Annotated in this window: 55 protein-coding genes (2 of these 55 only partly in view); 19 read left to right on the plus strand and 36 right to left on the minus strand. The window is 71.4% G+C overall.

What is annotated here, in order from left to right; genetic code table 11:
• The 4 genes from ACQP2Y_RS34045 to ACQP2Y_RS34060 all read right to left on the minus strand — a co-directional run.
• On the minus strand, nucleotides 1-674 hold the 5' portion of the coding sequence (locus ACQP2Y_RS34045) for a carbohydrate ABC transporter permease (protein WP_433719996.1). 166 nt of this gene lie to the left of the window's left edge; only the first 674 of its 840 coding nucleotides appear in the window; the start codon lies at nucleotides 672-674; the stop codon falls past the left edge of the window.
• Nucleotides 671-1,582, minus strand: coding sequence for a carbohydrate ABC transporter permease (locus ACQP2Y_RS34050; protein WP_433719998.1), 912 nt, complete (start codon nucleotides 1,580-1,582; stop codon nucleotides 671-673). The genes ACQP2Y_RS34045 and ACQP2Y_RS34050 overlap by 4 nt, the downstream gene beginning before the upstream one ends.
• On the minus strand, nucleotides 1,579-2,841 hold the full coding sequence (locus tag ACQP2Y_RS34055) for an extracellular solute-binding protein (protein WP_433720000.1): 1,263 nt from the start codon (nucleotides 2,839-2,841) through the stop codon (nucleotides 1,579-1,581). Before ACQP2Y_RS34055 ends, ACQP2Y_RS34050 begins: the two co-directional genes overlap by 4 nt.
• Before the next feature lie 95 nt (nucleotides 2,842-2,936).
• Nucleotides 2,937-4,103: an alanine racemase gene (locus tag ACQP2Y_RS34060; RefSeq protein WP_433720002.1), complete on the minus strand. Its 1,167-nt coding sequence runs from the start codon at nucleotides 4,101-4,103 to the stop codon at nucleotides 2,937-2,939.
• A 92-nt stretch (nucleotides 4,104-4,195) separates the two neighbouring features.
• Here ACQP2Y_RS34060 and ACQP2Y_RS34065 point away from each other — a divergent pair, with 92 nt between their 5' ends.
• Genes ACQP2Y_RS34065 through ACQP2Y_RS34075 form a run of 3 tightly spaced genes read left to right on the plus strand, consistent with a single transcriptional unit; the run spans nucleotide 4,196 to nucleotide 7,109 of the window.
• Nucleotides 4,196-5,506: a transcriptional regulator gene (locus tag ACQP2Y_RS34065; RefSeq protein WP_433720003.1), complete on the plus strand. Its 1,311-nt coding sequence runs from the start codon at nucleotides 4,196-4,198 to the stop codon at nucleotides 5,504-5,506.
• Complete coding sequence (locus ACQP2Y_RS34070; protein WP_433720005.1) at nucleotides 5,503-6,732, plus strand: amidohydrolase family protein; 1,230 nt, start codon at nucleotides 5,503-5,505, stop codon at nucleotides 6,730-6,732. The genes ACQP2Y_RS34065 and ACQP2Y_RS34070 overlap by 4 nt, the downstream gene beginning before the upstream one ends.
• On the plus strand, nucleotides 6,732-7,109 hold the full coding sequence (locus tag ACQP2Y_RS34075; RefSeq protein WP_433720006.1) for a RidA family protein: 378 nt from the start codon (nucleotides 6,732-6,734) through the stop codon (nucleotides 7,107-7,109). The genes ACQP2Y_RS34070 and ACQP2Y_RS34075 overlap by 1 nt, the downstream gene beginning before the upstream one ends.
• Here ACQP2Y_RS34075 and ACQP2Y_RS34080 read toward each other — a convergent pair.
• A complete protein-coding gene (locus ACQP2Y_RS34080; protein WP_433720007.1) occupies nucleotides 7,097-7,831 on the minus strand; it encodes an alpha/beta hydrolase in 735 nt (244 codons plus the stop codon). The two genes, ACQP2Y_RS34075 and ACQP2Y_RS34080, sit on opposite strands and share 13 nt — an antisense overlap.
• Nucleotides 7,832-7,931: 100 nt before the next feature.
• Between ACQP2Y_RS34080 and ACQP2Y_RS34085 the strand changes: the two genes are divergently transcribed.
• From ACQP2Y_RS34085 to ACQP2Y_RS34125, 9 genes are all read left to right on the plus strand, one after another.
• Entirely contained in the window at nucleotides 7,932-8,321 is a 390-nt protein-coding gene (locus tag ACQP2Y_RS34085) for a GntR family transcriptional regulator (RefSeq protein ID WP_433720008.1), read from the plus strand.
• The gene (locus ACQP2Y_RS34090) at nucleotides 8,318-9,223 is read left to right on the plus strand and encodes an ABC transporter ATP-binding protein (protein ID WP_433720009.1); all 906 of its coding nucleotides are present in this window, start codon (nucleotides 8,318-8,320) and stop codon (nucleotides 9,221-9,223) included. Before ACQP2Y_RS34085 ends, ACQP2Y_RS34090 begins: the two co-directional genes overlap by 4 nt.
• On the plus strand, nucleotides 9,220-10,203 hold the full coding sequence (locus tag ACQP2Y_RS34095) for an ABC transporter permease subunit (protein ID WP_433720010.1): 984 nt from the start codon (nucleotides 9,220-9,222) through the stop codon (nucleotides 10,201-10,203). Before ACQP2Y_RS34090 ends, ACQP2Y_RS34095 begins: the two co-directional genes overlap by 4 nt.
• Before the next feature lie 126 nt (nucleotides 10,204-10,329).
• The gene (locus ACQP2Y_RS34100) at nucleotides 10,330-10,632 is read left to right on the plus strand and encodes an urease subunit gamma (RefSeq protein ID WP_125806689.1); all 303 of its coding nucleotides are present in this window, start codon (nucleotides 10,330-10,332) and stop codon (nucleotides 10,630-10,632) included.
• On the plus strand, nucleotides 10,629-11,039 hold the full coding sequence (locus ACQP2Y_RS34105) for an urease subunit beta (RefSeq protein WP_433720011.1): 411 nt from the start codon (nucleotides 10,629-10,631) through the stop codon (nucleotides 11,037-11,039). The genes ACQP2Y_RS34100 and ACQP2Y_RS34105 overlap by 4 nt, the downstream gene beginning before the upstream one ends.
• A gap of 64 nt (nucleotides 11,040-11,103) precedes the next feature.
• Entirely contained in the window at nucleotides 11,104-12,822 is a 1,719-nt protein-coding gene (locus tag ACQP2Y_RS34110; RefSeq protein ID WP_433720013.1) for an urease subunit alpha, read from the plus strand.
• A gap of 82 nt (nucleotides 12,823-12,904) precedes the next feature.
• Complete coding sequence (locus ACQP2Y_RS34115) at nucleotides 12,905-13,549, plus strand: urease accessory protein UreF (protein WP_433720014.1); 645 nt, start codon at nucleotides 12,905-12,907, stop codon at nucleotides 13,547-13,549.
• Nucleotides 13,539-14,246 (plus strand): urease accessory protein UreG, encoded by a 708-nt coding sequence (gene ureG / locus ACQP2Y_RS34120; RefSeq protein ID WP_433720016.1) that lies wholly within the window; start codon nucleotides 13,539-13,541, stop codon nucleotides 14,244-14,246. Before ACQP2Y_RS34115 ends, ureG begins: the two co-directional genes overlap by 11 nt.
• 22 nt (nucleotides 14,247-14,268) lie before the next feature.
• A complete protein-coding gene (locus ACQP2Y_RS34125; protein ID WP_433720017.1) occupies nucleotides 14,269-15,021 on the plus strand; it encodes an urease accessory protein UreD in 753 nt (250 codons plus the stop codon).
• 26 nt (nucleotides 15,022-15,047) lie between these two features.
• Here the strand turns inward: ACQP2Y_RS34125 and ACQP2Y_RS34130 are convergent, their stop codons facing one another.
• Entirely contained in the window at nucleotides 15,048-16,118 is a 1,071-nt protein-coding gene (locus ACQP2Y_RS34130) for an epoxide hydrolase family protein (protein WP_433720018.1), read from the minus strand.
• Between the two features lie 64 nt (nucleotides 16,119-16,182).
• On the opposite strand from ACQP2Y_RS34130, the gene ACQP2Y_RS34135 reads away from it, so the two are divergent.
• Nucleotides 16,183-16,371: a hypothetical protein gene (locus ACQP2Y_RS34135; protein ID WP_433720019.1), complete on the plus strand. Its 189-nt coding sequence runs from the start codon at nucleotides 16,183-16,185 to the stop codon at nucleotides 16,369-16,371.
• Nucleotides 16,372-16,425: 54 nt separating this feature from the next.
• On the opposite strand, the gene ACQP2Y_RS34140 is transcribed toward ACQP2Y_RS34135, so the two are convergent.
• From ACQP2Y_RS34140 to ACQP2Y_RS34170, 7 genes are all read right to left on the minus strand, one after another.
• Entirely contained in the window at nucleotides 16,426-17,328 is a 903-nt protein-coding gene (locus tag ACQP2Y_RS34140) for a sigma-70 family RNA polymerase sigma factor (RefSeq protein ID WP_360556097.1), read from the minus strand.
• Between the two features lie 151 nt (nucleotides 17,329-17,479).
• On the minus strand, nucleotides 17,480-17,737 hold the full coding sequence (locus ACQP2Y_RS34145; RefSeq protein WP_433720020.1) for a hypothetical protein: 258 nt from the start codon (nucleotides 17,735-17,737) through the stop codon (nucleotides 17,480-17,482).
• A 294-nt stretch (nucleotides 17,738-18,031) separates the two neighbouring features.
• Nucleotides 18,032-20,323 (minus strand): serine/threonine-protein kinase, encoded by a 2,292-nt coding sequence (locus ACQP2Y_RS34150; RefSeq protein ID WP_433720021.1) that lies wholly within the window; start codon nucleotides 20,321-20,323, stop codon nucleotides 18,032-18,034.
• A gap of 537 nt (nucleotides 20,324-20,860) precedes the next feature.
• Nucleotides 20,861-23,596, minus strand: a complete 2,736-nt coding sequence (gene cphA / locus ACQP2Y_RS34155; protein ID WP_433720023.1) for a cyanophycin synthetase — start codon at nucleotides 23,594-23,596, stop codon at nucleotides 20,861-20,863.
• Nucleotides 23,593-24,432: a cyanophycinase gene (locus ACQP2Y_RS34160; protein ID WP_433720024.1), complete on the minus strand. Its 840-nt coding sequence runs from the start codon at nucleotides 24,430-24,432 to the stop codon at nucleotides 23,593-23,595. The genes cphA and ACQP2Y_RS34160 overlap by 4 nt, the downstream gene beginning before the upstream one ends.
• Nucleotides 24,433-24,511: 79 nt before the next feature.
• Entirely contained in the window at nucleotides 24,512-26,062 is a 1,551-nt protein-coding gene (locus ACQP2Y_RS34165; RefSeq protein WP_433720025.1) for an MFS transporter, read from the minus strand.
• Between the two features lie 59 nt (nucleotides 26,063-26,121).
• Nucleotides 26,122-26,610 carry a winged helix-turn-helix transcriptional regulator gene (locus ACQP2Y_RS34170; RefSeq protein WP_433720027.1) on the minus strand — a complete coding sequence of 163 codons (489 nt, stop codon included), beginning with the start codon at nucleotides 26,608-26,610 and terminating at the stop codon, nucleotides 26,122-26,124.
• 56 nt (nucleotides 26,611-26,666) lie between these two features.
• Between ACQP2Y_RS34170 and ACQP2Y_RS34175 the strand changes: the two genes are divergently transcribed.
• The gene (locus ACQP2Y_RS34175) at nucleotides 26,667-27,179 is read left to right on the plus strand and encodes a PaaI family thioesterase (RefSeq protein ID WP_433720029.1); all 513 of its coding nucleotides are present in this window, start codon (nucleotides 26,667-26,669) and stop codon (nucleotides 27,177-27,179) included.
• Here ACQP2Y_RS34175 and urtE read toward each other — a convergent pair whose 3' ends face one another.
• From urtE to urtA, 5 genes are read right to left on the minus strand one after another with little or no spacing between them, the layout of a single operon-like run.
• Nucleotides 27,180-27,872 (minus strand): urea ABC transporter ATP-binding subunit UrtE, encoded by a 693-nt coding sequence (gene urtE, locus ACQP2Y_RS34180; RefSeq protein WP_433720031.1) that lies wholly within the window; start codon nucleotides 27,870-27,872, stop codon nucleotides 27,180-27,182.
• A 1-nt stretch (nucleotide 27,873) separates the two neighbouring features.
• Entirely contained in the window at nucleotides 27,874-28,632 is a 759-nt protein-coding gene (gene urtD, locus ACQP2Y_RS34185) for an urea ABC transporter ATP-binding protein UrtD (RefSeq protein ID WP_433720033.1), read from the minus strand.
• On the minus strand, nucleotides 28,629-29,696 hold the full coding sequence (urtC, locus tag ACQP2Y_RS34190; protein WP_433720035.1) for an urea ABC transporter permease subunit UrtC: 1,068 nt from the start codon (nucleotides 29,694-29,696) through the stop codon (nucleotides 28,629-28,631). The genes urtD and urtC overlap by 4 nt, the downstream gene beginning before the upstream one ends.
• Nucleotides 29,693-30,571 carry an urea ABC transporter permease subunit UrtB gene (urtB, locus tag ACQP2Y_RS34195; protein ID WP_433720037.1) on the minus strand — a complete coding sequence of 293 codons (879 nt, stop codon included), beginning with the start codon at nucleotides 30,569-30,571 and terminating at the stop codon, nucleotides 29,693-29,695. Before urtB ends, urtC begins: the two co-directional genes overlap by 4 nt.
• Before the next feature lie 7 nt (nucleotides 30,572-30,578).
• On the minus strand, nucleotides 30,579-31,802 hold the full coding sequence (gene urtA / locus ACQP2Y_RS34200; protein WP_433720038.1) for an urea ABC transporter substrate-binding protein: 1,224 nt from the start codon (nucleotides 31,800-31,802) through the stop codon (nucleotides 30,579-30,581).
• Between the two features lie 138 nt (nucleotides 31,803-31,940).
• On the opposite strand from urtA, the gene ACQP2Y_RS34205 reads away from it, so the two are divergent.
• Nucleotides 31,941-32,477, plus strand: coding sequence for an alpha/beta hydrolase (locus ACQP2Y_RS34205; protein ID WP_433720040.1), 537 nt, complete (start codon nucleotides 31,941-31,943; stop codon nucleotides 32,475-32,477).
• Nucleotides 32,478-32,496: 19 nt separating this feature from the next.
• Here the strand turns inward: ACQP2Y_RS34205 and hisS are convergent, their stop codons facing one another.
• Together hisS and ACQP2Y_RS34215 are read right to left on the minus strand one after the other, a co-directional pair.
• Nucleotides 32,497-33,828 (minus strand): histidine--tRNA ligase, encoded by a 1,332-nt coding sequence (gene hisS, locus ACQP2Y_RS34210; protein WP_433720042.1) that lies wholly within the window; start codon nucleotides 33,826-33,828, stop codon nucleotides 32,497-32,499.
• Nucleotides 33,829-33,850: 22 nt separating this feature from the next.
• Entirely contained in the window at nucleotides 33,851-34,549 is a 699-nt protein-coding gene (locus tag ACQP2Y_RS34215) for an MBL fold metallo-hydrolase (RefSeq protein ID WP_360820054.1), read from the minus strand.
• 164 nt (nucleotides 34,550-34,713) lie between these two features.
• On the opposite strand from ACQP2Y_RS34215, the gene ACQP2Y_RS34220 reads away from it, so the two are divergent.
• Nucleotides 34,714-35,598 (plus strand): peptidylprolyl isomerase, encoded by an 885-nt coding sequence (locus ACQP2Y_RS34220; RefSeq protein ID WP_433720043.1) that lies wholly within the window; start codon nucleotides 34,714-34,716, stop codon nucleotides 35,596-35,598.
• Nucleotides 35,599-35,663: 65 nt separating this feature from the next.
• Nucleotides 35,664-36,494: a peptidylprolyl isomerase gene (locus ACQP2Y_RS34225; RefSeq protein WP_433720045.1), complete on the plus strand. Its 831-nt coding sequence runs from the start codon at nucleotides 35,664-35,666 to the stop codon at nucleotides 36,492-36,494.
• Between the two features lie 1,590 nt (nucleotides 36,495-38,084).
• Here ACQP2Y_RS34225 and ACQP2Y_RS34230 read toward each other — a convergent pair.
• From ACQP2Y_RS34230 to ruvC, 8 genes are all read right to left on the minus strand, one after another.
• The gene (locus ACQP2Y_RS34230) at nucleotides 38,085-40,517 is read right to left on the minus strand and encodes a RelA/SpoT family protein (RefSeq protein WP_433720047.1); all 2,433 of its coding nucleotides are present in this window, start codon (nucleotides 40,515-40,517) and stop codon (nucleotides 38,085-38,087) included.
• A 160-nt stretch (nucleotides 40,518-40,677) separates the two neighbouring features.
• Nucleotides 40,678-41,238, minus strand: coding sequence for an adenine phosphoribosyltransferase (locus ACQP2Y_RS34235; protein WP_433720049.1), 561 nt, complete (start codon nucleotides 41,236-41,238; stop codon nucleotides 40,678-40,680).
• Between the two features lie 69 nt (nucleotides 41,239-41,307).
• On the minus strand, nucleotides 41,308-42,486 hold the full coding sequence (secF, locus tag ACQP2Y_RS34240) for a protein translocase subunit SecF (protein WP_433720050.1): 1,179 nt from the start codon (nucleotides 42,484-42,486) through the stop codon (nucleotides 41,308-41,310).
• A 1-nt stretch (nucleotide 42,487) separates the two neighbouring features.
• Nucleotides 42,488-44,383: a protein translocase subunit SecD gene (gene secD / locus ACQP2Y_RS34245; protein WP_433720051.1), complete on the minus strand. Its 1,896-nt coding sequence runs from the start codon at nucleotides 44,381-44,383 to the stop codon at nucleotides 42,488-42,490.
• A gap of 221 nt (nucleotides 44,384-44,604) precedes the next feature.
• On the minus strand, nucleotides 44,605-45,009 hold the full coding sequence (yajC, locus tag ACQP2Y_RS34250) for a preprotein translocase subunit YajC (RefSeq protein ID WP_433720052.1): 405 nt from the start codon (nucleotides 45,007-45,009) through the stop codon (nucleotides 44,605-44,607).
• Nucleotides 45,010-45,151: 142 nt separating this feature from the next.
• Entirely contained in the window at nucleotides 45,152-46,219 is a 1,068-nt protein-coding gene (ruvB, locus tag ACQP2Y_RS34255; protein ID WP_433720054.1) for a Holliday junction branch migration DNA helicase RuvB, read from the minus strand.
• Entirely contained in the window at nucleotides 46,216-46,818 is a 603-nt protein-coding gene (gene ruvA, locus ACQP2Y_RS34260) for a Holliday junction branch migration protein RuvA (protein WP_212990632.1), read from the minus strand. Before ruvA ends, ruvB begins: the two co-directional genes overlap by 4 nt.
• A complete protein-coding gene (ruvC, locus tag ACQP2Y_RS34265) occupies nucleotides 46,815-47,354 on the minus strand; it encodes a crossover junction endodeoxyribonuclease RuvC (RefSeq protein ID WP_360819574.1) in 540 nt (179 codons plus the stop codon). The genes ruvA and ruvC overlap by 4 nt, the downstream gene beginning before the upstream one ends.
• Nucleotides 47,355-47,742: 388 nt before the next feature.
• Between ruvC and ACQP2Y_RS34270 the strand changes: the two genes are divergently transcribed.
• Entirely contained in the window at nucleotides 47,743-48,981 is a 1,239-nt protein-coding gene (locus ACQP2Y_RS34270; RefSeq protein ID WP_433720057.1) for an IS110 family transposase, read from the plus strand.
• A 161-nt stretch (nucleotides 48,982-49,142) separates the two neighbouring features.
• Complete coding sequence (locus ACQP2Y_RS34275; protein WP_433720059.1) at nucleotides 49,143-49,730, plus strand: hypothetical protein; 588 nt, start codon at nucleotides 49,143-49,145, stop codon at nucleotides 49,728-49,730.
• A 4-nt stretch (nucleotides 49,731-49,734) separates the two neighbouring features.
• On the opposite strand, the gene ACQP2Y_RS34280 is transcribed toward ACQP2Y_RS34275, so the two are convergent.
• The 8 genes from ACQP2Y_RS34280 to ACQP2Y_RS34315 form a co-directional block, all read right to left on the minus strand.
• Nucleotides 49,735-50,277, minus strand: coding sequence for a Uma2 family endonuclease (locus ACQP2Y_RS34280; RefSeq protein WP_433720061.1), 543 nt, complete (start codon nucleotides 50,275-50,277; stop codon nucleotides 49,735-49,737).
• A gap of 40 nt (nucleotides 50,278-50,317) precedes the next feature.
• Nucleotides 50,318-51,070, minus strand: a complete 753-nt coding sequence (locus tag ACQP2Y_RS34285; protein WP_433720062.1) for a YebC/PmpR family DNA-binding transcriptional regulator — start codon at nucleotides 51,068-51,070, stop codon at nucleotides 50,318-50,320.
• Between the two features lie 63 nt (nucleotides 51,071-51,133).
• A complete protein-coding gene (pdxT, locus tag ACQP2Y_RS34290; protein ID WP_433720064.1) occupies nucleotides 51,134-51,736 on the minus strand; it encodes a pyridoxal 5'-phosphate synthase glutaminase subunit PdxT in 603 nt (200 codons plus the stop codon).
• A 160-nt stretch (nucleotides 51,737-51,896) separates the two neighbouring features.
• On the minus strand, nucleotides 51,897-52,745 hold the full coding sequence (gene pdxS / locus ACQP2Y_RS34295) for a pyridoxal 5'-phosphate synthase lyase subunit PdxS (RefSeq protein ID WP_433720066.1): 849 nt from the start codon (nucleotides 52,743-52,745) through the stop codon (nucleotides 51,897-51,899).
• A 1,522-nt stretch (nucleotides 52,746-54,267) separates the two neighbouring features.
• On the minus strand, nucleotides 54,268-54,537 hold the full coding sequence (fliQ, locus tag ACQP2Y_RS34300; RefSeq protein WP_360542727.1) for a flagellar biosynthesis protein FliQ: 270 nt from the start codon (nucleotides 54,535-54,537) through the stop codon (nucleotides 54,268-54,270).
• A gap of 85 nt (nucleotides 54,538-54,622) precedes the next feature.
• Entirely contained in the window at nucleotides 54,623-55,159 is a 537-nt protein-coding gene (locus ACQP2Y_RS34305) for a hypothetical protein (RefSeq protein WP_433720068.1), read from the minus strand.
• A 25-nt stretch (nucleotides 55,160-55,184) separates the two neighbouring features.
• A complete protein-coding gene (locus ACQP2Y_RS34310) occupies nucleotides 55,185-56,339 on the minus strand; it encodes a glycosyltransferase family 4 protein (RefSeq protein WP_433720069.1) in 1,155 nt (384 codons plus the stop codon).
• A gap of 13 nt (nucleotides 56,340-56,352) precedes the next feature.
• Nucleotides 56,353-56,557: the 3' portion of a phosphatidylinositol mannoside acyltransferase gene (locus tag ACQP2Y_RS34315; RefSeq protein WP_433732175.1), read on the minus strand. 638 nt of this gene lie beyond the right edge of the window; the window shows 205 of its 843 coding nt (coding positions 639-843); the start codon falls outside the window, past its right edge; its stop codon occupies nucleotides 56,353-56,355.

The following is a 56,557-nucleotide window of genomic DNA, read 5'->3' on the forward strand; positions in this document are numbered from 1 at the left end:
TCGGTCGCGCTGATGATGAAGGTACGGGCGAACAGGAAGTCGTTCCATGCCGTGATGAAGGAGAACACGCTGGTCGCGGCCAGTCCCGGGGCGACCAGCGGGAACAGGATCCGCCACAGCACGGTGAACCGGCCCGCGCCGTCGAGCTGGGCCGCCTCGTCCAGTTCCTCGGGGATCGCCGCCACGAAGCCGCGCAGCATCCAGATCGCGAACGGCAGCGTGAACGCCGTGTGCACCAGCATCAGGGAGCCCAGCGTGTTCAGCCCCACGCCGGGGACCTGGGTGCCGAGGTCGCGGACGAGGAAGAACAGCGGGATGGTCAGCGCCTCGATCGGCACCATCTGCGCGACCAGGAACAGCACCAGCACGGTGGTGCGCAGCCGGAACCGGAAGCGGGTCAGCGCCACGGCCGCCAGGAACGCGCACAGCCCGGAGACCGCCACGACCACCAGGGCGACCAGCAGGCTGTTGAGGAAGTAGCGGCCGAAGCTGTCGACGGCTAGCACCCGGTGGAAGCTGTCCCAGCTCGGGGCGAGGGTCCACGGGCGTTGGTGCAGCGACTGGATCTCGCCGGGCGGCTTCACCGCGGCCAGCACCATCCAGTAGATCGGGAAGACGGTGCCGAGCGCGAGCACGATCGCCAGGATGTCGAGCAGGCGGCGGGTGGCCCTCACAGCGGTTCCCCCGATCGCCGCAGCGTCCGCAGGTAGAGCAGGGTGACGACGAGCAGGATGACCATCATGACCACGCCGATCGCCGCGCCCAGGCCGTACTCGCTGGCCGCGAACGCCTGCTGGTAGGCCCAGACGTTGAGGGTCAGGTTCTGCCCGGCGATGCCGCCGCCGCGGGTCATCACGTAGATCTGGGTGAAGACCTTGAAATCCCAGATGATCGACTGGATCACCACGATGGCCAGCAGCGGGCGCAGGACCGGCACCATGATCCGCCAGAAGGTGCGCCACGCGTTCGCGCCGTCGATCGCCGCGGCCTCCAGCACCGATTTCGGGATCGCCTCGATGCCGGCGTACAGGGTGACCATCACGAACGGGAACGAGTGCCACACCACCACCGCGCCGACCAGGGCGAAGGCGGTGTAGCGGTCGTACATCCAGTTGAAGCCGGTGACGCCGAGGCTCTGGTTGACCAGGCCGAGGTCGGTGTCGAAGAGGAACATCCACACGGTGGAGCCGGAGACCGCGGGCACCGCCCAGGCGGCCATCGCGGCCAGCGACAGCAGCAGCCGCGGCACCTTGCTGATCCGGGTGAGCAGCACGGCCAGCGCGGCCCCCACGGCGAGGGTCGCGACGACGCAGGCCGCGGCGAAGAAGACGGTCGCGCCGAGCACCGACCAGAACCGGGCGTCGCCCAGCAGCTGGGTGTAGTTGGCCAGGCCCACGAACCGGGTCGGCTGGCCGCCGCTGACCTGGGCCTGCCGGAAGTCCAGGACGGACAGCAGGCCGAGCTGCCACATCGGATAGACGAACAGGGTGCCCAGGACCACCGCCGCCGGCAGCAGCAGCCACAACGGCGTCCAGCCGCGCCGGCGCGGGCGCGGCCGGACCGCCGGCAGCGCGGTGGTCACTTGCCCAGGGCCGCGTTGATCGCCGTGGCGGCCTCGTCGGTGGCCGCCTCGATCGTCGCCTTGCCGGTGACCACCTTCTCGATCATGGTGGGCAGCACCGCCTGCGCGTCGATCTTGCCCCAGCCGGGGTCGAGCGGCACGAACTTCGTCCCGGCGTCGATGGTGGCCAGGAACGGCTTGAGGAACGGTTCCTGGCCGGCCACCTCGGCCCGGGCGGCCTGCAACGTCGGCACGTTGCCCATGGCCGCGTACATCTTGGTCTGGTATTTCTTGCTCGCCAGCAGGGTGAGGAAGTCGGCCGCGAGGGCCGGCCGCCGGCTGTTGCGCATGATGCCCAGGTTGTTGCCGCCGGCGAAGGCCGGGGCGATCGAGCCGGGCTTGCTGCCGGGCAGCGGCACCACGGCGTACTTGCCCTTGGCCGCGCCCGCCTCGACGGCGGCCCGGTTGAAGTTGCCGATGATGGCCATCCCGGCCTTGCCGCTGGCGAACAGCTCGACGGTCTTGCCGCCGGTGAGGTCGGCGCATTGCTGCGGCGGGCAGTTGTCCGGCTTCAGCAGATCCGTGTACGCCTTCAGCCCGGCCCGCGACTGCGCCGAGTTGATCGAGGTGATGTCCCCGCCGGCGTCCCAGATGAACGGCAGCGCGCCGAACGTGTACTTGCCACCGACCGCGATGCCGAACAGCTCCGGCTTCTTCGCGCGGATCGTTCGGGCGGCCGTGGTGAGCTCCGCCTGGCTGGTCGGCGGGCGCAGGCCGAGCTCGGTGAACACGTCGGTGCGGTAGTACAGCGCGCGGACGCCGAGATACCAGGGGACGCCGAGCAGCGTGCCCTTGAAGGTGGCGCTGGCCCGGGCGTCGGCGCTCAGGTCGGCGCCCTCGGGCCAGGCGGTCACGGCCGGGCCCAGGTCGGCCAGCCCGCCGGCGGCCGCGTACTCGGGCAGGTCGGTGTTGCCGTACTCGACGACGTCGGGCGCGCTGGCCGGGTCGTTGAAGGCGCCCTTGAAGCGCTCGCTGCGCGTGTCGACCGCGAGGTACGCGATGTCGACCTTGGTGCCGGGGTGCGCGGCGGTGAACTCGGCGACCGCCTCCTGGGCCACGGCCTCCTTGGGCGCGCGGTTGGGCTCGTCGAAGAGCCACACCTTGAGGGTGCCGGTCCGCGCGCCGCCGTCCGAGGGCGTGGCGGTGGGCGACGAGGTGGACGGGGCGCACGCGGTCACGGTGAGGGCGAGGGCGGCGGCAACCGCCAGGCGCAGACGCATAGGGCACTCCTGACGTTCACTGAGGAACCAGGTTCGTAAGTAGTTCGTTGGTGAAGTGCCCTCAGAGTGGAGTGTGGAGCCCCGGCCGTCAACCCTCAGAAGTACGTGTGCAGCACGTCCACGACCACGTTCTCGTCGTCCACCACGGGGATGAAGCGCCACTTGTCGAAGGCGGTGCACGGGTGCGACAGACCGAAGCGCAGCAGGTCACCGACGGCGGGCGAACCACCGGTCACGTACGTGTGGTGGTCGTTCATCTTCGTCACGGTCAGCCCCTCGGTGACCGGCAGCCCCTCGTCGAAAGGCGCGTCCCGCTTGCCCATCCCCACGATGGCCAGCCCGGGCTCCGGAGTGGACAGCACCTGCGCCCAGATCTCCAGGGCGGCCGCCAGGGACCCGTCGCCCGGCTCGCGGTTGAACGGCGTGCGCGCCCGGTAGAAGCCGTCGTCGTGGGTCACCGAGGCGCCGCTGCGCAACACCGCGCGGACCCGATGGCCGTCCAGCCACTGCCCCTCGAGCGCCTTGATCACCCGGTCGAACCAGGCGCTGCCGCCGGCCGAGACCAGCACCTCGGGACCGGCCAGGTCCGCGACCGCCCGGGCCGCCTCGACCAGCATCGCCAGGAACGCGTCCACCGCGTCGACATCCGGCAGCGCGCCTTCATAAGCCGTCACCCCGAGCAGCGAGACCCCCGGCGCATTCGCGGCCGCGCGGGCCACGGCGACAACCTCCTCGACGGTACGGCAGCCCGTCCGCCCACCCGGATGCCCGAGCTCGACCAGCACCGGCAGGCCGCCCGCAGCCGCCACCGCCTGCACCCCGGCCACCGAGTCGACCTGGAGGAACACCTCCCAGCCGGCGGCGGACTCGGCGGCCAGCCAGCCCAGCGCGGTCGGATCCAGCACCTCGTTGGCGATCAGCACCCGGGGCACCCCGAGCCGGCGCAGCACCAGGGCCTGGCTCGCCGTCGCCACGGTCATCGCCCACGCGCCCGCCGCCAGCTGGGCGTCCAGCAGCGTCGGGGCCATCGACGTCTTGGCGTGCGGGGCGAAGGAGAAGCCGTACCGCTGGGCGTACGCGGCCATCGTCGCGATGTTCGCCCGTACCGCCGAGTCCCGGACCACCAGCAGCGGCCAGGTGAACGAACCGTCGAACAGGTGATGCCGCGCAGCGGCGAAGTCGCGGGTGGTGACCTCGCCGGCCGGCAGCCAGAAGCCCTTGGCCCGCCAGTCGATGAGCTCGTCCGGGATGTCGAGGGTCATGTCCGTCTCCTCAAGCTTGACCAGGGGGGCGCTTTCGCGCACGCTACTACGGACCAATTACGAACCACTAGGTGTGCGGCGGGGGGCGAGGCGTGCCGGCGGCGATGGTGATCGGCCTGGTGCTGCACGCGAGCCACCGCCCCCGGTTCGAGGAGGCGGCCCGCACCCTGACCGGGGTGACGTTCGCCTGGGCGGTCTACGAGCACGAGGACCAGATCCGGGAACGGGTCGCCGGGCTGCTGCGGGCCGAACGGCTGGACGGGCTGCTGCTGGGGCTGGTCCCGTACGCCCGGTCCCGGGATCTGCTGCCGCCGGAGCTGCCGGTCGCGGTGACCCGCTCGGCCGCCTTGGATCTGGCCCTGGCCTGGTCGCGGGCCCGGGGCAACGGCTGGCCGGCCACCCCGGTCAGCATCGACACGTTCGCCCAGGAGACCGTCGACGAGGTGGCCACCGCGCTGGAGCTGGACCGGCCGGCGATCGCGTGCCTGCCGTTCGAGCCGGAGCAGCCGATCGCCGACGTCGTCGGGTTCCACCGCGAGCAGCTGGCCCGCACCGGCGCCGCGTACGTGATCAGCGTCCGTACCGGTGTCGCCGCAGCCCTCGACGGCAGCGTCGCCGTCCTGCACGCCCTGGCCACGCCCGGCACGATCCGCGCCGACCTGCACGAGCTGGCCCTGCGCATCCGGCACAAGCGGGCCGACGGCCTGCGCTTCGCCGCCGGCGTGTTTCTCATCGCCAAGCCGGAGGAGAGCCCCGACCTGGACCGGGCCCGGGTGGGCCTGCTGCACCTGCTGCTCAACACCCCGGATTTCGCCGACGCGTGGATCGACAACCGGGGCCGGCGCGGTGTCGTGGTCTTCGCGCACGCGGCGCTCTTCGAGGCGATCACCCACCAGTGGGTGGGCCTGCCGCTGCTCGCCGAGGCCCGCGACACCCTGGGCATCCGCGCGGTGGCGGGCTTCGGGCTGGGCGACTCGGCCCGGCTGTGCGTGACGCTGGCCGAACGGGCCGCCGCCCGGGCCGAGCAGGACGCCGAGCCGGGCGCGTACCTGATCTCCGACAACGGCATGATGATCGGCCCGATGGGCGCCGGCGGGACCCCGCTGGCCTACACCTACCGCGAGCACGGCGGCATCGAGGCGCTGGCCGGACGGGTCGGGCTGAGCCCGGCGACGCTGTCGCGGCTGGCCGCGATCGAACGCAACCTGGGCGGCCGGCCGGTCTCGCCCAGCGAGCTGGCCCGCTCGCTGGGGATCACCGACCCGAGCGGGCGGCGGCTCATCCGCAAGCTGAGCGAGTCCAGCCTGGCCGTCGATGACGGCAGCTCGCAGGTGCACCGCAAGGGCCGCCCGACGCGGCTCTACCGGCTGGCCATCTCCGCGGCCCTCGAAGGTGTGGCATGACCTACGACCTGCTGTTCACCGGCGGAGAGGTGCCGGGGACGGGACCGGCGGACGTGGCGGTGCGCGACGGGCTCATCGCGGCCGTGGGAGCAGGCGTGAGCGAGGACGCCCGCACGGTGGTGGACGTCGCCGGGCTGCTGGTCACCCCGGGACTCGTCGACCTGCACGCGCACGTCGGGCCGGGCTACTGGGGCATCGAGCCGGATCCGATCGCCTGGCGCACCGGCGTCACCACCTGGGTGGATGCCGGGTCGGCGGGGGCTTACACCCTGGCCGGCCTGCGCCGGGTGGTGGCGGGCACCGACGTGCGGGTGCCGGCGCTGCTCAACATCTCCGCGGTGGGGCTGGCCGGGCGTACCGGGGAGAGCCGTGACCTGGACAACTGCGACACCGCGCTGGCGATCGACACCGTGCAGGCGCACCGCGACCTGATCCGCGGCATCAAGGTCCGCATCGACCGCGAGACCGTCGGTGACAACGGCGTCGAACCCCTGCGGCGCGGCCTGGCCGCGGCGCAGGCCTGCGGCATCCCGGTCATGGTCCACATCGGTACGGCCCCACCCGCGCTCGACGAGGTCCTCGACCTGCTGCGCCCGGGCGACATCGTGACGCACTGCGCGAGTGGCATCGCCGCTCCCCTGGGCCCGGCCGTGCGCGCCGCCCGCGAACGCGGCGTGCTGCTCGACATCGGCCACGGCTCCGGCGGCTTCGCCTTCGACGTGCTCGAACGGCAGCTCGCCGAGGGCCTGGCCCCGGACACGGTCTCCACCGACCTGCACGCCCGTTCGGTGCACGGCCCGGTCTTCGACCTGCCGACCACGATGGCCAAACTGCTCGCCGCCGGCCTGCCGCTGACCGAGGTGCTCGCCGCCGCCACCGTGCGGCCTGCCCGTGCTCTGGGGCTCCCCGGCGGGACGCTGACCGTCGGCGCACCCGCCGACCTGGCGGTGTTCCGGGTCGAGGAGGGCGCCTTCGAGGTGGTGGACGCCCACCGCCAGGTCCGGCACGCCCCGCTGCGGCTGGTCAACGAGGCGACGTACGTGGCCGGCCGCCGGATGATCCCCCGGCTGGGCCCGCCCACCCCGCCGTGGATCCCGCTGACCGACGCCCAGCGCGCCGCCCTCGCCCGGCGCGAGCGCGACCTGCGCGCCCTGCTCACCGCGCCGCTGGTCGGCGCGGACGGCCTGGCCGAACAGTTCCCGAGACCGACACCGAGGAGTCAGTAATGCCGAAGCGTGCCATCATCACCGACCGGGCCGCACCGGCCGGCGGTCCCTACTCGCACGCCGTCGTCGCCGGCGACACCATCTACCTGGCCGGCGCGGTCCCGGCGCTGCCGGACGGCACCCGGGTCACCGGCAGCTTCGCCGAGCAGGCGCACGCGGCCTTCCGCAACCTGGCCGCCGTGGCCGAGGCGGCCGGCAGCAGCCTCGACCAGGCTGTCCGGGTCGGCGTCTACCTGCGCGACTTCGCCGACTTCGCCGAGCTCAACGAGATCTACCCGCAGTACATCAAGGGCGAGCACCTGCCGGTGCGCACCACCCTGCCGGTCCCGCTGGTCGGCTTCGACATCGAGATCGACGCCGTGCTCTACACCGCCTGACGCTTGCGCACCCACTCGACGGCCTGACGCACCGCGGCGCGTGACTCGTCGGTGTGGTCGGCGATGTCGAAGCTGTGCTGCCCGTTCGGCACCTCGATGAGCTCGACGTCGCCGGCCCGGGTCAGGAACGTCTCCACTCCCGCGGCGAAGCCCGGGTGCTCGCGGCCCACCCGGGTCACCAGGAGCGGCGGGGCGCCCGGCCCGACCGCCTCGGCCGGGGCGGCGAAGCCCGGCGCGGCCACCATGCCCGGCAGCGGGGTCACCACCGGATAGGTCAGGGCGATGCCGCGCAACCAGGCGGGCGCGTCGCGGAGCCAGCCGGCGCTGAGCATGGCCCCGCCGGAGAAGAACCACAGCACCACCCGGTCCGCGTCAGCGCGCGGATCGGCCCGGGCAGCCGTCACGGCGGCGGCGACCTGATCTGCCGCCGTGGCGTAGTCCAGCACGAGGCCGTCCGGGCCCGGTGTGATGGGCAGCTGATACCCGACCACGGCGGTGAGCAGCCCCTGCTCGGCCAGCAGCCGGCCGTATCCGCGATACAGCGGCCAGTCCCGGGGCTGCGCCTCCAGCCCGGGCGGCAGCGGCGCGCCGTGCACCACCACGACGACCGGGAACGGCCCCTCCCCGTCGGGCCGGTAGGTGTCCACAGTGTCCGTCCGTTCCGGCTCGCGGGCCGGCGGTGACAGGACGAACGGGCGCAGATACTCCGGGATCTCAGCCATGCGCAGCACGCTATCGAAGCGCTGGCGACCGCACTGTCCCTTGACAGCGGGGACGGCCCTTTCTCTATAGTGCTAATAGCCTAGTTAAAGCGAGAAACAAGTGATCGACTTTCACCTGGACGTCCGGTCCGGCGTCTCGCCGTACCTGCAGCTCGTGCAGCAGGTGCAGCGGGCGCTGCGGCTCGGCCTGCTGTCCGTCGGGGACCAGCTCCCCACGGTCAAGGAGGTCGTGGCCAAGCTGGCGATCAACCCCAACACGGTGCTCAAGGCCTACCGGGAGCTGGAACATCTCGGCCTGGTCACGCCCCGCCCGGGGCTCGGCACCTTCGTGACCCACAGCCTGGCCGACGACTCGCTGGCCGCGCACGAACCGCTGCGCCGGGAGCTGCTCGGCTGGCTGGAGAAGGCCCACCGGGCCGGGCTCGACGCCGACAGCATCGAGGCCCTGTTCATGACGACATTCCGAAAGGCAACCGAGGTGACCCCATGAATCCGGTCCTGCGCACCCAGGGACTGAGCAAGAGCTACGGCAGCCGGCCCGCCCTCACCGACGTCGATCTCAGCGTTCCCGCCGGCCGCGTCGTCGGTCTGGTCGGGCCGAACGGCGCGGGCAAGTCCACATTGCTCAACCTGGCCGCCGGCATGATCGCCCCGACGGCCGGCACCATCGAGGTGCTCGGTTCCCGCCCGGCCGCCGACGCCGCCCAGCTGGCCCGGATCGGCTTCGTGGCCCAGGACACCCCGGTCTACGCCGGCCTGACCGTCGGCGACCACCTGCGGATGGGCCGTCGACTGAACCCCGGCTGGGACGACGCGCTGGCGGAGGAGCGCGTCGCCCAGGTCGGCCTCGATCCGGCCCAGAAAGCGGGCCGGCTCTCCGGTGGCCAGCGGGCCCAGCTGGCGCTGACCATCGCCGCCGCCAAGCGGCCCGAGCTGCTGATCTTCGACGAGCCGGTCGCGTCGCTGGACCCGCTGGCCCGGCGCGCGTTCCTGCAGAGCCTGATGGAGTTCGTCGCCGAGCTGGAGGTCGGCGTCATACTCTCGTCGCACCTGCTCAGCGACCTGGAACGGGTCTGCGACCACATGATCGTGCTGACCGGCTCGCGGGTGCAGCTCGCCGGCGACGTCGACGAACTGCTCGCCGCCCACTACCGCCTGGTCGCGGCCCGCGGCGACCTCGACAAGCTGCCACCGGGCGTCGAGGTGATCCAGGCGGAGCACACCGACCGGCAGAGCACCCTGATCGTGCACGACACTCTCGGCGCGGTGCCCGGGATCCCCGTCGAGGCCGAACGCATCGGCCTGGAGGACATGATCCTCGCCTATCTCACCCGGGCCGCCCTCGGTGCCGTCGGTGGATTCACCCCGCAGACCCTGGAGGCCCACCGATGATCTGGCTAACCTGGCGACAGTTCCGCGGCCAGGCCCTGGTGGCCCTCGTCGCGCTCGGCGCCCTCGCGATCTACCTCGTGATCCTCGGCCTGCAGCTGCGCAGCGCCTACGACAGCAACGTCGGCTGCACAGGCTGCTCGGTGGACTCGGGCACGCAGCTGCTCGAGGACAAGTACTTCTCCGTCCTGCTGCTCACCGGCTTCCTCATCATCCTGATCCCGGCCGCCATCGGAGCCTTCTGGGGCGCACCGCTGATCGCCCGCGAGCTGGAGACGGGGACACACCGGCTGGTCTGGAACCAGAGCATCACCCGGACCCGGTGGCTGGCGGTCAAGCTGTCGTTCGTGACGCTGGCCGCGCTGGCCTTCACCGGCGCCCTCAGCCTGCTCTTCACCTGGGCCGCCAGCCCGTACGACCGGGCGCTCGACGACCGCTTCGACCCGCTGTTCTTCCCCACCCGCAACCTGGCCCCGCTGGGCTACGCGGTGTTCGCCGTCGTCGCCGGGATCGCCATCGGGCTGCTCACCAAGCGGACCGTCATCGCTATGGCTGTCACGCTGGCCGCGTTCACAGCGATCCAGATCTTGATGCCCACGGTCATCCGCCCGCACCTGGCCGGACCGGTCACCGAGAACGTGCAGTTCACCGCGGGCGGCGCGCACGGCATCTGGACGAATCCGTCCGGCCGGGTGTCGGTGGAGGGCTACGACGTGCCGGGGGCCTGGGTGCTGACCAACGAGGCGATCCTGGTCGACAGCACCGGCGCCCAGCCCGGCAAGGCCGCGACCGAGGCCTGCTTCACCGGCGACTTCGAGAAGGACAAGGCCTGCCTGGAGGCGCTGAACCTGCACAGCGTGCTGACGTACCAGCCGGCCGACCGGTACTGGACCTTCCAGTGGCTGGAGTTCGGGATCTACCTGCTGCTCGCAATGCTGCTGGCCGGGTACGCCTTCTGGCGCATCCCCCGCGGCCTCAGCTGACCGGCGTTTCCCCCGGCGTTCCTACCGCAGGCGTGGTCTCATCAGGATGATCACGCCTGCGGTACGGGGTAACACGTCGGAAACGTCGAGCTGCGAGCATCGCTGGACGTTCAGGGGAGGTTCCTTTTGTTCCTCAGCCAGCACGAGCAGGAACGCCTGCTCATCCACGTCGCGGCGGACGTCGCCCGGCGCCGGCGGGAGCGCGGTCTGCGCCTGAACCACCCCGAGGCGACCGCGATCATCACGGCCTTCCTGCTGGAGGGTGCGCGGGACGGGCGTACGGTCGCCGAGCTCATGGACGCCGGGCGGCGGGTGCTGACCCGCGCGGACGTGATGGACGGCGTACCGGAAATGCTGGCCGAGGTACAGGTCGAGGCGACGTTCCCGGACGGCACCAAGCTCGTCACCGTGCACGGGCCGATCTCATGATTCCCGGAGAGATCATCGCCGGGGACGGTGACATCACGATCAACGCCGGACGGCCGGTGCTCGCGCTGACCGTGCGCAACACCGGCGACCGGCCCGTGCAGGTGGGCTCGCACTACCACTTCGCCGAGTCCAACGCGGCCCTGGACTTCGACCGCGAGGCCGCCTGGGGGCACCGCCTCGCCGTGCCCGCGGGCACCTCGGTGCGTTTCGAGCCGGGCATGCCGCGCGACATCGAGTTGATCCCTTTCGCCGGCCACCGCATCGTTCCCGGCCTGCGCGGCCTGGCCGGCGGCCCACTGGACAAGATCCCCGAGCCGCCACCCGCCGACCCCGAGGACATCGAGCCCGCCGGCTCGCTGGACGAGGACACCGGGGAAGACCAGCCGTCGAACGGGAGCCCCCGGTGAAACAAACCGCCGAGCCAGGCCGTCAGGGACGGCGCAGCCAACGGGAGCACAGCGAGGCCACGGCGTGACCACCCTCGACCGCGGCCGCTACGCCGCCCTGTACGGCCCCACCGCCGGCGACCGCATCCGGCTCGCCGACACCAACCTGCTGATCGAGGTCGAGGAGGACCGCAGCGCCGGCCCGCAGCCGGGCGACGAGGTCGTCTTCGGCGGCGGCAAGGTGATCCGCGAGTCCATGGGCCAGTCCCGCGCCACCCGCGCCGAGGGCAGCCCGGACACGGTGATCACCGGCGCGGTGGTGCTCGACCACTGGGGCATCGTCAAGGCCGACATCGGCATCCGCGACGGCCGGATCGTGGCGCTCGGCAAGGCCGGCAACCCCGACACCATGGACGGCGTCCACCCGGACCTGGTGATCGGCCCCGGCACCGAGATCATCGCCGGCAACGGCAAGATCCTCACCGCGGGCGCCATCGACAGCCACGTCCACCTGATCAGCCCCACCATCCTGGACACCGCGCTGGCCAGCGGCATCACCACGATCATCGGCGGCGGCACCGGCCCGGCCGAGGGCACCAAGGCCACCACGGTCACCCCGAACGCCTGGCACCTGGCCCGGATGCTGGAGTCCCTGGACCACTGGCCGATCAACGTGCTGCTGCTCGGCAAGGGCAACACCATGTCGAGCGAGTCGATGTGGGAGCAGCTGCGTGGCGGGGCCGGCGGCTTCAAACTGCACGAGGACTGGGGCACCACGCCCGCGGTCATCGACGCCGCGCTGCGGGTCGCCGACGCGTCCGGGGTGCAGGTCGCCATCCACACCGACACCCTGAACGAGGCCGGCTTCGTCGAGGAGACGCTGCGGGCGATCGGGGGACGGTCGATCCACGCGTACCACACGGAGGGAGCCGGCGGCGGGCACGCGCCGGACATCATCACGGTCGCCTCGCACCCGAACGTGCTGCCGTCGTCGACCAACCCGACGCGGCCGTACACCCGCAACACCCTCAGCGAGCACCTCGACATGCTGATGGTCTGCCACCACCTGAACTCCTCGGTGCCCGAGGACCTGGCGTTCGCGGAGAGCCGGATCCGCCCCTCCACGATGGCGGCCGAGGACTTCCTGCACGACCTGGGCGCGATCTCGATGATCGGCTCCGACTCGCAGGCGATGGGCCGCGTCGGCGAGGTCATCATGCGTACCTGGCAGACCGCCCACGTGATGAAGGCGCGCCGCGGCGCCCTGCCGGGCGACGGCCCGGCGGACAACCTCCGGGCGAAACGGTACGTCGCCAAGTACACGATCTGCCCGGCACTGGCCCACGGCATGGCCGAGCAGGTGGGCTCGGTCGAACCGGGCAAACTGGCCGACCTGGTCCTGTGGGACCCGGCGTTCTTCGGCGTCCGCCCGGCCCTGGTGATCAAGGGCGGCATGATCGCCTCGGCCCAGATGGGCGACGCGAACGCCTCGATCCCCACCCCGCAGCCGATGCTCCCCCGCCCGATGTTCGGTGCTTACGGCGTGGTCCCGTCGGTGACCTCGGTGGCCTTCGTGGCGCCGGCCGCCCTGGACGCCCTGCTGGGCGACCGCATCGGCGTCAAGCGGGCGCTGGTGCCGGTGACGGACACCCGCTCGGTGGGCAAGGCGGACCTGCCCCACAACGACGCCCTGCCCCGCATCGAGGTCGAGCCGGACACCTTCGCGGTCCGCATCGACGGCGAGGTCATCGAGCCGGACCCGGTGACCGAGCTCCCGATGGCCCAGCGCTACTTCCTGTTCTGATGCCCGATCGCCCCCCGCCACTGGCGGACCACCGATCCGGCCGGGCGCGCGGTCACTCCGAGCGAGCGGCGGGGTGCCCGGCATGAGTCTCGCGACGTTGCTGGTGCTGGCTGACGGGCGGTTGCCGTCCGGCGGGCACGCGCATTCCGGCGGGCTGGAGGCCGCGGTCGCCGCCGGCCGGGTGCGCGAGGTCCGGGACGTCGACGGCTTCCTACGCGGCCGGTTGCACACCACTGGCCTGGTATCCGCTGTTTTCGCGGCCGGGGCGTGTGCCCGTAGCGGAGCATCCGCCGATCTTGATGACGGGCTGGATGCCCGGACGCCGTCGCCGGCTCTGCGGCGGGCTTCGCGGGCCCAGGGCCGGGCGTTGTTACGCGCCGGGCGGGCGATGTGGCCGGTGCCGGCCGTCGGCCGCGAGCCGCACCATCCCGTCGCGCTCGGGGTGGTGGCCGCCGCCGCCGGGCTCGGGCCACTGGAGGCCGCGGTCGCCGCGGCGCACGGGGCCGTGAGTGGGCCGGCCAGCGCGGCCGTGCGGCTGCTCGGCCTTGACCCCTACGCGGTGCACGCCCTGCTCGCCGGGCTGGCACCCGAGATCGACCGGATCGCGGCGGACGCCGCGGCCCGGACCCACGACCCGGTCGACGCCCTGCCGGCCGCGGGCGCCCCGCTGCTCGACATCGGCGCCGAGCTCCACGCCACCTGGGAGGTGCGTCTCTTTGCATCCTGAACTGCACGAACACGGTCCCGACGAGGTTCCTCACACCCATCCCGAACCCGGCGTCGATCCGCATGCGCCGCTGCGCCCCGGCCCCCGGGCGCTGCGGATCGGCATCGGCGGGCCGGTCGGTTCCGGCAAGACCGCGCTGGTCGCGGCGCTGTGCCGGGCGCTGGGCGCCGAACTGCGGCTCGCGGTGGTGACCAACGACATCTACACCACCGAGGACGCCGACTTCCTGCTGCGCAACGGGGTGCTGCCGGCGGACCGGATCCGCGCGGTGGAGACCGGATGCTGCCCGCACACCGCGATCCGGGACGACATCTCCGCCAACCTCGACGCGGTCGAGGATCTCGAGGCGACGCTCGGGCCACTGGACCTCGTGCTGGTCGAGAGTGGCGGGGACAACCTGACCGCGACGTTCAGCAAGGGGCTGATCGACCAGCAGATCTTCGTGGTCGACGTGGCGGGCGGCGACAAGGTGCCGCGCAAGGGTGGGCCGGGGGTCACGACCGCAGACCTGCTGGTGATCAACAAGACGGATCTCGCGCCGCTGGTCGGGGCTGATCTGTCGGTGATGGACCGGGATGCCCGGGCACGGCGGGGTGAGCTGCCGACGGTGTTCCTGTCGCTGGTCGGCGACAAGGCGGCCACTCCGGTCGCCGACTGGATCCGCGCGCTGGTCGCGGCCCGGGTGCCCGCCGCCTGATGGGCTGCCGGGTGGCGAGCTGATGCGGGCCGAGGCGCGGATCGTCGCCGAGGCCGACGGGCGGGGCGGCACCCGGCTCGCGGTGCTGCGCGGGGAGTCGCCGCTGTTGCTGCGCCGCACCGGGCCGCGGACCGGCGGTGCGGTCACCGTGCACCTCGTCGGTGGGGCCGCCGGGCCGCTGCGGGGCGACGACCTGCGGCTGGACCTCGAGGTCGGCCCGGGGGCGCGGCTGGAGGTGCGCAGTGTGGCCGCGCAGCTCGCGCTGCCCGGGCGGCCGGGTGCGCCGGCGTCGCGGCTGGAGATCCGGGCGGTCGTCGCGGCCGGTGCGACGTTGCGGTGGCTGCCGGAGCCGCTGATCGCGGCGGCCGGCTGCGACCACCGCGCGATCACGCGGGTCGAGGTCGAGGCCGGCGGCACCCTGCTCTGGCGCGACGACCTGGTCTGCGGGCGGCACGACGAGCCGTCCGGCGACGTGCACACCGACCTGACCATCCGGTACGCCGGGAGCACCCTGTACCGCCACGAGCTGACGGTCGGTCCCCGGGCACCGGGCTGGTCGGGGGCGGCGGTGCTCGGTGGCGGCCGGGCGGTGGGTTCGCTCGTCCTCGCCGGTCCGGAGCTGCCGGACGCCGCACTGCTCGGCAGGGACTCGGCTCTGATGCCGCTGGCCGGGCCGGGGATGCTGGCCAGCGCCGTCGGACAGGACATCCGGCGGGTACGGGCGGCCCTGGACCCGCTCTGCATCGAGCCGCAGCGGCTGCCCGTCACGGTGTAGAGCGCCGCGGTGGGACGCGTCCCCGCTCAGCGCAGCGGCGCGAAGAAGGTGCGCAGGTCGGCGGCGAGCGCGGCCGGTTCGTGCAGGGCGACAAAATGGCCACCGGGGTTGCCGGCCGGCCAGTGCGTGATCGTGTTCTGCTCCTCGGCCAGCCGCCGGAACAGCGGCGGTCCCCCGGCGTAGACACCCGTCGGCACCGCCTTCTGCCCCTTCGGCCAGGCGAACGCCGGTGTGTCGTACATGAACCACGAGGACGAGCCCGCCGTCCCGGTGAACCAGTAGATGCTCGTGTTCGTCAGCAGCAGATCCCGGTCGATCACCAGGTCGCCGAACTCCTTCATCTTCTGCATGTGCCAGGCCAGCAGCGCCACCGGCGAGTCCTGCCACCCGTACGCGAAGGTCTGCGGCGCCGCCCGCAGCAGGGAGTGGTGGTCCACGCCCGACCCGGCCCACTCCCGCATCGCCGCGTAGTCGGCGCGTTCGGCCTCGCTCATGCCCGGCACGTCCGCCTCGGTCGGCATGCCCGGGCCGGCGTTCACGTGCACGCCCACCACCCGGTCCGGCGCCGCCACCGCGACCGCCGGTGCGAGGTACGCGCCCAGGTCGCCCCCGTGCGAGCCGTACCGCTCGTATCCCAGCCGGCTCATCAGCTGCGCCCAGATCCGGCCCACCCGCTCGACCCCGAATCCCGGCGTACGCGGGGCCGCCGAGAAGCCGAAGCCCGGCACCGACGGCACCACCACGTGGAAGTCCGCGCTGAGCACCTCGATCAGGTTGATGAACTCGACGACCGAGTTCGGCCAGCCGTGGCTCAGGATCAGCGGCAGCGCGTCCGGCCGCGGGGACCGGACGTGCAGGAAGTGGATGTCCAGGCCGTCGATCTCGGTGATCCACTGTGGGAAGGCGTTGAGCCGCGCTTCGTAGGCCCGCCAGTCGTAGCCGGTACGCCAGTGCTCGGCCAGCTCGCGCAGCCACTCCACCGGCACACCGCGGTCCCACTCAGCCCCGGGCAACTGCGCCGGCCAGCGGGTCCGGGCCAGCCGCTCGTGCAGGTCGGTGAGGTCGTACGGGTCGACGGCGATCCGGAAAGGTCTCATACTGCCGACCGTAGGAGCCTTTGCGGTCAGTTCCCGGCCGCAATACGCCGGAGGAGGCGCACCGATGCGACGGGGCCGCTGGGCGCTGACCGGGCTGCTGCTCGGCGCGGCCGCGGGAGCTCTCTGGGGATGGTTCGGCAGCGGTGGTTACGAGGCGGGCGACGCGGCCATCGGCACCGGCCTGCTGGGTGCCGTCACGGGTGCGTTGGCCGGCGCGATCTCCGGAACCGTCGCCGACCGCCGCCACCGGTGACAGAGCCGGGGCGACCCCGCGACCGGATCACCGGTCGCCGAGCCGCCCCGCCGATCAGGCGGCGACCGCGATGGGTACGCCGTGACTGTCGGTCAGTGCCAGCCGGGTCCGCAGGTTGCCCTGCTCCGCGACCCGGGCGAAGTACTCGGTCCGCCGCCGCTGCAGGCAACCCTTGCGGGTCCGCGGTCCGCCGGCCGCGACGGTGAGCAGCTCCGGGGCCAGCGAGCTGTTCAGGCCCTCCCGGAGCAGCCGCAACGCCTCGGTGCGCAGCTGCGAGATCCGCGACTCGGTGACACCGAGTTCGGCGGCCACGTCGCTGAGCGGCTGTTCCTGCAGGAAGGACTGGGTGACCACCAGGCGCAGCCGCTCGGGCAGAGCCTGGATGGCCTGGTGCAGATATCCCAGCCGTTCCCGCTTGAGCAGCAGGTCCTCGGGCCCCTCGGACAGTTCCGGGACCATCTCCTCGGCGGCGCCGGTGGGGAAGCCCTGCAGGCTGAGCAGGGCTGCCTTCTGCACGTCGTCCTCGACGCTGGCCAGTTCGGCGACGCCGATGCCGAGCATCTCGGCCACCTCGGCCTCCGACGGGGTCCGGCCGAGTGCCGCGGTGAGTTCCTGGCGGGCTGTCGCCGTCCGGCGGGCCCGGGCCCGGACCGATCGGCTGGCCCAGTCCTGTCCGCGCAGCTCGTCCAGCAGTGCGCCGCGGATCCGGACTGCGGCGAAGCGGTGGAACGGGATGCCCCGGCTCACGTCGAAGGAGCGCGCGGCGCCGAGCAGTGCGGCGAATCCGGCGGACGACAGGTCGTCGGCGTGAACGTGGCCGGGTACGCGGTTGAGCAGTTCCCGAACCAGGTGTCCCACCATCGGCATGTGTTCGCGGACCAGGTCCTCGAGGTCGCGCGCGGACGGCGCGTCGTGGACGATGCCGACGGTGGCGGGGAGTTCGGTCGTCACGGTCACGTGTTCCTCCTCGCTCGTACAAGCCGGCAGGTGAACCGGCTGATGAGGAGAACACTTATGGCCGAAGGGTGCAGTGGCGGCCGAACTCGGTTGCTTTTGTGGTGTTTTTTGCGAAAAAGGCTCAGCTATCGGGCGGGCTCCTCCGGGGCCCTCAGCTGGCGAAGTGCGGGTGGCGCGGCGCGGCCAGCATGGCGCTCAGCTCGCGGCGCACCCAGTTCATCCGGCGCACGGCGGCCTCCGGGTGGTCGCCGAACTCGGCGGCGACACCGGCCGCACAGCCGTCGCTGCCGTGGCGCAGCAGCATGGCGGTGACGGTCTCTTCGACGGTCTGGCGGCTCGGGCACTCGGACGGCTGCAGGTAGGAGACGAACAGAGCCTCCGCGGCCAGGTCCTGGACGGTGCTGATCATGTGGAACTCCCCGATGTGCGACGACTTGCCTGGTTCCAGCTAACGCTCGCGCCGGTGCCGACCGGAACCGCTCAGGTTGCAGACCGGTATCAGTCATCTTCCCCGTGGGCGTCAACCCGGCCCGCAGGCACGCCGATACGGTTCATACCGATTTCGGCGGAAGGCTCTCGTCACGGCCGTCGCGGGTCGTCACGGGCAGCACCGGTTCCTGTCGGGCTCAATTCGACCTTACGCGCAGCTCGGGCGGCCGAACCGGAACTCCGGTCGACCGCCCGAGGACGCGCTTGTCGGATTTCAGCCCACGGCCCCCGGCAGGGGCTCGTTGCCGGAAGTGTCGCCCGGGTCGGTGAACGTGTCCGTCACCGCGGGCGTCGTCTCCGTCACGGCCGGCTCCGTGGTCGTCGGCGTGACAGCCGGCGTCGTGGTCGGCGCGGACGGCTCCACCGGGGTCTCGTCGTCGTCACCGTCGTCGTCACCGTTGCCGTTGCCGCCGCCACCGGGGTCCACCACTACCCCCGGTGTCGTGGTCGTCGGCGTGACCCCGGCCGGCGCCGTCGTGGTGACCGGGACCGGGACCGCGACCCCGCCCGGGTTGATCGAGATACCCGGGATCGGCGTGTCCTTGGTCGGCACCGGACCCAGCCGGACCGTGCCGTTCGTGAGGTGCTCGACCGGCCGCGACGGCGCACCGGGCGCCGGCGAGACGAACGTCTGGCAGGTCTCCCCGCCGAGCTCGAACACCATCGGGGCGGCGTTGCTGGCCCGGTAGCGGCCGGTGAACTCGAGCGTCTTGGTCTGCTGCGGGCTCAGCGGCGTGCGACCCAGCACGGTGACACCCTGCCCCTGCTGGTCCAGCTTGAGCCCGCCGTTGCCGGACACGACCTGGTCGCCCGGCATGAGGAACCAGAGCTTCCAGTCCTTGATCGCCGAGTTCTCCCGGTTGGCCAGCGTGATCGCGGCCCGGAACTTGTTGTCCTTGTCCTCCCAGACCGCATAGCTGACCACGCACTTGTTCGAGCCGGTCAGCGTGGTCGAGCCCGCGTTCGGGGTCTTCGGCGTGCCGTCCTGGGAGAGCGCGGCCACCGCCGCCGAGGCGACCAGGACCGCCCCGACGATGGAGCCGGAGATGATGAGCACCCGGCGCCGCTGGGTGATGCCGCCGTTGCCACCGGGGCCCGAGGGGCCGGTGGCCGCGGAGCCGGGCCTGTTCTGGTTGGGCGGGCTGCCGCCACCGGGACGGGCCGGCGGCGTGTTGCCCCGGCCACCGTGGCCTCCGGCACCGGCCGGGCGGGCCGGCGACGCGGGCGAGCCACCCTCGCGGGGCGGCGGCCGGAACGCGTCGTCGCCACCGAAGGCGGGACGCAGGGCCGGGCCGGCCGGAGCGGCATCCTCGATCGGCGGCGCCGTGGCGCCCGCCGCCGAGGCGACCGCGGGAGCCGGTGGCACCGGACCGAACCGGCTGTTGCGGGCACCGCGCTGGGGCGGGGACGACACCGGGCCGACGGCCGCCTCGACCTCGGCGACCGAGACCGCCGGGGGCACCGGCGCTCCGGCCGGGGCCGGCGAGACCGGCGCCTCGGCAGCGGGAACAGCGGCGACTCCGCGGCCGGGAGCAGTGGAGTGCACCTGGGCGAGGCCCGGCCGGACCCGCCCGAAGGCGTCGGTGTCACGCCGGGCCGACGGCAGGATCGTGGTGTCCTCGCCGTTCTCGGCCCAGTCCGGCACGTAGGCGCGGCTGGCCGGCACCCCGGCCGACACCGTGCCGAGCACGTGCGCCAGCTCGGCACTGGACGGGCGGTCCGCGGGCCGCTTCTCCAGGCAGCGGGCGATCAGCGCGGAGACCGCGCTGGGCAGGCCCTCGACCGGCGGCAGCGGCTCGGGCTCCGTGTACTGGTGGGCGCGCAGCAGGGCCGTCGTCGTGCCGACGTCCCAGGGGAGCTGCCCGATCAGGGTGCGGTAGATCAGCAGGCCGACCGCGTACACGTCGGTGGCCGGGCTGACCTGGCCGCCCTCGAGCCGCTCGGGCGCCAGGTAGGCCGGCGTGCCGAGCAGACTGCCGTCCGGGTCGATGTCGTTCTCGCCGATCAGGGCCGAGATGCCGAAGTCGACGACCTTGGCGCCGCCGGAGGTGAGCATGACGTTGGCCGGGGTCACGTCGCGGTGCACGATGCCCCGGGCGTGCGCAGCAGCCAGGGCCGCCGCGACCTCGGAGGAGATGCGCACCGCGGCCGGCCACGGCAGCCGGCGCGAGCGGGCCAGGACGGCCGCCAGCGACTCGCCGTCGACGAGCTCCATGACGACGTACGGGACCGGCTCACCGTCGACGGTGGTCGCCTCGCCGTAGTCGTAGACGTTGGTGATGTGCGGGTGGCTCAGCCGTGCGGCGGCCTGGGCCTCCGCGCGGAGTCGGCGTCGGAACGAGGGGTCGGTGCTCGTCGAGGGCGGCAGGACCTTCACCGCGACCTGCCGGCCGAGCACTTCGTCGAACCCTCGCCAGACCACTGACATCCCGCCGGCGCCGAGCCGCTCGACCAGTCGGTAGCGACCGGCCAGCAGACTCGAACCGGGCAGGTCCGTCGTGCTCATGTGCCCCCACATGCGCGATCGGAAGAAACATCAGCACTGCACCGCCATGCGTGCTGATGCCGGGGCGGTTGTCGGCCCGCCGTTGGACCGAGCATTCCCCATCGACGGCGAGGATGTTAGCGGACGATCGGCCAGGTCTCGACTCCTCGACAACCCGGATGAGCTGGGCGTCGTCACGCTCTGTTCCGCGCTGTGCGCCTGCGGTGGGCAGTCGGCGCCGAGGACAGAATGCCTGGTCAGAGCTGTATAGATGGTCATGCCAAACAACGCTGGGTCGTATGCCCGCTTCGTCGGAACTTGCGGCAGGATAACGAATCTCGCGTTTCCACTACGGATTCTGCACGTGCAGTCGCGTTTGTATCACGCAAAGAGACAATGATGAGATCATGAGTGGCGCTCATCTATACCCAGCGTGATGATTGCCACAGGGCAATGACCTGGGCAACCCCGCCCGATCGGGTGATTTCCCGGCGCCGATCATTCTTTGTTGCCGCAAGCCACCAGCGTTGCTGACAAATCACCCGATCCAGGGAACCACTACGGGGAAACGGCTGTCCGGGGCGTCCGCGTGACCGCCCGGGCCGGGTGCGCGGACAGCCGTTCGGCGTGCACCACAGCGGAGTCGGCGGGCACGGCCCCCAGGCTCTCGAGGTGGTTCAGCATCGGCGCGAGCTTCTCGTAGAGCACGAGAATCACGTCGCCCGGGACGGCCAGCCGCAACGCCGCGTCGACCGCCGCCCGGTAGCCCGGGGTCCGGACCACCTGGATGAGCGGCCGGCGCCCGCGCATCTCACGTTCCACCAGTGCGGACACCTCCCCCGGCGCCCGGCCGCGCGGGTCCTCGTCGTCGTAGAGCACGGCCCGGGTGACGCCGTCCGCGAGCACCTGGGCCGAGGCCGCCAGCAGGTCGTCGCGGCGGTCGCCGGGCAACGTGACCGTGGCCAGGCACCGCTGCGGACCCCAGAGCCGGTGCAGCGTCCGCAGGACCGTCGCGATCGCCGCCGGGTTGTGCGCGTAGTCCACGAACAGGGCCACGTCGTCGAGGCGCAGCAGCGTGGCCCGGCCCGGGTTGTCCACCCGCGGCTCGAAGGCGGCCAGCCGCTCGGCCACCACGTCCGGCGGGGCGCCGAGGGCCCGGGCTGCAGCCGCCGCGGCGAGGGCGTTGACGGCCGCGTACGACGCCGCTCCCCCGAACGAGCCGGGCACGTCCGCGACGCGCAGCAACGGGGTGCGCCGGCCGCCGGTGGCCTGGACCAGCCAGCCGTCCTGGAGCACGTACGCGGTCCCGCCCCGGCCCAGGTGCTCGGCCAGCACGGGCTGCCGGCTGTCGGTGCCGAACCAGACGACGCGCTTGCGGTCGGCGCGGACCCGGGGCCGCTCGGCGATGCTGCGTACCCACGGGTCGTCAGCGTTGAGCACCAGCGTGCCCCCGTCGCGGACCCGCTCGGCGATCAGCGCCTTGACGTGGGCCAGGTCCTCGATCGACTCCAGCCCGTCCTGGCCCAGGTGGTCGGCGGTGATGTTGGTGAGCACGCCGACGTCGGTCCGGTCGTACCCCAGGCCCCGGCGCAGCGTGCCGCCCCGGGCGGTCTCCAGGACCGCCGCCTGGACCCCCGGGTCACCGAGCACCATCTGCGCCGAGCGCGGGCCGGTGGCGTCACCGACGTGCACCACCCGGCCGTCGATCGCGACCCCGTCGCTGCTGGCCACGCCCACCCGCAGACCGGTGCCGGCCAGCAGGTGCGCGACCAGCCGGGTCACGGTGGTCTTGCCGTTGGTGCCGGTCACGGCCACGGTCGGGATCCGCCCGTCGGAACCGCCGGGGAACATCGCCCGCACGATCGCGTCCCCGACGTCGCGGGAGCGCCCGCGCACGGGCGCGAGATGCATGCGCAGCCCGGGTACGGCGTTGACCTCGATCACCCCGGCGCCCAGCTCGTCGGGGTCCCCGGTCGGCGGCAGCGGCGCGGCGACGTCGGCCAGCCGCAGGTCGATGCCGGCGATGTCCAGCCCGACCAGGGCGGCGACGCGCAGGCAGAGCCGGGTCACGTCGGGGTGCACCCGGTCGGTGACGTCGCTGCCGGTGCCGCCGGTGGACAGGTTGGCGTTGTCGCGCAGCCACACCTGGCGCCCGGCCGCGGGCACAGTGCCGGGCGTGCAGCCCTGCCGGTTCAGCGCGGTCAGCGCGTTGGCGTCCAGCTCGATGCGGGTCAGCACCCGGGCGTGCCCGACCCCGCGCCGCGGGTCCGCGTTGGTCAGCGCGACCAGGTCGGCCACCGTGCTCTCGCCGTCGCCGACCACGTGGGCCGCGACCCGCTCGGCGGCGGCCACCACCTCACCCGCGACGACCAGCACGCGGTAATCCCGGCCGGCGAACTGCCGTTCGACCACCACGTCGCCGCCCGCGGCCGTGTACGCCCGTTCGACCTCCTCGGGCGTGCGCAAATTCAGCACCACGTGCTCGCCCTGGCGGCCCTGCCGCGGCTTGACCACGACCGGCGCCCCCAGCTCGCCCAGTAGGCGCACCGCTTCGGCGGCGGTACGGGCGGCCCCGCCGGGCGCGACCGGCACCCCGGCGTCCTCGAGCAACCGCCGGGTGACCTGCTTGTCCGCCGCGATGTCGACGCCGACCCCGCTGGTCCGGTCGGTCATCGCGGCCCAGGCCAGGCGCCGGCGGGTGCCCCAGCCCAGCCGCAGCAGGCTGAGGTCGGCGTACCGCTCGACCGGAATGCCCCGGCGCCGGGCCGCGGCGATGATCGACGTGGTGCTCGGGCCGGTGGCCTCCTGCTCGGCCAGCGCGGTCAGGGCGCTGAGCCGCTCGGTGAGGTCGGCGGCGGGCACGGACTCGCCGCCCGCGACCGAGGCGACCAGCTCCGCGGCGGTCTCCAGCAGCTCGCCCGGCAGTGTGGAGTCCGGCGACTCGTCCACCGGGCATTCGATGATCAGGTCGTAGAGCCCCGGCTCGCCGGCCGAGACGGTCCGGCCGAAGCTGACGTCGCGCCCGATCCGCTGGGACAGCTCGATGCTGACGTGCTCGGTGACGTGGCCGAAGTAGGTGCCACCCCGCATCCGGCTGACGAACCCGCCGGGCGAGCCGGCCGCGCAGTGGTGCTCGGCCAGGCCCGGCAGGGCGCGCAGGATCCGTTCGGTGAACCCGGCGACGTCGCTGGTCTCGCGGCCGGTGAGCTCGTCCAGGCGCAGCCGGGCCACGATCGCGGGCCGGGACAGGTGGACGTTGGGCCCGCGCAGCCGGCGAATGCTGAGGATCTTCATGCGGCCAGTTCCCGTTCCCCGGCGGACCCATCGACGATCGAGGGGCGGCGGCCGGACAGTTCGAACCTGCACCCGGCAGGCAGCACGTGCACCCGTGCCCCGGTGAGCGCGATCGGCCCGTCGGCCGGTACCCGGATGTCGGCGGCGGCTCCCGCGTCGACGATCGTCACCGCGCCGGTCCCGAGCACCTCGAAGCTGTCGCCCTCGGCGAGGATCGCGGTGTCCTCGTCGATGCCGAGGCCGAGCTCGTGCGGGTAGAGGGCGACGGCGCTGAGCAGCCGGTTGAGCCGGCCCCGCTCGGCGAAGTGCATGTCGATCAGCACGCCGGGCAGGAACTCCAGCCCGGGTCCGGTGCGCACGCTGGCCCGAGTGACCCCCGGGCTGTCGCCGCCGAGGATCATGGTGCCGGACATCATCGCGGCGCCGGCGCTGGTGCCGCCGAGCACGATCGTGCCGGTCTGCACCAGCCGCTGCAGCGCCGAGTCGGCCAGCGTGCCGCCGAGGACAGTGGTGATCCGCAGCTGGTCGCCGCCGGTGAAGAAGACGCCGGTGGCGGTGGCCAGCGCCTTGACCACGGCGGGCTCGTTGGCCTGGGCCCGGTTGTCCAGGCGCAGCGCCCGGACCCGGCCCGCGCCGAGGCGGGTGAACAGCGCGGCGTACTCGGCCTCCAGGACGGCGGGCTCCGCGCTGGCGGTGGCGATGACGATCAGCTCGGCGGCGGGACCACCGGCCAGGCCGACGAAGCGGCGCAGGATCTCGGTGCCGCCCGGACCGTAGCGTTCCGCGCCACCGATGACGAGCAGCCGGGAGTGACCGGAACGATCGACGAGTGCCACGCCGTGCCTCCTGAAGGGCCGCACCCCTCGAACCGGCGGCCTGCCCTGAGGCTAATCGGAACAATCCCGAAACATCGGGCTAATCCGTCGAGTCGGCGGGCAGCAGATGCGAGACCACCGGTGGCCCCTCGGCCAGCGCCCACGCCTTCTGCTCCTCCTGCTCGTCGCTGCCGGTGAGCCGGCCCTCGTGCTGGCGCAGATGTTCGTCCCACGTGGGCACCAGATAAACCTCGACGAACTCGTCCGCCGCCTCGCCCGGGCGGAACAGTCCCCACCGGGTGGCCCCAGTCCGCTGCCGGGAACGCCGTACGGCCTGCATCGCGGCGACGAAGGCGGCCCGGTTGGCCGGCCGGACCCGGAACGTCGAGGTGACCAGCACCGGCCCCTCGTCCAGATGCGGCTCCAGCATCAGGTGCGGCTCGGCCCAGTAGACCGCCGGGCTGCGGTCACCCTCCTGGTGGTGCAGCGGCAGCCAGCGCACGGTCACGGTGCCCAGCAGCATCAGTGCGGCCGCGGAGAGGAAGGCGGCGCGCAGGCCGAACGCCTCGGTGACCTGACCCCACAGCAGCGCGCCGATGGCCTGGCCGCCGGCGAAGACGACCTGGTAAACCGCGAAGCCGCGGGCACGCACCCAGTTCGGCAGGAACAGCTGCAGGCTCGCGTTCATCCGCGACACCTGGATCATCCAGGCCAGCCCGGCGGCGATCAGGACCGGCACCACGACGAGGACGCTGGCCACCGTGGCCACCACGAGCAGGGCGAGGCCGTAGACCACGCCGGAGATCACGAGCAGCCGGTTGGCCGGGACGTGCTCACGGACCCGGGGCATCAGCAGGGCGCCCAGGACCGCACCGACGCCCAGGGCGGCGAGCAGGATGCCGTAGCCGCTGGGGCCCATGGCCAGCTCCTGCTCGGCGACCAGCGGCAGCAGGCCCCAGACGATGCTGCCGGGCAGGACGAACACCACCACGCGCAGCAGGATCCGGCGGACCACCGGCGAGTAGCGCACGTACCGGCCGCCGGCCCGCAGCGCCGGGCCGAACCGCTCGGCGTGCGCGGTCCCGCTCTCCGGCGGCCGGCGCCAGCGCAGCAGCGCCACCGCGAAAATCACGAACGACAGCGCGTTCAGGCCGAAGACCGCGGCCACGCCCACGTGCGCGACCAGCAGCCCGGCCACCGCCGGCCCGGCCGAGCGGGCCAGGTTGGTGTTGACCGCACCGAGCGCGGACGCCGAGGCGAGCTCGTCGCGCGGGACCACCTCGGGGATGATCGCCTGCCAGGTCGGCAGGGTCAGCGCCTGGCCGACGCCGAGCAGGAAAGTGAAGATCAACAGCAGCAGCGGCGGCATCCGGTCGAGCACGGTCAGGACGGTCAGCGTCCCGGCCACGACGAACAACCCCACCTGTACGGCGAGCAGCAACCGCCGGCGATCGAAAGTGTCGGCCAGCGTGCCCGACGGCAACGCGAGCAGCAGGACCGGCAGCATCGTCGCGGTCTGCACCAGGCTGACGTAGGTGGCGGCGTCCGGCTCGTGCACCAGGTGCCACTGGGCCCCGACGGTCTGCATCCAGGTGCCGACGTTGCTCGCCAGCACCCCGATCCACAGCCCGCGGAAGATCTTGTCGCGCAACGGGGCCCACGCGGATGTTTCCCCTGCTGATGCTTGCGCCGGCGCCACGGCCAGGGAGCTTAGCGGCGGCGCTTGGCCCCCGGTCCGGGGCGGGGCGCGACCTCGCGGGGGTCGCCGATCCGGTGGCCGTGCGCGCAGTGCAGTTCGGCGTGGACCCGCGCGCCGCAGTCGCGGTGGGCCATCTCCAGCGGCGGACCCTGCGGATCGGCCAGGTAGCGGTCACCCCACTCCATCACCGCGGTGAGCACCGGGTAGAGGTCGAGCCCCTTGGCGGTGAGCCGGTACTCGTGGCGGATGCGCGCGCCGGGCTCCTGGTACGGCTCGCGGCGCAGCAGGCCGTGCTCCACCAGCGAGGCGAGCCGGTTGGTGAGGACCTGGCGCGGGATGCCGGTGCGCTCACGCATGTCGGCGAAGCGGCGGACGCCGGTGAAGACCTCCCGCAGCACCACCACGGTCCACTTCTCGCCGAGGATGCCCATCGCGCGGCCGATCGTGCAGGCGTCGACGGACCAGTCGAGGGCGGACGGGCGGGCCAGGGTGGGATTCATGACACCGAGGCTAGGTCTGTTTGACAGACACAGCAAGCCCGTGCCAATCTCCGTCCATGACGCAGACCCAGGACGGGACCCGCACGCGTACGTATTCCTGGACCGATCCGGCCGAGCATGCCGCCGTGCTGGGCACGACCAGTGGCCTGGACCTGATGCGCAAGATGGTGGCCGGCGAGCTCCCGCCCCCACCGATCATGAACCTGATCGACATCTCCGGCATGGAGGTCGAGGAGGGCAGCGTCACCTTCTACCTGGCGCCGCAGGAGTTCCACTACAACCCGCTCGGCACGATGCACGGCGGCGTGCTCTCCACGCTGCTCGACAGCGCCGCCGCGTGCTCGCTGCACTCGACGCTGCCGGCCGGGGTCGGCTACACCTCCCTCGACCTCAACGTGAAGTTCCTGCGCGCGGTCACCGTCGACTCCGGGCAGCTCACCTGCAAGGGCGGCGTGCTGCAGAAGGGCCGCCGGACCGCGCTCACCGAGGCCCGGATCACCGACACCGCGGGACGCCTCATCGCCCACGCCACCTCCAGCTGCATGATCTTCGAGGCGCCCCGCTCCTGATCAGACCGCCAGCAACCGGCGCACCGACTCGTCGCTGAGCTCGCCGGCCGGGCCCGCCCGCACCACCTCGCCCGCGTCCAGGATCACGAACCGGTCGGCCAGCCGCAGGGCCAGTTCCAGATACTGCTCGACCAGCAGGATGGTCAGCCCGGCCGCGTGCAGCTGCCGGATCGCCTCCTCGATCTCGCGCACGATCGACGGCTGGATGCCCTCGGTCGGCTCGTCCAGCAGCAGCATCCGCGGCTCGGTGACCAGCGCCCGGGCGATCGCGAGCTGCTGCTGCTGACCGCCGGAGAGGAAGCCGGCCCGCCGCTTGAGCAGCCCGCGCAGCGCCGGGAACAGGTCGAACGCCTCGTCGACCACCCCGGCCCGGCGGTTGCCCGCGGTCTCCCGCGCCACCTGCAGGTTCTCCGCGACCGTCAGCTGCGGGAACGTCTCGTGGCCTTGGGGCACGTAACCGAGCCCGAGCCGGACCCGCTCGTGCACCTTGAGCCTGGTCAGCTCCCGGCCGTCGAAACGCACCGCGCCCGAGCGGACCGGCAGCACCCCCATGATTGCCTTCAGCAGGGTGGTCTTGCCGACACCGTTGCGGCCCATCAGGCACACCAGCGACCCGGCCGGCGCGGTCAGCGAGACCCCGAAGAGCACCTGCGCCCGGCCGTACGACACCTGCAGGTCCTCGACCTCCAGCACGTCAGGCCACCTCCTTGTCGAGCTCGTCGCGTGACCGTCCTAGATAGACCTCCTGCACGCGCGGATCGGCCTGCACCTCGGCGACCGTGCCCTCACACAGCAGCCGGCCCTCGTGCAGCACCGTCACCGTGCTGGCGAAGCGGCGCAGGAAATCCATGTCGTGCTCGACCACCAGGACTGTGTGGTCGCGGGCCACCGACTGCAGCAGCTCACCCGTACGCTCGCGCTCGGTGCGGCTCATGCCCGCGACCGGCTCGTCGAGCAGCAGCAGCCGGGGCCGCTGCACGACGAGCATGCCGATCTCGAGCCACTGCCGCTGGCCGTGCGAGAGCACCCCGGCCGGGCGGTCCGCCAGCGCGCCCAGCCCGATGGTGTCCAGCGCCGAGGCGACATCGTCGGAGACGCCGTGCCGGCGGCGCAGCAGGGTCGGTAGCCGGCGCCGGAAACCCGCCGCCAGGTCCAGGTTGTCGACGACGCTGAGCTCCTCGAACACCACGGACGTCTGAAAGGTACGGCCGACGCCCGCGCGCACGACCTGATACTCCCGGCGGCCCACGAGCTCCTGCCCGGCGAAACTGACCGAGCCGGTCGCCGGTCTGGTCAGCCCCGTGATGACGTCGATCAGGGTGGTCTTGCCGGCGCCGTTGGGCCCGATCAGGAACCGCAGCTCGCCGGCGTCGAGGGAGAAGTCCAGGTCGGTGAGCGCGTGGAAGCCGGAGAAGACGACGTTCAGGCCGCGTACCTCCAGGAGTTTGCTCATGCCCGTACCTCCTCGAGAACCGGCGGGGCCGGCGCCGCCGGACGGCGCCGGGCCGCGATCACGTCGCGCAGCTGACCGGCCAGCCCGGCCAGGCCGCGGGGAGCCCAGAGCATGACCGCCACGAAGAGCGCGCCCTGCACGTAGAGCCAGCTGTCCGGCCACTGCTCGCTGAAGATGGTCTTGCCGTAGTGGAACAGCAGCGCGCCGCCGACCGCACCGGCGAGCGAGTACCGCCCGCCGATCGCCACCCCGATGAGCAGCTCCAGCGACGCGACCACGCCCAGGTTGGCCGGCGTGAGCAGGCCGACCACCGGGACGAAGAGCGCGCCGGCGATGCCGGCCAGCCCGGCCGAGACCGCGAAGGCGAAGGTCTTGACCAGTGCCGGGTCGTAGCCGAGGAAACGCACCCGGTCCTCGCCGTCGCGGATCGCCACCAGCAGCTGCCCGTAGCGGCTGCGGGCCAGCTGCCGCACGACCAGATAGGACAGTCCGAGCACGACCACGATGGCGAAGTAGAGGATCCGGCGGTCGGCGTCGTCGTAGAGGTCCAGGCCGAAGAAGAGCTGGAAGTTGGTCAGGCCGTTGGTGCCGCCGGTCAGCCCCTGCTGGCCGACGAGCAGGATGACGAACGCCGCCGCCAGCGCCTGCGACAGCACCGCGAAGTACGCGCCCCGCACCCGTTGCCGGAAGACCAGCAGCCCCAGCAGCAGCGCCACCGTCACCGGCAGCACGACCACCATCACGAGCGCGAAGACGGGGTTGGCGAACGGCTTCCAGAGCAGCGGCAACTGCTCCACGCCGCTCCACGACATGAAGTCGGGCAGCTGCCCCGGCCCGGCCTCGACGAGCTTGAGATGCATGCCCATTGCGTATCCGCCGAGCCCGAAGAACACGCCCTGGCCCAGCGTCAGCATGCCGCCGCGGCCCCAGGCCAGCGCGATGCCGAGCGCGACGATCGCATAGCAGAGGTACTTGGCCAGCAGATCCAGCCGGAACGGGCTGAACACCAGCGGCGCGGCGATCAGCATCGTGGCGATCAGGGCGAAGGCGATCCGGTTTCTCATGTGAGCGCCCGCGATCGCAGGACGAACATGCCCTGGGGCCGGAACTGCAGGAACGCGATGATCACGGCGAACACCACCACCTTGGCGAAGCTGGCCCCATTGGCCGTCCAGAACTCGACGAAGCTGTTGAGGACGCCCAGCGCGAACGCGGCGATCACCGCGCCGCGCAGCTGACCCAGCCCGCCGGCCACCACGACCAGGAACGCGTCCACGATGTACCCGCTGCCCAGCGTCGGGCCGACCGGGCCGATCAGGGTCAGCGCGACCCCGGCCACCCCGGCCAGCCCGGACCCGATGAAGAAGGTGGCCTGGTCGACCCGCCCGGTCGCGACCCCGCTGACCGCGGCCAGCTGCCTGTTCTGCATCACGGCCCGCATCCGCCGGCCCTGCCGCAGCTTGCTCAGGTACAGCGAGATCGCCACCACGCAGCCGATCGCCAGCACCAGGATGAACACCCGGTTGTACGGGATCCGTACGCCCACGTCGATCCCGCCGGTCAGCCAGCCCGGCGCAGTGACCTGCACGTTCGGCGCCCCGAAGATGTCCCGGGCGACCTGTTGCAGAATCAGGCTGATGCCCCAGGTGAGCAGCAGCGTGTCCAGCGGGCGGCCGTAGAAGCGCCGGATGAACAACCGTTCCAGGATCAGCCCGAGCACCCCGCCGACGGCGAAGGCGACGGGCAGCGCCACCAGCACGGCCTGCTCGCCGGCCAGCGGCTGCAGGACGTACGCGGTGTACGCACCGGCCATGATGAACTCGCCGTGCGCCATGTTGATGACGCCCATCTGGCCGAACGTGAAGGTCAGGCCCAGCGAGGCGAGCAGCAGCACCGCGCCGATGCTCGCCCCGATGACCAACTGGTTCAGGGTTCCCATGGCTCGCTCAGGACGCCAGTCCGGCGGCCCACGGGTAGCCCTTGAGGTAGGGATCCGGCTTCACGGGCTCGCCGGAGTTCCACACCTCCTTGATCTGGCCGTCCGGCTGGATCAGGCCGATCCGGGCGGTCTTGTAGACGTGCTGGGTCTCGCCGTCGATGGTCACCTTGCCCTCGGGCAGGTCCAGCGAGATCCCGCCGGCCGCCTTCTTGACCGCCTCGACTTCGATACTGCCCGCCTTGGCGGCCGCGGCGGCCCACAGCTTGACCGCGTTGTAGCCGGCCTCCATCGGATCGGAGGTCACCTTGGTGGCGCCGTACTTCGCCTTGTAGTTCTTGACGAACTCCGTGTTCGTCGCGCCCTCGGTGGTCTGGTAGTAGTTCCAGGCCACCAGGTGACCGGCGATGTTGGCCGGGCCGATACCGCCGACCTCCTCCTCGGCGACGCTGACACTGACCGTCGGCATGGTCTTGTCGGTGAAGCCGGCGCTGCGCAACTGCTTGAAGAAGGCGACGTTGCTGTCGCCGTTGAGGGTGTTGAAGACGACGTCGGGCTTGGCCTGGCCGAGCTTGTTGACGATGGTCGAGTATTCGGTGTTGCCCAGCGGGGTGTACTCCTCACCGGCCACGGTCATGCCGTTCGCTGCCGCGTACGCCTTGATGATCTTGTTGGCGGTGCGCGGGAAGACATAGTCGCTGCCGACCAGGAACACCGACTTCTTGCCCTGCTGCTTGAGATAGTCCAGGGCGGGCACGATCTGCTGGTTGGTGGTCGCGCCGGTGTAGAAGATGTACGGCGAGCTCTCCAGCCCCTCGTACTGCACCGGATACCAGAGCAGGGCCTTGTTGCGTTCGAAGACCGGCAGCATCGCCTTGCGGCTGGCCGAGGTCCAGCCCCCGAAGGTGGTGGCGACCTTGTCCTCGTTGATCAGCTTCTGGGCCTTCTCGGCGAACGTCGGCCAGTCCGAGGCGCCGTCCTCGACGATCGGTTCGAGCTTCTTGCCGAGTACGCCGCCGGCCGCGTTGACCTCCTCGATGGCCAGCAGCTCGGAGTCGCGGACCGTCACCTCGCTGATGGCCATGGTGCCGCTGAGGGAGTGCAGGATGCCGACCTTGATGGTGTCGCCGGAGGAACTGCCGCTCGCCGACGGATCATCGGCGCAGCCGGCCACCGCCAGAGTCGTGGACAGAAAAAGGATGGAGAGAGTCTGGGTCCACTTCGTAGATGACATGGGACTTGTCCCTTCGCCCGCGGGGGGTGGTGCCCCGAAAGCTAGGAACAGCTCATTTCACCCAACGTATTGACACATGTCGAATAAGTTAACGTGACCTCACAGGCCACATAGGATCTTCGGCGCTAGGCTGACGCGGTGCTCAGCGGAATCCTGGTGCCCGGCGGCATCGGCATCGTCCAGACCACCCTGCTGGACCTCGGCTGGGAGGCGCTGAATGACCGGCAGGCCCGCATCGAGCAGGTCACCTGGACGATGCCCGAGGGGCTGATGGAGGTCGGGCCGGAGCCGTTCGTCCGCGCCTGCGTCGCCGCGGCACTGCACCGGCTGGTCCAGCGCGACCCCGACGCCCGGCCGGTGCTGATCGCGAAGTCGCTCGGCACCCACGCCGCGACCCTGGCCGCCGACCTGGAACTGCCGGCGATCTGGCTGACCCCGCTGCTGACCGTCCCGCCCGTGGTGGACGCGATCACCCGCAACCCGGCGCCGCAGCTGCTCATCGGCGGCACCGCGGACCCGTGGTGGGTCCCGGAGGCAGCCCGCTCGACCGGCCAGCAGGTGCTGACCATCCGGGACGCCAACCACTCCCTGCGCGCGCCCGGGACCCTGCGGGACTTCACCGAGACGCTGGGCGTCATCGGCACCGCGATCGAGGACTTCCTGGACGCGCGCTGACGCTTGTCCAGGGTGGGGCTCAGCCGGCGGAGACGATCGGAGTCAGGTCCTCGGCCGGCGGCTGCCACGTGGACGCGTCGGCCTCGACCTGGTCACCCGAGCGGATGTCCTTGATCGTGTCGGCCGCGCCGTCGGCGCCGGGGAACCACACGTACGGGATGCCCCGCCGCTCGGCGAACCGGATCTGCTTGCCGAACTTGGCCGCCGACGGCGCCACCTCGGTGCTGATGCCCCGGCTGCGCAGCGCCCGGGCGATCCGGTCGCAGGCCGGGCGCAGCTCCTCGGCCGGCAACGCGACCACCACGCAGGTCGGCACCGACCGCGAGACGCCCAGCGCGCTCCGGCCGAAGAGCAACCCCAGCATCCGGGAGACGCCGATGGAGATGCCGACGCCCGGGAACCGCTCGTTGCCCGCGGTCGCCAGATTCTCGTAGCGGCCGCCGGAGCAGATCGAGCCGAACCGCTCGTACCCGCGCAGCTGGGTCTCGTAGACCGTGCCCGTGTAGTAGTCGAGCCCGCGGGCGATCTTCAGCTCCGCCCGGATCAGGCCCGGCGCGTGCTCGGTGCCCGCGTCGACGACCCGGACCAGTTCCTCAAGCCCCTCGTCCAGCAACGCGTTGTCGACACCAAGGGCCCGCACCGCGTCCACGAAGGAGGCGTCCTCCGCCGAGATCGATGCCAGCTCCAGGCAGGCCTTGGCCTGGGCGTCGGTGGCCCCGGCCGTCTCGACCAGCAGGGCCGCCACCTTCTCCGGGCCGATCTTGTCGAGCTTGTCGACGGTACGCAGCACCTGATCCGGGTCCTCGAGGCCCAGACCCCGGTAGAAGCCCTCGCACACCTTGCGGTTGTTGACCAGGATCGTGGCCGGCGGGATCGGCAACGACGCGAACGCGTCCCCGATCACCAGCGGCATCTCGGTGTCGTAGTGGAACGGCAGGTTGTCACGGTCGACCACGTCGATGTCGGCCTGCAGGAACTCCCGGTAACGGCCCTCCTGCGGGCGCTCACCCCGCCACACCTTCTGGATCTGATAGCGGCGGAACGGGAACTGCAGCTTGCCGCTGTTCTCCAGCACGAAGCGGGCGAACGGCACGGTCAGGTCGAAGTGCAGGCCGAGGGAGTCGTCGGACGGCGCGCCGGGATCCTCCTGGAGGCGGCGCAGGACGTACACCTCCTTGGAGGTCTCCCCCTTGCGCAGCAACTGGTCCAGCGGCTCGACGGCGCGGGTCTCCAGCGGCGCGAAGCCGTACAGCTCGAAGGTCGCGCGGATCCGCTCGACCACACTCTGCTCGATCATCCGCTGCGCGGGCAGCCACTCCGGGAAGCCGGAGATGGGCGTGGGCTTGCTCATGGTGCTTCTCCTAGCGAAAGTCTCAGAGGCCCCGGCCGGGCGCGGTGGTCAGCTCCCGCAGGTACGGGTTCGCCACGCGCTCGCGGCCGATGGTGGTTTCCGGTCCGTGGCCGGGCAGCACGACGGTGTCGTCGGCCAGCGGCAGGATCTTGTCCCGCAGGCTGGCCAGCATCGTCTCCGTGCTGCCGCCCGGCAGGTCGGTGCGGCCGATCGAACCGGCGAAGAGCACGTCACCGGAGAGGCAGACCTGGTCCGCCTCCCACTGCGAGCCCGCGCCGGGCAGCCGGAAGAGCACCGACCCGCCGGTATGGCCGGGCGCGTGGTCGACGGTGATCTCCAGCCCGGCCAGGCTCAGCGTGGCCCCGTCGGTCAGCTCCGCGACGTCCTCGGGCTCGGTGTACGACAGCCGGCCGCCGAACAACGCGGTCAGATCCATGCTCAGGCCCTTGGCCGGGTCGGCGAGCATCTCCCGGTCGGCGGGATGCACGTACGCCGTGATGCCGCGCGCACCGCAGACCGGCGCGACGGAGAACGTGTGGTCCAGGTGGCCGTGGGTCAGCAGCACCGCGGCCGGGTGCAGCCGGTGCTGGGCCAGCACCTCGTCGAGACGGTCGAGCACGCCGATGCCCGGATCGACCACCAGGCACTGCTCCCCCGGGCCGGCGGCCACGACGTAACAGTTGGTGCCGAAGGCGTCGGCCGGAAAGCCGGTGACGAGCACTGGGCACCCCTCTCTCGCGGTCGGATTCGCCGGTCAAGCCTAGCGGGACACACCGTACGCACCGTGACGGAACCTCGCACACCACATTCCCAGCGGTTACCCGTACACTCTTGCGGGCGTGTGGCGTGGCGCACTGACAAGAGTTTAAGGAAGGGGAGCACTCGGTGGCTTCCAGCAGGGACCGGGCGCGAAAACTGGCGCGGGAGAAGCTCGATCGGCAGCTCGCACGCCGGGCGGGCAGGCAGCGCCGGCGGCGGCAGATCCAGGCCGGGCTCGGTGCGGCACTGGCGCTCGTCCTGATCGTGGGCGGAGTGGCGTGGCTCGGCGGCGCCTTCGACGGCGACGACCCGGTCGACCCGACCGCTTCCGAGGTGTGCGCGTGGACGCCGCAGAACGCCGAGTCGAACCCCGACCTCAAAGACGTCGGTGAGCCGCCGACCAGCGGCATCCCCACCGCGGGCACCCGGCCGATGACGATCACGACCGACCAGGGCGCGCCGATCGTGGTCAGCCTCGACCTGGCTGCCGCGCCGTGCACCAGCGCGAGCCTGAGCTACCTGGCCGGCAAGCAGTTCTTCGACAACACCACCTGCCACGAGATCACCGCCGAGGGCGCGATCCACTGCGGGGACCCGAAGGGCACGGGCCAGGGCGGTCCGACGTACACGGTCTACAACGAGAACACGCCGACGGCCCCCGCTCCGGCGCCCAGCGCATCGGCCGCGGCGACGCCGCAGGAGCCGCTCTACCCCAAGGGCACCGTGGCGATGATCGGCAACCCGCCGGGCGCCAACGGCAGCCAGTTCCTGATCTTCTTCAAGGATTTCACCCCGAAGACGGAACCGCAGTATCCGATCGTCGGAAAGGTCACCGGCGGGCTGGACACGGTCGCCAAGATCGGCAAGATCGCCACCGTGGCGAACAGCGCGGGCGACAAGGTCACCCCGAAGGACAAGATCACGGTACAGAGCATCACTGTCGGCGAGCCCAGCGCAGAGCCCGCCGCCACCGCCCCCTCGGCCGCCCCCTCGGCGTCCAGCGAGTCCTGAGCTTTCCGGACCAGAATCGTCGCAACATATCCCCTCACCGCACCGAGGCATACAGGAGGAACACCGTGTCGTCGATCAAGGACCGGCAGCGCGCGGCGGCGCGGGCCCGGCTGGAGAAGGAGATGGCCGAGCGGGCCACTGCCGCGCGCAAGCGCCGGCAGCGGCAGGCCATCATCGGATCGGCCCTCGCGGTCGTCGTGATCGCGGGCGCCGCGGTGTGGATCGTCGCCGCGCTCGGCAACGACGACGACAAGAAGTCGACCGATGCGGCCGCCCCACCCCCCGGCACCGTGGCCTGCTCATGGATCCCGGAGGACGGCAGCACGGGCAGCAAGGTCAAGGACGTCGGCACGCCGCCGTCGAACGCCCCGAACGTCGGCAAGTCGACCCTCACCATGGACACCAACCTCGGCGCGATCACAGCGGCGGTGGACCTGAGCAAGGCGCCTTGCACCGGTGAGGCGTTCACGTTCCTGGCGAGCAAGAAGTTCTGGGACAACACGAAGTGCCACCGGCTCACGACCGCGGGCATCAAGGTGCTCCAGTGCGGCGACCCGACGGCGACCGGCAAGGGCTGGCGCGAAAGCGACGGCTCCGGCGGGCCCAGCTTCCGCTACGCGGAGGAGAACCTCCCGACGAACGCGAAGCCGGCGTACCCGAAGGGCACGATCGCGATGGCGAAGACGTCCGCGCCGAGCTCGACGGGTAGCCAGTACTTCATCGTGTACGAAGACACCGACCTGCCGCCGGACTACACGGTGCTGGGCACGATCACCAAGGGGCTCGACATCGTCGAGTCGGTTGCCAAGGCCGGTAGTGACAATGCCAATGGTCAGGGGGATGGGCATCCTAAGAAGGAGATCACCATCAAGACTCTGACTATGGCCAAGGGCTGATCTTCTCGGTTTTCCGGAAAGGCGGACCTCCTGTTTTCTGGGGGGCCGCCTTTCTGCTTTTGTTCCGGGTGGGGGCTTGGGGGCGGGGATGGCCCACGCAGCTCGTCAGGCTTGATATCTGCGTGGGCCATCCCCGCCCCAAGCCCGTTGTGGTCCAGGTCTGGGGATTTGCGCGATCATCCCCCGCGCCGCGGCATCCACCGGGTCGCTTCAGCCGCTGCCTCAGCTGTCTGGGCTTTCCGGGGTCCATCCCCACGCAGCACCGAGCACCGGATTTCCTCACCCCAGCCTGGAACTACCCCCGCCCATCCATCGCGCCATCCACCGGATCACCACACCCGGCGCCCCAGCCGCCCCGACCCACCGCCACCCATCCCCACGGCCTCCCACCCATCGCGCCATCCACCGGATCACCTCACCCGGTGCCCTAGTTGCCCGGACCCACCGCCGCCCATCCCCCCGGCCGCCCGTCCACCGTGCCATCCACCGGATCACCTCTCTCGGCGCCCCAGCTGCCCGGACCCACCGCCACCCACCTCCACCGCCGCCCGTCCACCGGATCACCTCACCGGCTCCCCAGGTGCCTGGGCCTTCCTCTCCGCCTGTCCCCCACGCCCGCCCGCACACCGCACTGCCCGGCTGGTTACTTGACGCTCGCCGAGCGAGGCTGCCCGCCCTGTCCCTTGTGCCTTGTCGGATTTGTCCGGCGGATTGACGTCGCGCGAGGACTCGCACAGACACGTTGGGGGCCTCAGCGCACAGCAACCTCTACCACCGGCGGGATGTCGGAGGACTCCAATCGCCGGGCCCGCTGCGCGACGCGCGTTGCGGCGACGGTCCAACCTCGTCGTTCGGCCCAACCCAGTGGCTTGGCACTGCCGGCGGCGCCGCCCTCGGCCCGGCACTGCCAGCGGCGCCGCCCTCGGCCCGGCACGGTCGACGGCGCCGCCTCCGCGAGGCGGCACGACCAAACGGCGCGGCACGGCCAGCGGGCAGCACAAGGCAGCGGTATGCCCAGCCCAGCGGGCATGGCCAAGCCCAGCGGGCGGGGCCCCCAGCGGGGCGGTGCAAGGCAGCAGCATGGCCCAGCGACGCGACGCGGCCCGGCGGGCCGCGCAACGCAGCGCATGGCCCGGCCCTGCGACGCGGCAGGGCCCCGCGGGGGGCGCAACACAGCGGAATGACCCGGCCCAGCGACGCGACGCGACGCCGCCCAGCGGGCCGCGCAACGCAGCGCATAGCCCGGCCCAGCGACGCGGCCCAGCGGGCCGCCCAACGCAGCGCATGGTCCGGCCCTGCGACGCGGCGCGGTCCCGCGGGCCGCGCAACGCAGCGGAATGACCCGGCCCAGCGACACGACGCCGCATGACCAGACGGGCAACGCGGTTCACCGACCCGGCGCGAACCTGCGACGCGATGCGGCCCAGCGGCGCAGCGTCGGGAGCGCAGCTTTCGCGGTGGCCGGGTGGGCAGCCAGAGTCCGTCACCGACGCCGCTAGCGTCGGCAGCAGCGCTTGCTGCATTCCGCCGCCTGCGCCCCCACGGTCCTGCTGCCGGGGCGTGTCCGCGGTCGCTCGGGCCGCAGGCCGGTTAGGCGCCGGAGGTTACGCGGTAGGCGTCGAAGACGCCGTCTACCTTTCGGACTGCTGCTACCAGGTGGCCCAGGTGCTTCGGGTCGGCCATTTCGAAGGTGAAGCGGCTGACCGCCACCCGGTCGCGCGTCGTGGTCACTGTTGCGGACAGGATGTTGACGCGTTCCTCGGACAGCACCCGCGTCACGTCGGCCAGGAGCTTGTGCCGGTCCAGCGCCTCCACCTGGATGGCGACCAGGAATGTCGACGCCGATGTCGGCTTCCAGCTCACCTCGACCACGCGTTCGCTCTGGTCGCGGAGGTCTTCCGCGTTGGCGCAGTCTTCGCGGTGGACGCTGACGCCGCCGGAGCGGGTCACGAAGCCGAACACCGCGTCGCCCGGGACCGGGGTGCAGCAGCGGGCCAGTTTCACCCAGACGTCGCTCACGTCCTTGACGACCACGCCGGGGTCCTGGGCGGTGCTGCGGTTGCGGGGCGGGCGGGTCGCGACGGCCGTTTCGGCGATGTCCTCGACTGCGCCTTCCTCGCCGCCGAAGCCGGCGACCAGCTTCTGCACGACCGACTGGGCGGAGACCGTGTTCTCGCCCACGGCCGCATACAGCGAGGCGACGTCGGCCAGGTGCAGGTCGCGGGCGATGGTCGTCAGGTTGTCGCTCGTCAGCATGCGCTGCAGGGGCAGGCCCTGTTTGCGCATCGCCTTGACGATCGCTTCCTTGCCGTCCTCGATCGCTTCCTCGCGGCGTTCCTTGTTGAAGTACTGGCGGATCTTGGTGCGGGCGCGCGGGCTCTTGACGAAGCCGAGCCAGTCCTGGGTCGGGCCGGCCGTGGCGGACTTCGAGGTGAATATCTCGATGACGTCGCCGTTGGACAGTGTGGACTCCAGCGGCACGAGCTTGCCGTTCACCCGGGCGCCGATGGTCTTGTGGCCGACCTCGGTGTGCACCGCGTACGCGAAGTCGACCGGCGTCGAACCGGTCGGCAGCGGGATGACGTCGCCCTTGGGGGTGAAGACGTACACCTCCTGGCTGGACAGGTCGAAGCGCAGCGCGTCCAGGAACTCGCTCGGGTCGCTCGCCTCGCGCTGCCAGTCCAGCAGCTGGCGCAGCCACGTCATCTCGTCGATGTGCGCGGGCGGGCCGACGATCGTCGCGCCCTTCTGCTCCTTGTACTTCCAGTGCGCGGCGATGCCGAACTCCGCCGTACGGTGCATGGCGAAGGTCCGGATCTGCATCTCGACCGGCTTGCCGGTCGGGCCGATGACCGTCGTGTGCAACGACTGGTACATGTTGAACTTCGGCATCGCGATGTAGTCCTTGAACCGGCCCGGCACCGGCTGCCAGTTCGCGTGGATGACGCCCAGCGCGGCGTAGCAGTCGCGGACCGTGTCGACCAGGATGCGCACGCCGACCAGGTCGTAGATGTCGTTGAAGTCGCGGCCCCGGACGATCATCTTCTGGTAGATCGAGTACAGGTGCTTGGGCCGTCCGGTGGTCTCCGCCTTGATCTTGGCCGACTTCAGGTCGAGCTGCACCCGCTGGGTGACCTGGCGCAGCAGCGCCTCCCGCTGCGGCTGGTGCTCGCCGATCAGGCGGTTGATCTCCTCGAAGCGCTTGGGGAACAGCGTGCCGAAGGCGAGGTCCTCGAGCTCCCACTTGATCGTGTTCATACCGAGGCGGTGGGCCAGCGGTGCGAGGATCTCCAGCGTCTCCTTGGCCTTCTGCTCCTGCTTGGGGCGGGGCAGGAAGGTCAGGGTGCGCATGTTGTGCAGCCGGTCGGCCAGCTTGATCACCAGGACCCGCGGGTCCTTGGCCATCGCGACGACCATCTTGCGGATCGTCTCCGCCTTGGCCGCGTCGCCGAGCTTGACCCGGTCGAGCTTGGTGACGCCGTCGACCAGCAGCGCGACCTCGCCACCGAAGTCGGCCTTCATCTGCTCCAGGCCGTAGTCGGTGTCCTCGATCGTGTCGTGCAGCAGGGCGGCGACCAGCGTCGTGGTGTCCATCCCGAGGTTGGCCAGGATGGTGGCGACCGCGAGCGGGTGCGTGATGTACGGGTCACCTGACTTGCGGTACTGCCCCGAGTGCCAGCGGGCGGCGACGTCGAAGGCCCGCTGCAGCGCCCGCCCGTCCGCCTTGGGGTGGCTGGCCCGGTGGGTCGCGATCAGTGGCTCGAGCACCTCGCTGACCTGGGTGCTCTGCCACGGCGCGTTGAAGCGCGCCAGCCGGGCCCGGACCCGTCGCCCGGTGGGCGCACTGGCCAGCCCGAAGCTGCTGCTCGGCTCGTCGGCCGGGGACAGCGGCTGGGTGGACTCGAGGTCGTGCGTCTCCCCGGTGACCGGGGCCTCGGACTTCGGGGCTTGCTCAGCCTCGGGCGCCTTCGCGCCGGTCGGCTGCACCGTGCCCTCCGTCGGAGGGGCGACGTCGCTGGACACCGGCCTCCTCACACCATCGCCGGGACCACCGGTCGTCCTCGACCGGTCCGGTCCACCACCATTGCTCACCTAGCTGAGAACGTCATCCTACCCGCCCCCACTTCCCGGATGGCCCGGCCCGATCCGCCGAAACCGTGCCACCACCGGGGGCAGATACGGATCAAACGGTCAGCAGAGCATGGACCGTACGCGGGGCCAGCCGCTTGCGGCCGTCGAGAAAGCCCAGCTCCATCAGCACCGTGAAGCCGGAGACCGTGCCGCCGGCCCGTTCGACCAGTTCCAGCGCCGCGCCGGCCGTCCCGCCGGTGGCCAGTACGTCGTCCACCACCAGCACCCGCTGACCAGCCACGAACGCGTCCTCGTGGACCTCGAGGGTCGCCTCGCCGTACTCCAGGGCGTACGAGGCGGAGTGGGTCTTGCGGGGCAGTTTGCCGGCTTTGCGCACTGGCACGACGCCCTTGCCGGTGGCGTAGGCGATGGCCGCGGCGACCACGAAGCCGCGCGCCTCCACGCCCGCCACCACGTCGAACGAGCCGGCCCCGTGGTACGCCACGATTCCGTCGATCACCTGGCGGAACACCGGCCCGTCGGCGAACAGCGGCATCAGGTCCTTGAAGACGATGCCGGGCTTGGGAAAGTCCGGTACGTCCAGCACCCGGCTCGCCACCAGCTCCGCAACCTCGGGACCGCTGTCCCCGCGTACCTCGTCAGTCTGGGTCACGCCGGACAGCCTAGACAGGCCGACGGCCCGCCACCGAAGCGGTGGCGGGCCGTTCTTGAAACGTGGTGCTCAGCGGCGCTTCTGGCCGCCGCTCGGCCGGTTGCCAGCACCCCCGCTACGCGGGTTGTTGCGCTTGGCGGCAGGCCGCACGCCGGGCCGCGGCGTGGAGGAGCCGGCCAGGGCCGGAACCTCTTCGGCCGGGGTCGCACCGGCCGGGCGGTTGCGCTCGCCGCGGGCCACGTCGCCGGAGCGGACCCCGGAACGGCGGGCCAGCACCCGGGCGGTGTGCGCCTTGATCCGCGGCTCATGGTCCTTCAGGGCGGCCAACGTCGGCGCCGCGAACATGATCGAGGACAGGACGCCGAGACCCATGCCGACGAACAGCACCAGGCCGAGGTCCTTCAGCGAACCCGCGCCCAGCAGACCGGCTCCGATGAAGAGCAGACCGCCGACCGGCAGCAGCGCCACCAGACCGGTGTTGATGGAACGCATCAGGGTCTGGTTGACCGCGAGGTTGGTCGCCTCGCTGTACGTCTGGGTGCTGCCCGCGGTGATGCCGCGGGTGTTCTCCTGCACCTTGTCGAACACCACGACCACGTCGTAGAGCGAGAAGCCGAGGATCGTCAGGAAGCCGATCACCGTGGACGGCGTGACCTCGAAGCCGACCAGCGAATAGACGCCCGCCGTCAGCACCAGGTCCAGCAGCAGCGAGGCGACGGCCGCGACCGCCATCCGCCACTCGAAGCGCACGACCAGATAACCGAGCACCAGCACCAGGAAGATGCCCAGACCCAGCAGCGCCTGCTGGGTCACCTGGGTGCCCCAAGCCGCGGAGACCCGGTTGTCGCTGATGTCCTCCGCCGGCACCTTGAGGTCGGCCACCAGCGCGTTCTTGACGGCGGTCGACTCCTCCTGGGTCAGCGCCTCGGTCCGGACCGTGTAGGTAGCGTCCGGCCCGTTGCCGACCTTCTGCGCGGTGCCGATGTCGGCCGCCTCGGCCACGCCGGCGGTCTCGACCGCGCGGGCGACGGCGCTCTGCGCCTCAGGCTGGGTGCCGATGCTGGCCGGGATGACGAACTGGGTGCCGCCGGCGAACTCGATGCCGAGGTGGAAGCCCCGGATCAGGAAGCTGCCCAGGGCGATGAGCACCAGCGCGCCCGCGATCGCGAACCACATCTTGCGGCGACCGACGATGTTCAGGTTCGCCTCGCCACGGTAGAGGCGGTCGGCAAAACCCTTGCTGGCCATGTCAGGCCTCCTTGACGTCGGTCGGGGCGCGCTTGAGGGCGCGGCCGAGGCCGCTGACCCGCGGCGACATGAACGCCTTCGTGTTGGCGAACATCGTCATGATCGGGTGTCGGAAGAGGAACACCACGACCAGGTCGAGGATCGTGGACAGGCCCAGCGCGAAGGCGAAGCCCTTCACCGCGCCGATCGACACGATGTAGAGCACCACCGCGGCCATGATCGTGATGGTGTTCGCGGAGATGATGGTACGCCGCGCACGGGCCCAGGCCCGGGGGACAGCGCTGCGCGCGCTGCGCCCCTCGTGGATCTCGTCCTTGAGTCTCTCGAAGTAGATGACGAACGAGTCCGCCGCCACACCGAGCGAGACGATGAACCCGGCTATGCCGGCCAGGGTGAGCGTGAAGCCCGTGGCCCGGCCCAGCACGACCAGCGCGCCGAAGGTGAGCAGACCCGACAGGATCAGGCTCAGGAAGATGACGGTGCCCAACAGCCGGTAGTAGAAGAACGAGTAGATCGCGACCAGGCCCATACCGATGGCGGCGGCCAGCAGACCGGCCTCGAGCTGCTGCTTGCCCAGCGTCGCGGAGACCGACTGGGTGGCGGCCGGCTCGAAGGTGACCGGCAGCGCGCCGTACTTGATCTGGTCGGCGAGCTCCTTGGCCGAGGCGGCGTCGAACTGGCCGGTGATCTGCGACTGGCCGGTCAGCACGCCCTGGATCTCGGGGGCGGAGATGACCGTCTTGTCGAGCACCACGGCGACGAGGCAGTGCGTCGCGCCGGTGGACAGCGCCTGGGCGGCGGCCACGCAGGTGTCGTTGGCGGCCGGCTGGAACGCCTCACGGGTGAGGGCGGTCCACTTGGCCTGGCCCGGGCCGGTGAAGTCGAGGGAGACGACCCACTGACCCTGCTGCTGGTCGAGCTGCGGGGTGGCGGTGTCGATGTCCTTACCGATGACCTTGGCGGCATCGAGGTACATCTTCGCGCCGCTCTGGCAGGCGACGACCTTCGAGTTGATCGCGTCGATCGCGCCGTTGGGCCGCTTGTCGAGCTGGTTCTCGCAGCCGATGGTCGGGATGTTGAACTGCATCTCCGGCGTCAGGGCGTTGACCTCGGCGCCGGTGAGCGCGCCGAAAGCCTTGAACTGCACGCCGGCCGTCGGATCGGTGGACAGGTCCACCGGGTCGGTCAGCTTCTCGGCCGCGGCCCAGGCCTTCGCACCGACCTTCTTTTCGACGGCCGCGCGCTGCTCCTTGATGTCGGCCGACACCGGGGCCGGTGCCGCCGCGGAGGCGGACGGAGCCGGCGCGGGGGCCGAGGCGGACGGCGCTGGGGCACTCGGGCTCGGTGCCCGCTCCCCGCCACCCTGACCACCGGTGGACGCCGACGGCGCCGCGCTGCCGGTGATCTTCGGAGCCGTGCCGGCGCTCGCGCTGGGCGCGGCCCCGCTCGGCGCGGCGCTCGCGGACGGCGGGTTGGCCGCCACGGCGGCGTTGTCGCCGGTCGCCTTGAGCACCTTGCGGAAGCGCATCTGGGCGGCCTGGCCGACGTTCTTCAGCTGGTCGTCGGCCTCGCCGGCGACGGAGACCACGATGTTGCGGTTGCCCTCGACAACGACCTCGGCCTCGGCCACGCCGAGCGCGTTGACCCGCTGGTCGATGATCTTGCGGGCTTCCTCCATGCTCACCTCGGACGGGGCCTTGCCCGACTCGAGCGAGGCCACGTAGGTCGCCTGGGTGCCGCCGACGAGGTCGAGGCCGAGCTTGGGCTCGATCCGCTCGTGCCAGTCGCCCTTGGCACCCGCGCCGAAGAAGACGAGGGCATAGAGGATGACGAAGAGGAGACCGAGCACGGCGAGCTGCCGCCCGGGATGACTCTGTCCCTGTGGTGGTCGTGCCACGACTGTCGATCTCCTCGTACTTTCGGCCGCGGCGGGAGCGCGCGGCGCTGGGGATGAATCGGGGGGCAGGCGGACGCCGGGCCGGTGGCCCGCCACACAGGCGGGTTTCCGGCCGATTTGCCCGGCGCCGATTATTCACAACAACGAGCCGTCCGGCTGCCCCGCCTCACGGCCTGTCGTACTTTTCCGGTGCGGCCCGCGGTGGGAACGGGCCGCAGCCGTCAGTCCTTGGTCTTGCGGGTCTCGACGACCGGGCTCTCGATCGGCGTCGTCACGCCGGGCTCGGTGACCGGGTCGGCGACGACGGGCTCGTCGTCCGGGACGACCTCGTCGACCGGCGTCTGCCTGACCACCTTGGCGATCGCCGGGCGGGCGAAACGGGCGTTCACCCCGGGCGAGATCTCCACGGTCACGACGTCGTCGGCCACGTCCACCACGGTCGCGTGCAGGCCGCCGATGGTCACGATCTCGTCGCCGGGACCGAGCGCGGACTGCATCTGCTGAGCCTCACGGCGCCGCTTCTGCTGCGGGCGGATCATCATGAAATACATGACGCCGAAGAGCAGGACGATCAGAAGCAATGGCGTGAAACTGCCACCGCCCTGCGCTTGAGCTGCGATAGACACGAAGACGACCTTCCAGACTGGCCCAGGGGCCCGCGGCGCGGCGTGGGGCACACGACGGGGCGATATACACATCCCGCTCGAACGGCGGCGAGTCTAATCCCTCTACCTGGGAAGTAAGTAAGCGGCACACGTCACGTTCACATTACGGAGAGCTTTCGGCGTCCCGGGCGAACAGGTCAGGTTGCTGCGGCATGGTGCCCCGCCCCTCCGGCGGCCGCTTGCCGAGGTGCTGCCAGCCCGCGTCAGTGGCGACCCGCCCCCGCGGCGTACGCGCGAGCAGCCCGGCCCGCACCAGGAACGGCTCACACACCTCCTCGACGGTGTCGGACTGCTCCCCCACCGCCACAGCAAGCGTGGAGAGCCCGACCGGCCCACCCCGGAACGACTCGATCAGCGCGCGCAGCACCGCCCGGTCGAGCCGGTCCAGTCCCAGTTGATCCACGTCGTACACGGTCAGAGCGGCCTTGGCGGTCGCCTCGTCGACGATGCCGTCGCCGCGGACCTCGGCGTAGTCGCGGACCCGGCGCAGCAGCCGGTTGGCGATGCGCGGGGTGCCGCGGGAGCGCCCGGCGATCTCGGCCGCGCCTTCCGGGGTGATCGGCACGCCGAGGATGCGCGCGGAACGGTGCAGCAGCGCGTCGAGGTCGGCGGGCGAGTAGAAGTCCAGGTGGGCGACGAATCCGAAGCGGTCGCGCATCGGCCCGGACAGCAGCCCGGCCCGGGTCGTGGCGCCGATCAGCGTGAACGGCTCCACGTCGAGCGGGATGGCGGTGGCCCCGGGCCCCTTGCCCACGACCACGTCGACCCGGAAGTCCTCCATGGCGCTGTAGAGCAACTCCTCGGCGGGTTTGGCGATGCGGTGGATCTCGTCGATGAACAGCACGTCACCCTCGGCGAGTCCGGTGAGGATGGCCGCGAGGTCGCCGGAGCGTTCGATGACCGGGCCGCTGGTGGTCCGGATGCCGGTGCCCAGCTCGGCGGCCACGATGTTGGCCAGCGTGGTCTTGCCCAGCCCCGGCGGCCCGCTGAGCAGGATGTGGTCGGGCGGGGTGCCGCGGCCCATCGCGCCCTTGAGCAGCAGTTCGAGCTGGTCGCGGACGCGGTGCTGGGCGATGAAGTCGGCCAGCCGGCGGGGCCGGACGCTGGCCTCGGCGTCGAGCTCCTCGTCCTCGGCGAACGGCGAGACGACGTCGCCGGGATCGTCGGTCATCGGGTGCGGCCCAGCAGCCGGATCGCCTGGCGCAGCAGCACCGGCACGGCCGGCACCTCACCGTCGATCGACTCCGCGACCGCGACGACGGCCTGGTCGGCCTGCTGCGCCGACCAGCCGAGCGCGATCACACCCTGGCGCACCTGCTCCTGCCAGCCGCCGCTGAGCGAGCCGGCCACCCCGTCGGGCCCGGTGGACACCGCGCCGATGCGGTCGCGCAGCTCCAGGACCAGTCGTTCGGCGCCTTTCTTGCCGATCCCCGGCACCCGGGTCAGGGTGGCGATGTCCCCACTGGACACCGCGCGGCGGACAACCTCGGGCTGGTGCACGGCAAGCACCGCCTGGGCCAGCCGCGGGCCGACCCCGCTGGCCGTCTGGAGCAGCTCGAACAGGTGCTTCTCGTCGTCGTCGGCGAAGCCGTACAGGGTCAGCGAGTCCTCCCGCACGACCATGCTGGTCGACAGCCGGGCCTCGGCGCCGGCCTTGAGCCCGGCCAGGGTGGCGGGCGCGCACTGCACCTGCAGGCCGACACCGCCGACCTCGATCACGGCACTGTCGGTGGCGATCGCGGCCACCACGCCACGCACGCTGGCGATCATCGTCGGGGTCCTCCCCTGCGAGCGGAGGCGGCGGCCACGGCCGCGGCCTGGATGCGGGCGCGGGTGCCACCGCGCCAGATGTGACAGATCGCGAGGGCCAGGGCGTCGGCGGCATCGGCCGGGCGCGGCGGGGCGTCCAGCCCGAGCAGCCGGGTGACCATGCTGGTGACCTGGGCCTTGCCGGCGGTGCCGGAGCCGGTGACGGCCGCCTTGACCTCGCTGGGCGTGTAGGTCTGCACCGGCAGCCCGGCCCGCGACCCGGCCAGGATGGCGACGGCGCTGGCCTGGGCGGTCCCCATCACGGTACGCACGTTGTGCTGGCTGAAGACCCGCTCGACGGCGACACTGTCGGGCTTGTGCTCGGCGACCAGTTCACCGAGCGACTTGTCCAGGTGCAGCAGCCGCAGCGCGATGTCCTCGTCGGGCTCGGAGTAGACGACGTAGTAGCCGATGAGCTTGCCCGGCCGGCCGGGCACACCCTCGACCACGCCGACGCCGCACCGGGTCAACCCCGGGTCGATGCCGAGCACCCGCACCAGAACTCCCCTCGGACGTGTGTTCGACACCCTATGGGATGGGCCGGGTCCGGCTGCGAGCGACACACACATCTCGATCAAGATCAAAGTCAAGGACATGTCGTGCCTGGTTGCCGATAACTGACCGTCGCTCATTGCTGGACCATGGATGCCGTCCGGCCCGTCAGGGCCGGGCGGCATCTGGGTTCGTCAGGCCATCGCCCACCGTTGCTGCCCCCGGTGTGAGGGCTTGCGTGAGTGTCAGCGAGGTCTGGCGGTCCGGGGACGTCCCGACTGGCGACAGGGCTACTGCGCCGTTGAGCGCCCTCAATTGAGCGTCCGGCAGTGACGGTCCCCGGGACCACCAGATGCTTGTTCCTACTGGATTTGAGCAGCAGGAGAAGCAGCTGTGAGTGTGGCAAGTGCGGCCGGGGCGGCGCCAGTGTTCGCTGGTGTCGACTGGGCCGAAAACAATCACCTCGGGTGTCTGATCGACGCCGACGGCGTGGTCATCGAGCGGGTCACGATCAGCCATGACAAGGCCGGGATCGCCCGGCTGATCACGGTGTTGACCGGCGCGCAGGTCAGCGGGGTCGGGATCGAACGCGGCGACGGGCCACTGGTGTCAGCGCTGCTGACGGCGGGTCTGACGGTGTTCGTGATCGCACCGTCGCAGGTCAAAGCCCTGCGCGGCCGGTATGGCTCGGCCGGGAACAAGGACGACCGCTTCGATGCGTTCGTGCTGGCCGATGTGGTGCGCACCGACCGGCGCCGCCTCACACCCCTGGTCCCCGACCGGGCCGACACGAGCACGGTGCGGGCGTTGGTGCGTGCCCGCAAGGACCTGGTCGGGCATCGGATCGCGGTGGCCAATCAGCTGCGGGCGCATCTGCTGACCGTGCTGCCCGCCGTGGTCGGGTTGTTCGCCGAGCTGGACGCGCCGGTATCGCGGGCGTTTCTGGCCGACTTCGGCACCCAGGACGCTGTGGACGCCCTCACCGAAGACCACCTCGCGGGATGGTTGCGGGGGCGGCGTTACACCCGCAAACCCGCCGCCGTGCTGCTGCAGCAGCTCCGCAGCGCTGTCCCGGGTGTCACCGGCCCGGCCGGGCAGGCCCTGGCCGGGATCACCCGCGCCTACCTGGCCGCCCTGGACGCGGTCATGGCCCAGATCGACGCCCTCGAACAGCAGATCGCTGTGGCACTCGCTGCGCATCCCGACGCGGCGATTTTCACGTCTCTGCCGCGGGCCGGGACGGTGCGCGCGGCCCGGCTGCTGGCCGAGATCGGTGACTGCCGGGCCCGGTTCCCGACCGCGGCCGCCCTGGCCGGGCTGGCCGGGGTCACCCCGTCAACCCGGCAGTCCGGTCACACCCGCATCGTGGCGTTCCGCTGGGCCGTCGACAAACAACTGCGCGACGCGGTCTGTGACTTCGCCGGCGACAGCCGCCGCGACAATGCTTGGGCCGCACACCTGTATGCCCAGGCCCGCGCCCGAGGGAAGAACCACAACCACGCCGTCAGGATCCTGGCCCGTGCCTGGCTCACCGTGATCTACCGATGCTGGACCACCCACACCCCCTACCAGCCAGCCCAACATCGCGCCCTGCAAACCCTCCTCGAACAAGATCCACAACCGGTTGGTTGACACAGGGCACTCCCGCCGAGACCGGGCGAGGGCGGCCAATCGCCTGGCGGCTCATGAACGGCCACCCTCGCCCTGCCGGCTGATTGCATGGCCAAGGTGGTCTTGGTGGTCGTCTTGCGCCGGGTCGGCGGTGCGCCGACCATGGGGGTCGGGAGGTCACCATGGCTTACCTGATCCCGCCGATGGAGGACGAGACTCCGCCGGAGTTCATCGCCTTCGTGGCCGCGCGGCGCGACATGCTGCTGGACGAGGCGGCCCGGCTGATCGGCGGCGACCGCTCGGCGCCGGAGCTGTGCATGCAGGTGCTGACCGACCTGGCCGGCCGGTGGCGCTGGCTGACCTGGATCAGCCGCCTCACCCACCGCGACGCCGCAGCGCAACACCTGGACCGCCGCCTCACAGCCAGGACGAAGCAGTGGCGCGAGGACCAGATCTACCCGGTCGAGGTGAGCGTCCTCCGAGAGAACGCCGTGCCGGAGAGGGCCCTGGAGCCGGTCGGCGCGCCGGCGACGACCGCCCTGTATGAACGCCCGCCGACCCCACCGGAAGAGTCCCTGGCCCAGCAACTGGCCTACTTCCTCCCATCGACAATCCGCGCCGGCTCAGAGGTGGTGGCGGACGCGGAAATCGCCTGGGTGCACGCCTACCGCCGCTACCTGTGGCACCGCTACCTCCGAATGGGCGGCGGCATGGTGCTGCTGGTCGGCGGCATGGTCCAGTTCATGTCCCAGTTCTCCGCCACCACCTGAGCGGTCAGCGGGCGCGGTATTCCGCCTCGAGCTCGGACAGCAGGAGGCTGCGCTCGCGCACGTAGGCGGGCTTGTCGCCGGAGTGAGTCAGGATGTGGACGAGAACAAGCGCGTCGTCGTCGGCGCGGTCGGGCGTCTGCTCGACGATCCAGTACTCCGGGATGCCGCGCTGGGCATACCAGGCCATCTTGTCGGTGTGCTCGCCGTTGCGCGAATTTTCCGACACGATCTCGATGACCAGGCGGTACGCCGAACCGGGCAGATTCGAATACGACGCCAGGCCCGGTGGCAGGACGTCGACGACGCCGAGATCGGGAAGACGGTTGTCCCGTGGCCGGTCGCCCAGCACGCCAGGATCCTGAAAGACCTGCAGCCCGGCCGTGTGCAGCAGCAGGAACAGCCGGCCCGCCATCGCCTTGTGCCAGAAGGTCGACGGCGTCATGATGACGAGGTTTCCCTCGTGCAGCTCGTAGCGGTAACCCTCGGGCAGGGTGAGGAGGTCGTCGACATCAATGCTCTCGATCGGCGGCAGATTGAGACTCGTCATCACAAGCACCCCCTCACCCTACTGGTCGCGTGACTAGCTGTCACGCGTCAATGGCTGCCATCACTTCGTCGCTCACGTCGAGGTTTGCGTAGATGTTCTGCACGTCGTCGCAGTCCTCGAGGACGTCGATGAGTTTGAAGCACTTGCGGGCCGCTTCCTCGTCCACCGGGACCGTCATGGTCGGGACCAGGGAGGATTCCGCCGAGTCGTACTCGATGCCGGCTTCCTGCAGTGCCGTGCGGACCGCCACCAGGTCGGTCGGCTCGCTGACCACCTCGAACGCCTCGCCCAGGTCGTTGATCTCGTCGGCGCCCGCGTCCAGGACCGCCAGCATGAGGTCGTCCTCGGACAGGCCGGCCTTCGGGACGATGATCACGCCCTTGCGGTTGAACAGGTACGACACGCTGCCGGCGTCGGCGAAGGTGCCGCCGTTGCGGGTCAGGGCCGTACGGACCTCGGTCGCCGCGCGGTTGCGGTTGTCGGTCAGGCACTCGATCAGCAGCGCCACGCCGTTGGGGCCGTAGCCCTCGTACATGATGGTCTGCCAGTCGGCGCCGCCGGCTTCCAGGCCGGAGCCGCGCTTGACGGCGTTTTCGATGTTGTTGTTCGGGACCGAACTCTTCTTGGCCTTCTGAATGGCGTCGTAGAGCGTCGGGTTGCCGGCCGGGTCACCACCGCCCGTGCGGGCCGCGACCTCGATGTTCTTGATCAGCTTGGCGAACATCTTGCCGCGCTTGGCGTCGACGACAGCTTTCTTGTGCTTCGTCGTCGCCCATTTGGAGTGGCCGGACATACAAAACCTCCGTGTTAACCGTGCGTCTTCGGCCTGCCCTTCCAACCGCCCCGCCGCCGCCCCCTAACGGGCTGAGGACTGACGAACGATCTCGACGAAGTACCGGTGGACGCGGAGGTCGCCGGTGAGCTCCGGGTGGAAAGCCGTGGCGAGCAGGTTGCCCTGCCGAACGGCGACAATCCTACCGGCGGCCGGCCCGGACGTGACGTGGCCCAGCACGCTGACTTCCGCGCCGACCTCCTCGACCCAGGGGGCGCGGATGAAAACGGCGTGGAAGTCGTCACCGGGAATGTCGTCGATGGCCACGTCGGCCTCGAACGAGTCGACCTGCCGCCCGAACGCGTTGCGCCGCACGGTCATGTCGATCCCGGCGAACGACTCCTGGTCGGGCCGCCCGTCCAGCACGGTCGTGGCCAGCATGATCATGCCGGCGCAGGAGCCGTAGACAGGCATCCCGCCGGCGATGCGCTTGCGGATCGGCTCGAGCAGCCCGAACGTGATGGCCAGGTTGCTCATGGTGGTGGACTCACCGCCGGGAATCACCAGCGCGTCGACGGCGTCGAGCTCCTCTGGCCGGCGGACGGGCCGGGCCAGGGCGTCGCACTCCGCGAGCGCGGACAGGTGTTCCCGCACGTCGCCCTGGAGGGCGAGCACTCCGATGTTCATGCAACCCTCGAAATCGTAGGTTTTCGCCACTCACGCAGCAGGAAGGGCGCAGGGTCCTGTTCTGGAGCGACAGCTCCTCGGGGCCCTGCGCCCGGCCTCGGCGGGAGCGACGGTCAGCACAATGCAACCAGGCACGACACCTGGATTTTGACGTTGAGGCCTACCAACCCCGCTCGGCGAGCCGGTGCGGCTGCGGGATCTCCTCGACGTTGATGCCGACCATGGCCTCACCCAGCCCGCGCGAAACCTTGGCGATCACGTCGGGGTCGTCGTGGAAAGTGACGGCCTTGACGATCGCGGCGGCGCGCTGGGCGGGATTGCCGGACTTGAAGATGCCGGAGCCGACAAAAACGCCCTCGGCGCCGAGCTGCATCATCATCGCCGCGTCGGCCGGGGTGGCGATGCCGCCCGCGGTGAACATGACAACCGGCAGCTTGCCCGCCGCGGCGACCTCCTTGACCAGGTCATACGGCGCCTGCAACTCCTTGGCCGCGACGAACAGCTCATCCTCGGCCAGCGACGTCAGCCGGCGGATCTCACCGCGGATGGTGCGCATGTGCGTGGTGGCGTTCGAGACGTCGCCCGTGCCGGCCTCACCCTTGGAGCGGATCATGGCCGCCCCCTCGGTGATCCGCCGCAACGCCTCCCCAAGATTGGTGGCGCCACAGACGAAAGGCACGGTGAAAGCCCACTTGTCGATGTGGTTGGCGTAGTCGGCCGGCGTCAGCACCTCGGACTCGTCGACATAGTCGACGCCGAGCGACTGCAACACCTGCGCCTCGACGAAATGGCCGATCCGAGCCTTGGCCATGACCGGGATGGAAACTGCGCTGATGATCCCGTCGATCATGTCGGGGTCACTCATCCGCGAAACGCCGCCCTGGGCCCGGATGTCCGCCGGCACCCGCTCCAACGCCATGACCGCGACAGCACCGGCATCCTCAGCGATCTTGGCCTGCTCCGACGTGACCACATCCATGATCACACCACCCTTGAGCATCTCGGCCATCCCCCGCTTCACGCGAGCGGTACCGGTGAGGGACGTGGGGCTCTCAGAGCTGGACACAGCGAAGACTCCTTAAAGGGGTTGATCTCGCCCCGATTTTACGGCGGTCGGGGGGTGCCACCGATGGCCAATCGACCCCTAGGTGGCCTGCTCCAGCTTCTTTCCTTTCCCCTTTTTTCAAGATCAAATTCTGGGTCGTGGCTGGGTGGGGGGTGCTGGACGTCGCTCACGCCGAGGTCGGTCGCTTCGCTCCCAACCTTGTGCGGGACCACTCGCCCTTGCCCGCACTGCGGGCAAACCCCGGCTACGCCTCCAGGCCTGTCTGCGCTTCGCGCAGCTCCGCGAGGGCGGGTGGTGCGGTGCTTAGGTGTGGCCTTGCGGTGCGGGGTGGCGCGATTTGGCTGGCTGGCCCGGCCGCCAGGCCAGCCGAGAGGGCGAGCGACTGGCCTGGCGGCTGCCCCGGGCGGCGGGGCAGCCCGGCCGCCCGGATGGCATGGCAGTCCGGCTGGCGGGGGTGGCGCGGCCCGGCTGGCAGGACGGCCCGACTGGCGAGGCGGCTGGGCTAGCGAGGCGGCCGGGCTGCGATGCGGCCGGGCTGGTGGAGTTGCCCGGCTGATCAAGCCTGGCTAGCAGGCCGGCGGAGCGGCTGGGTGGCGAAGCGGCCTGCTGGCAGGACGGCCGAGCGGCCGAGCTGGCGGGGCTGGCGGGCCGGCGGGCCGGCGGGGTGGCGGGGTCGACGGGCCGGCGGGGTGGCGGGGTGGCGGGGTCGGCGGGGTGGCGGGGTCGGCGCGGTCGGCGGGCGGGCGGGCGGGGTGGCCGGCGGTCGCTCGGCTAGCCGGGGTGGCGGGGTGGTCCAGGTGGCAGAGCGGCAGAGCTGACGGAGCGGCCAAGTTGGCGGGGTGGCGGGGTGGCTCAGCTGGCTTGATTGGGGAACAGTCCAGCGAGCGGGATGGCGGGGCAGCCCAGCTGACGAGGCGAGGCGGCCCAGCTCGCGGAGACCTCGGGGCGGCAGCGCGGCCCCAACCGGGGATGCTCGACGGGCACAGCTGGCGAGGCGGGAGGGGTGGGGCTGGAGCGGCTGGGATGCGAAGCGGCTGAGGTGCGGAGCGGTTGCGGCACGGCACAGCGCGGGTCGGCCGACGAGCGGAATGATGTTAGTTGGAGCGGCTCGGCCACCCGGCTGGCGGGCGGCGGAGAGGCGGAAAGCCCGGGTTGGTGGGACGGGCTCGGCTGGTGGGGCGGACTGGGCTGGTGGGGCGGCGCGCGCTAAGCGGGTTCGGCTGACGGGGTGGCAGCGCGGCCCGGCGGGCGGGGCGGCGCCGCCGGCCAGCGGGCGAGCGAGGGACGGGCGGGCTGAAGCGGGTCGAATCGGATCTGCTGGTAGATCTTGGTAAGAATTGGCCGTTATAGGGGTCAATTCTTACCAAGATCTACTGGCGCCCACGGAACCACGCAACACAAACGGGCGCGGGTTGCGCGCAAAAAGGGCCGCCCGGAGGGCGGCCCTTTTTCGATGCTCGGGAGATCAACCGATCAGGGTCGGGATCTTCTCGAACAGCTGCGTCGTGAACGTGACCATCTCGTGCAACATCCAGTTACCCGAGAACAGGATCGCCGCACCCACACCCACAGCCTTCGGGACGAACGACAACGTCGCCTCCTGGATCTGAGTCACCGACTGGAACAACGAGATCGCAAAACCGATCAGCAGCGCGGTCAACAGCACCGGCGCGCACATCTTCGCGGCGATGGTCATGGCCTGCAGCCCCAGCTCAACGATCTGCGTATCCGTCATGCCATCCCCTTCGGGCTCCCGCCCAAGCCGGGGAGCGCAGAACGGGGGCGCCACGGTTGCCGTTCGGTTCAGGCGGTCGGAAACCTCAAGTCGAGACCGGGACCGGGGGCTCCGGGGCTGGGCGCTGCGTCACCGTCAGTGGCTCCGGGAGGTACGGCTCGACGATCTCGAAGTAGCGGGGGCGTTCGTAGTGCCGGGCCATCCGGAGCATGCGGACCAACGGCCTTCTGCGGGCTGTCAGCGCGTCGCGTACCAGGTCGGTGTGCACCTGACGGGCCAGCACCACCCGGCGGCTCGTTGCCACCAGGGTGCGGGTCGACGGGTCGGTGCCGGTCAGGCGGACGGCCTGGAGCTGGCGGGTCAGGTCGTTCTCCGCTGCCTCGCGTTCGTCGGGCTCCGCGTCGAGGGCCAGGCGTGCGGCCGCGTACAGCTCGATGAAGTCGGTGTTTTCCGCCACCACGGCCGCGGCGGCTGCTCGGCGGAGCAGGTGGGCGTCCAGGGCGCGGGTTGCTGAGGCGGCGCGGACGTGGACCCGTTCGACGCGGTGGGCCGTCCAGGCCAGGTACGCCGACAGCACAGCCGCCACCGCGAGCGCACCCATGACCCACCACATGCGGGGCATCGTAGTGCCGTTTTGTGTCGGAGAGTTACGTCCCGGAGCGTGGTTCGGCCCACTCTTCGTCAAAAACGCGACCGTCCGTAGCCTCGATCGCCGTCGCGTATACCTCCAGTACACGGTTGGCTACGCTGGGCCAGTCGAAGGCCTTCACGACCTCGCGGGCGCATTCGGCCAGCAGGGTCCGGCGTTGCGGGTCGTCCAGCAACTCGGCCAGCATCGCGGTCAATGCCTCGGTGTCGCCGGTCGGGAAGAGCGCCCCGGCCCGACCACCGTCGAGGACCCGGCGGAACGCGTCGAGGTCACTGGCCGCGATCGTCGCGCCGGCCGCCATCGCCTCGGTGAGGATCATGCCGAACGACTCGCCGCCGGTGTTCGGGGCCACGTAGATGTCCACGCTGCGCAGCATCCGGGCCTTGTCGGCCTCGCTGACCAGGCCCAGGAACTCGACCCGGGGGTGCAGGTCGGCCGGGATGTCGTCGTACAGGTCGCCGCGGTCACCGGGGCCGGCCACCAGCAGGCGCAGGCCGGGCCGTTGCCGGGCGAGCGTGACGAACGCCGTACGCAGCAGCTCGAAGCCCTTGCGCGACTCGGTGAAGCGGCCCAGGAAGCCCAGCGTGCCGCCCTCGCCCGGCCAGCCCGGCAGGGCCCGGGCGGTGGCGAACTTGGCCACCGCCACCCCGTTCGGGATCTCCACCGCGCCGCCGCCGATGTGCTCGACCTGCACCTTTCGGGCCAGTTCGCTGACCGCGATGCGGGCGGTGATCTTCTCGACCACCGGCTGGAGGAAGCCCTGGGCCGCGGCCAGCGCCCGGGAGCGGACCATCGCGGTGTGGAAGGTGGCCACGACCGGGCCGCGCGCGGACAGCACCGCCAGCAGCGACAGGCTCAGCGTCAGCGGCTCGTGCACGTGCAGCACGTCGAACTGGCCGCGGGCCAGCCAGCGGCGGACCCGCGCGGTCGACACCGGGCCGAAGGCGATCCGGGCCACCGAGCCGTTGTACGGCAGCGCCATCGCCCGCCCCGCCGCCACCACGTACGGCGGCAGCTCCGCATCCTCGTCCGCCGGCGCCAGCACGCTGACCTCGTGCCCGAGCGTGATCAGGGCCTCGGCGAGGTCGACGATGTGGTTCTGCACGCCGCCCGGCACGTCGAACGAGTACGGCGAGACGATCCCGATCCGCACGCTGCCCCGCCCCTCAGACCCGGGCGCTCTGGTCGAGCCACAGTTTCTGCAGCATGTGCCAGTCCTGCGGGTGCTCGGCGATGCCCAGCTCGAACGCGTCGGCCAGCCGCTGAGTGGTGATCTTGACGCGGACGTCGAGGGCGCCCTCGTCCGGTTCGGGCAGCTCGATGCGGCGGATCCGGCCCAGCGAGCCGGTCGGGGTGAACCACAGGTCGGCC

This window comes from Actinoplanes sp. CA-051413, from assembly GCF_050955795.1.
Lineage (GTDB): Bacteria > Actinomycetota > Actinomycetes > Mycobacteriales > Micromonosporaceae > Actinoplanes.

Bases quoted from the DNA above. Each gene is read 5' to 3' on its own strand.
- ACQP2Y_RS34055 (WP_433720000.1), bottom strand. From the start codon at position 2,841: ATGCGTCTGCGCCTGGCGGTTGCCGCCGCCCTCGCCCTCACCGTGACC.
- ACQP2Y_RS34060 (WP_433720002.1), bottom strand. From the start codon at position 4,103: ATGACCCTCGACATCCCGGACGAGCTCATCGACTGGCGGGCCAAGGGC.
- ACQP2Y_RS34070 (WP_433720005.1), top strand. From the start codon at position 5,503: ATGACCTACGACCTGCTGTTCACCGGCGGAGAGGTGCCGGGGACGGGA.
- ACQP2Y_RS34075 (WP_433720006.1), top strand. From the start codon at position 6,732: ATGCCGAAGCGTGCCATCATCACCGACCGGGCCGCACCGGCCGGCGGT.
- ACQP2Y_RS34080 (WP_433720007.1), bottom strand. From the start codon at position 7,831: ATGGCTGAGATCCCGGAGTATCTGCGCCCGTTCGTCCTGTCACCGCCG.
- ACQP2Y_RS34090 (WP_433720009.1), top strand. From the start codon at position 8,318: ATGAATCCGGTCCTGCGCACCCAGGGACTGAGCAAGAGCTACGGCAGC.
- ACQP2Y_RS34095 (WP_433720010.1), top strand. From the start codon at position 9,220: ATGATCTGGCTAACCTGGCGACAGTTCCGCGGCCAGGCCCTGGTGGCC.
- ACQP2Y_RS34105 (WP_433720011.1), top strand. From the start codon at position 10,629: ATGATTCCCGGAGAGATCATCGCCGGGGACGGTGACATCACGATCAAC.
- ACQP2Y_RS34115 (WP_433720014.1), top strand. From the start codon at position 12,905: ATGAGTCTCGCGACGTTGCTGGTGCTGGCTGACGGGCGGTTGCCGTCC.
- ACQP2Y_RS34125 (WP_433720017.1), top strand. From the start codon at position 14,269: ATGCGGGCCGAGGCGCGGATCGTCGCCGAGGCCGACGGGCGGGGCGGC.
- ACQP2Y_RS34130 (WP_433720018.1), bottom strand. From the start codon at position 16,118: ATGAGACCTTTCCGGATCGCCGTCGACCCGTACGACCTCACCGACCTG.
- ACQP2Y_RS34135 (WP_433720019.1), top strand. From the start codon at position 16,183: ATGCGACGGGGCCGCTGGGCGCTGACCGGGCTGCTGCTCGGCGCGGCC.
- ACQP2Y_RS34145 (WP_433720020.1), bottom strand. From the start codon at position 17,737: ATGATCAGCACCGTCCAGGACCTGGCCGCGGAGGCTCTGTTCGTCTCC.
- ACQP2Y_RS34150 (WP_433720021.1), bottom strand. From the start codon at position 20,323: ATGAGCACGACGGACCTGCCCGGTTCGAGTCTGCTGGCCGGTCGCTAC.
- cphA (WP_433720023.1), bottom strand. From the start codon at position 23,596: ATGAAGATCCTCAGCATTCGCCGGCTGCGCGGGCCCAACGTCCACCTG.
- ACQP2Y_RS34170 (WP_433720027.1), bottom strand. From the start codon at position 26,610: ATGAATCCCACCCTGGCCCGCCCGTCCGCCCTCGACTGGTCCGTCGAC.
- ACQP2Y_RS34175 (WP_433720029.1), top strand. From the start codon at position 26,667: ATGACGCAGACCCAGGACGGGACCCGCACGCGTACGTATTCCTGGACC.
- urtD (WP_433720033.1), bottom strand. From the start codon at position 28,632: ATGAGCAAACTCCTGGAGGTACGCGGCCTGAACGTCGTCTTCTCCGGC.
- urtC (WP_433720035.1), bottom strand. From the start codon at position 29,696: ATGAGAAACCGGATCGCCTTCGCCCTGATCGCCACGATGCTGATCGCC.
- urtB (WP_433720037.1), bottom strand. From the start codon at position 30,571: ATGGGAACCCTGAACCAGTTGGTCATCGGGGCGAGCATCGGCGCGGTG.
- urtA (WP_433720038.1), bottom strand. From the start codon at position 31,802: ATGTCATCTACGAAGTGGACCCAGACTCTCTCCATCCTTTTTCTGTCC.
- hisS (WP_433720042.1), bottom strand. From the start codon at position 33,828: ATGAGCAAGCCCACGCCCATCTCCGGCTTCCCGGAGTGGCTGCCCGCG.
- secF (WP_433720050.1), bottom strand. From the start codon at position 42,486: ATGGCCAGCAAGGGTTTTGCCGACCGCCTCTACCGTGGCGAGGCGAAC.
- ruvB (WP_433720054.1), bottom strand. From the start codon at position 46,219: ATGACCGACGATCCCGGCGACGTCGTCTCGCCGTTCGCCGAGGACGAG.
- ruvA (WP_212990632.1), bottom strand. From the start codon at position 46,818: ATGATCGCCAGCGTGCGTGGCGTGGTGGCCGCGATCGCCACCGACAGT.
- ACQP2Y_RS34275 (WP_433720059.1), top strand. From the start codon at position 49,143: ATGGCTTACCTGATCCCGCCGATGGAGGACGAGACTCCGCCGGAGTTC.
- ACQP2Y_RS34280 (WP_433720061.1), bottom strand. From the start codon at position 50,277: ATGACGAGTCTCAATCTGCCGCCGATCGAGAGCATTGATGTCGACGAC.
- ACQP2Y_RS34285 (WP_433720062.1), bottom strand. From the start codon at position 51,070: ATGTCCGGCCACTCCAAATGGGCGACGACGAAGCACAAGAAAGCTGTC.
- pdxT (WP_433720064.1), bottom strand. From the start codon at position 51,736: ATGAACATCGGAGTGCTCGCCCTCCAGGGCGACGTGCGGGAACACCTG.
- pdxS (WP_433720066.1), bottom strand. From the start codon at position 52,745: ATGGCCGAGATGCTCAAGGGTGGTGTGATCATGGATGTGGTCACGTCG.
- fliQ (WP_360542727.1), bottom strand. From the start codon at position 54,537: ATGACGGATACGCAGATCGTTGAGCTGGGGCTGCAGGCCATGACCATC.
- ACQP2Y_RS34305 (WP_433720068.1), bottom strand. From the start codon at position 55,159: ATGCCCCGCATGTGGTGGGTCATGGGTGCGCTCGCGGTGGCGGCTGTG.